Origin of the sequence: Aeromonas sp. 603757 (genome assembly GCF_049171255.1) — a bacterium.
GTDB lineage: Bacteria > Pseudomonadota > Gammaproteobacteria > Enterobacterales > Aeromonadaceae > Aeromonas > Aeromonas veronii_A.
This window is the reverse complement of the sequence record NZ_JAAKOE010000008.1, coordinates 1-57,671: the sequence shown is the minus strand read 5'-3', so window position 1 is coordinate 57,671 and position 57,671 is coordinate 1. Positions and strand designations below refer to the sequence as shown.

Annotated in this window: 48 protein-coding genes; 15 read left to right on the top strand and 33 right to left on the bottom strand. The window is 61.0% G+C overall.

Annotated elements, in window-relative coordinates:
* Window positions 1-166 precede the first annotated feature (166 nt).
* The 5 genes from G5332_RS09740 to G5332_RS09720 form a co-directional block, all read right to left on the bottom strand.
* The gene (locus G5332_RS09740; RefSeq protein WP_216979891.1) at window positions 167-1,006 is read right to left on the bottom strand and encodes a PfkB family carbohydrate kinase; all 840 of its coding nucleotides are present in this window, start codon (window positions 1,004-1,006) and stop codon (window positions 167-169) included.
* Window positions 1,007-1,112: 106 nt separating this feature from the next.
* Window positions 1,113-2,084, bottom strand: a complete 972-nt coding sequence (locus G5332_RS09735) for a LysR substrate-binding domain-containing protein (RefSeq protein WP_033114758.1) — start codon at window positions 2,082-2,084, stop codon at window positions 1,113-1,115.
* A 155-nt stretch (window positions 2,085-2,239) separates the two neighbouring features.
* Window positions 2,240-2,968 carry a glutamine amidotransferase-related protein gene (locus G5332_RS09730; RefSeq protein WP_216952309.1) on the bottom strand — a complete coding sequence of 243 codons (729 nt, stop codon included), beginning with the start codon at window positions 2,966-2,968 and terminating at the stop codon, window positions 2,240-2,242.
* 83 nt (window positions 2,969-3,051) lie between these two features.
* Complete coding sequence (locus G5332_RS09725; protein WP_268011089.1) at window positions 3,052-4,548, bottom strand: CoA-acylating methylmalonate-semialdehyde dehydrogenase; 1,497 nt, start codon at window positions 4,546-4,548, stop codon at window positions 3,052-3,054.
* Window positions 4,549-4,629: 81 nt separating this feature from the next.
* Window positions 4,630-5,961: an aspartate aminotransferase family protein gene (locus G5332_RS09720; RefSeq protein ID WP_421172642.1), complete on the bottom strand. Its 1,332-nt coding sequence runs from the start codon at window positions 5,959-5,961 to the stop codon at window positions 4,630-4,632.
* Window positions 5,962-6,147: 186 nt separating this feature from the next.
* Between G5332_RS09720 and G5332_RS09715 the strand changes: the two genes are divergently transcribed.
* From G5332_RS09715 to G5332_RS09695, 5 genes are all read left to right on the top strand, one after another.
* A complete protein-coding gene (locus G5332_RS09715) occupies window positions 6,148-6,690 on the top strand; it encodes a cupin domain-containing protein (protein WP_042012327.1) in 543 nt (180 codons plus the stop codon).
* 125 nt (window positions 6,691-6,815) lie between these two features.
* Window positions 6,816-8,312 carry an aldehyde dehydrogenase gene (locus tag G5332_RS09710; protein WP_421249608.1) on the top strand — a complete coding sequence of 499 codons (1,497 nt, stop codon included), beginning with the start codon at window positions 6,816-6,818 and terminating at the stop codon, window positions 8,310-8,312.
* Window positions 8,313-8,437: 125 nt separating this feature from the next.
* Window positions 8,438-8,608 carry a hypothetical protein gene (locus tag G5332_RS09705; protein WP_005341999.1) on the top strand — a complete coding sequence of 57 codons (171 nt, stop codon included), beginning with the start codon at window positions 8,438-8,440 and terminating at the stop codon, window positions 8,606-8,608.
* Between the two features lie 125 nt (window positions 8,609-8,733).
* Window positions 8,734-9,657, top strand: coding sequence for an EamA family transporter RarD (gene rarD / locus G5332_RS09700; protein WP_421172644.1), 924 nt, complete (start codon window positions 8,734-8,736; stop codon window positions 9,655-9,657).
* A 129-nt stretch (window positions 9,658-9,786) separates the two neighbouring features.
* Entirely contained in the window at window positions 9,787-10,896 is a 1,110-nt protein-coding gene (locus tag G5332_RS09695) for a YeeE/YedE thiosulfate transporter family protein (protein ID WP_421249609.1), read from the top strand.
* Window positions 10,897-11,025: 129 nt separating this feature from the next.
* Here G5332_RS09695 and mgtA read toward each other — a convergent pair whose 3' ends face one another.
* The 3 genes from mgtA to G5332_RS09680 all read right to left on the bottom strand — a co-directional run bounded on the left by mgtA (window position 11,026) and on the right by G5332_RS09680 (window position 16,796).
* On the bottom strand, window positions 11,026-13,788 hold the full coding sequence (mgtA, locus tag G5332_RS09690; RefSeq protein ID WP_421311236.1) for a magnesium-translocating P-type ATPase: 2,763 nt from the start codon (window positions 13,786-13,788) through the stop codon (window positions 11,026-11,028).
* Window positions 13,789-15,009: 1,221 nt separating this feature from the next.
* A complete protein-coding gene (gene ompA, locus G5332_RS09685; protein WP_421249611.1) occupies window positions 15,010-16,104 on the bottom strand; it encodes a porin OmpA in 1,095 nt (364 codons plus the stop codon).
* 125 nt (window positions 16,105-16,229) lie between these two features.
* A complete protein-coding gene (locus G5332_RS09680; RefSeq protein WP_040067639.1) occupies window positions 16,230-16,796 on the bottom strand; it encodes a TetR/AcrR family transcriptional regulator in 567 nt (188 codons plus the stop codon).
* A gap of 76 nt (window positions 16,797-16,872) precedes the next feature.
* Between G5332_RS09680 and G5332_RS09675 the strand changes: the two genes are divergently transcribed.
* Complete coding sequence (locus tag G5332_RS09675) at window positions 16,873-17,325, top strand: HPP family protein (RefSeq protein ID WP_227342965.1); 453 nt, start codon at window positions 16,873-16,875, stop codon at window positions 17,323-17,325.
* Between the two features lie 49 nt (window positions 17,326-17,374).
* Here the strand turns inward: G5332_RS09675 and ilvA are convergent, their stop codons facing one another.
* From ilvA to ilvG, 5 genes are all read right to left on the bottom strand, one after another.
* Entirely contained in the window at window positions 17,375-18,895 is a 1,521-nt protein-coding gene (ilvA, locus tag G5332_RS09670; protein WP_167570662.1) for a threonine ammonia-lyase, biosynthetic, read from the bottom strand.
* A 3-nt stretch (window positions 18,896-18,898) separates the two neighbouring features.
* The gene (gene ilvD, locus G5332_RS09665; protein ID WP_421172648.1) at window positions 18,899-20,740 is read right to left on the bottom strand and encodes a dihydroxy-acid dehydratase; all 1,842 of its coding nucleotides are present in this window, start codon (window positions 20,738-20,740) and stop codon (window positions 18,899-18,901) included.
* Between the two features lie 144 nt (window positions 20,741-20,884).
* Complete coding sequence (locus G5332_RS09660; protein ID WP_005357461.1) at window positions 20,885-21,829, bottom strand: branched-chain amino acid transaminase; 945 nt, start codon at window positions 21,827-21,829, stop codon at window positions 20,885-20,887.
* 12 nt (window positions 21,830-21,841) lie between these two features.
* On the bottom strand, window positions 21,842-22,120 hold the full coding sequence (gene ilvM / locus G5332_RS09655; RefSeq protein ID WP_005342011.1) for an acetolactate synthase 2 small subunit: 279 nt from the start codon (window positions 22,118-22,120) through the stop codon (window positions 21,842-21,844).
* Window positions 22,117-23,763 (bottom strand): acetolactate synthase 2 catalytic subunit, encoded by a 1,647-nt coding sequence (gene ilvG, locus G5332_RS09650; protein WP_421172649.1) that lies wholly within the window; start codon window positions 23,761-23,763, stop codon window positions 22,117-22,119. Before ilvG ends, ilvM begins: the two co-directional genes overlap by 4 nt.
* Window positions 23,764-24,147: 384 nt before the next feature.
* Between ilvG and G5332_RS09645 the strand changes: the two genes are divergently transcribed.
* The 3 genes from G5332_RS09645 (at window position 24,148) to G5332_RS09635 (ending at window position 27,660) form a co-directional block, all read left to right on the top strand.
* On the top strand, window positions 24,148-25,662 hold the full coding sequence (locus G5332_RS09645; protein ID WP_421172650.1) for a YifB family Mg chelatase-like AAA ATPase: 1,515 nt from the start codon (window positions 24,148-24,150) through the stop codon (window positions 25,660-25,662).
* 126 nt (window positions 25,663-25,788) lie between these two features.
* The gene (locus tag G5332_RS09640) at window positions 25,789-26,688 is read left to right on the top strand and encodes an acyltransferase (RefSeq protein ID WP_158110869.1); all 900 of its coding nucleotides are present in this window, start codon (window positions 25,789-25,791) and stop codon (window positions 26,686-26,688) included.
* Window positions 26,689-26,694: 6 nt separating this feature from the next.
* Window positions 26,695-27,660, top strand: a complete 966-nt coding sequence (locus G5332_RS09635; RefSeq protein ID WP_421172651.1) for an acyltransferase — start codon at window positions 26,695-26,697, stop codon at window positions 27,658-27,660.
* Here G5332_RS09635 and G5332_RS09630 read toward each other — a convergent pair.
* Window positions 27,585-28,091, bottom strand: coding sequence for a DUF523 domain-containing protein (locus G5332_RS09630; RefSeq protein WP_319919241.1), 507 nt, complete (start codon window positions 28,089-28,091; stop codon window positions 27,585-27,587). The genes G5332_RS09635 and G5332_RS09630 overlap by 76 nt on opposite strands.
* A complete protein-coding gene (locus tag G5332_RS09625) occupies window positions 28,088-28,738 on the bottom strand; it encodes an NUDIX hydrolase (protein ID WP_421311235.1) in 651 nt (216 codons plus the stop codon). Before G5332_RS09625 ends, G5332_RS09630 begins: the two co-directional genes overlap by 4 nt.
* Window positions 28,739-28,812: 74 nt before the next feature.
* Between G5332_RS09625 and G5332_RS09620 the strand changes: the two genes are divergently transcribed.
* Window positions 28,813-29,448 (top strand): nicotinamidase, encoded by a 636-nt coding sequence (locus G5332_RS09620; protein ID WP_005357452.1) that lies wholly within the window; start codon window positions 28,813-28,815, stop codon window positions 29,446-29,448.
* Window positions 29,449-29,537: 89 nt separating this feature from the next.
* Window positions 29,538-30,716: a nicotinate phosphoribosyltransferase gene (gene pncB / locus G5332_RS09615; RefSeq protein ID WP_323913142.1), complete on the top strand. Its 1,179-nt coding sequence runs from the start codon at window positions 29,538-29,540 to the stop codon at window positions 30,714-30,716.
* Between the two features lie 72 nt (window positions 30,717-30,788).
* On the opposite strand, the gene G5332_RS09610 is transcribed toward pncB, so the two are convergent.
* The 9 genes from G5332_RS09610 to rph form a co-directional block, all read right to left on the bottom strand.
* On the bottom strand, window positions 30,789-31,397 hold the full coding sequence (locus G5332_RS09610) for a thiol:disulfide interchange protein DsbA/DsbL (protein WP_005339604.1): 609 nt from the start codon (window positions 31,395-31,397) through the stop codon (window positions 30,789-30,791).
* A gap of 137 nt (window positions 31,398-31,534) precedes the next feature.
* Window positions 31,535-32,524 carry a serine/threonine protein kinase gene (locus G5332_RS09605; RefSeq protein WP_204477875.1) on the bottom strand — a complete coding sequence of 330 codons (990 nt, stop codon included), beginning with the start codon at window positions 32,522-32,524 and terminating at the stop codon, window positions 31,535-31,537.
* A 100-nt stretch (window positions 32,525-32,624) separates the two neighbouring features.
* Entirely contained in the window at window positions 32,625-34,076 is a 1,452-nt protein-coding gene (gene ccoG / locus G5332_RS09600) for a cytochrome c oxidase accessory protein CcoG (RefSeq protein WP_005357450.1), read from the bottom strand.
* Window positions 34,077-34,231: 155 nt separating this feature from the next.
* Window positions 34,232-34,495, bottom strand: coding sequence for a YihD family protein (locus G5332_RS09595; protein WP_005339598.1), 264 nt, complete (start codon window positions 34,493-34,495; stop codon window positions 34,232-34,234).
* 30 nt (window positions 34,496-34,525) lie between these two features.
* Entirely contained in the window at window positions 34,526-35,680 is a 1,155-nt protein-coding gene (locus tag G5332_RS09590) for a GGDEF domain-containing protein (protein WP_216952339.1), read from the bottom strand.
* A gap of 127 nt (window positions 35,681-35,807) precedes the next feature.
* Window positions 35,808-36,197 carry a Cu(I)-responsive transcriptional regulator gene (cueR, locus tag G5332_RS09585; RefSeq protein ID WP_106844324.1) on the bottom strand — a complete coding sequence of 130 codons (390 nt, stop codon included), beginning with the start codon at window positions 36,195-36,197 and terminating at the stop codon, window positions 35,808-35,810.
* Complete coding sequence (locus G5332_RS09580) at window positions 36,198-38,627, bottom strand: heavy metal translocating P-type ATPase (protein WP_421231125.1); 2,430 nt, start codon at window positions 38,625-38,627, stop codon at window positions 36,198-36,200. It lies immediately after the preceding gene.
* 180 nt (window positions 38,628-38,807) lie between these two features.
* Window positions 38,808-39,461: an orotate phosphoribosyltransferase gene (gene pyrE / locus G5332_RS09575; protein ID WP_010676102.1), complete on the bottom strand. Its 654-nt coding sequence runs from the start codon at window positions 39,459-39,461 to the stop codon at window positions 38,808-38,810.
* A 75-nt stretch (window positions 39,462-39,536) separates the two neighbouring features.
* Window positions 39,537-40,253 (bottom strand): ribonuclease PH, encoded by a 717-nt coding sequence (gene rph / locus G5332_RS09570; protein ID WP_005339589.1) that lies wholly within the window; start codon window positions 40,251-40,253, stop codon window positions 39,537-39,539.
* Window positions 40,254-40,400: 147 nt separating this feature from the next.
* Here rph and G5332_RS09565 point away from each other — a divergent pair, with 147 nt between their 5' ends.
* Window positions 40,401-41,264, top strand: coding sequence for a YicC/YloC family endoribonuclease (locus G5332_RS09565; RefSeq protein WP_005342032.1), 864 nt, complete (start codon window positions 40,401-40,403; stop codon window positions 41,262-41,264).
* Window positions 41,265-41,384: 120 nt separating this feature from the next.
* Here the strand turns inward: G5332_RS09565 and G5332_RS09560 are convergent, their stop codons facing one another.
* Window positions 41,385-42,290, bottom strand: coding sequence for a LysR substrate-binding domain-containing protein (locus G5332_RS09560; RefSeq protein ID WP_019446199.1), 906 nt, complete (start codon window positions 42,288-42,290; stop codon window positions 41,385-41,387).
* A gap of 120 nt (window positions 42,291-42,410) precedes the next feature.
* On the opposite strand from G5332_RS09560, the gene G5332_RS09555 reads away from it, so the two are divergent.
* Both G5332_RS09555 and fghA read left to right on the top strand, forming a co-directional pair.
* A complete protein-coding gene (locus G5332_RS09555) occupies window positions 42,411-43,538 on the top strand; it encodes an S-(hydroxymethyl)glutathione dehydrogenase/class III alcohol dehydrogenase (RefSeq protein ID WP_058056263.1) in 1,128 nt (375 codons plus the stop codon).
* Between the two features lie 48 nt (window positions 43,539-43,586).
* Window positions 43,587-44,423 carry an S-formylglutathione hydrolase gene (gene fghA, locus G5332_RS09550; RefSeq protein ID WP_421172653.1) on the top strand — a complete coding sequence of 279 codons (837 nt, stop codon included), beginning with the start codon at window positions 43,587-43,589 and terminating at the stop codon, window positions 44,421-44,423.
* A gap of 50 nt (window positions 44,424-44,473) precedes the next feature.
* Here fghA and G5332_RS09545 read toward each other — a convergent pair whose 3' ends face one another.
* Entirely contained in the window at window positions 44,474-45,196 is a 723-nt protein-coding gene (locus tag G5332_RS09545; protein ID WP_421249612.1) for a head GIN domain-containing protein, read from the bottom strand.
* A gap of 363 nt (window positions 45,197-45,559) precedes the next feature.
* Between G5332_RS09545 and ovoA the strand changes: the two genes are divergently transcribed.
* Window positions 45,560-47,710, top strand: coding sequence for a 5-histidylcysteine sulfoxide synthase (gene ovoA / locus G5332_RS09540; protein ID WP_421249613.1), 2,151 nt, complete (start codon window positions 45,560-45,562; stop codon window positions 47,708-47,710).
* 79 nt (window positions 47,711-47,789) lie between these two features.
* Here the strand turns inward: ovoA and G5332_RS09535 are convergent, their stop codons facing one another.
* The 7 genes from G5332_RS09535 to ebgR all read right to left on the bottom strand — a co-directional run bounded on the left by G5332_RS09535 (window position 47,790) and on the right by ebgR (window position 57,423).
* Window positions 47,790-48,740 carry a bile acid:sodium symporter family protein gene (locus G5332_RS09535; RefSeq protein WP_421172656.1) on the bottom strand — a complete coding sequence of 317 codons (951 nt, stop codon included), beginning with the start codon at window positions 48,738-48,740 and terminating at the stop codon, window positions 47,790-47,792.
* A 293-nt stretch (window positions 48,741-49,033) separates the two neighbouring features.
* Window positions 49,034-50,479, bottom strand: a complete 1,446-nt coding sequence (locus G5332_RS09530; protein WP_158113477.1) for an amino acid permease — start codon at window positions 50,477-50,479, stop codon at window positions 49,034-49,036.
* Window positions 50,480-50,645: 166 nt separating this feature from the next.
* Window positions 50,646-50,984: a tRNA-binding protein gene (locus G5332_RS09525; protein WP_026080427.1), complete on the bottom strand. Its 339-nt coding sequence runs from the start codon at window positions 50,982-50,984 to the stop codon at window positions 50,646-50,648.
* A 76-nt stretch (window positions 50,985-51,060) separates the two neighbouring features.
* Window positions 51,061-52,506: an amino acid permease gene (locus G5332_RS09520; RefSeq protein ID WP_421172657.1), complete on the bottom strand. Its 1,446-nt coding sequence runs from the start codon at window positions 52,504-52,506 to the stop codon at window positions 51,061-51,063.
* Window positions 52,507-52,609: 103 nt separating this feature from the next.
* Entirely contained in the window at window positions 52,610-53,065 is a 456-nt protein-coding gene (locus G5332_RS09515; RefSeq protein WP_149153830.1) for a beta-galactosidase subunit beta, read from the bottom strand.
* Window positions 53,062-56,136, bottom strand: a complete 3,075-nt coding sequence (ebgA, locus tag G5332_RS09510; RefSeq protein WP_421172659.1) for a beta-galactosidase subunit alpha — start codon at window positions 56,134-56,136, stop codon at window positions 53,062-53,064. The genes G5332_RS09515 and ebgA overlap by 4 nt, the downstream gene beginning before the upstream one ends.
* Window positions 56,137-56,457: 321 nt before the next feature.
* Window positions 56,458-57,423 (bottom strand): transcriptional regulator EbgR, encoded by a 966-nt coding sequence (gene ebgR / locus G5332_RS09505; protein WP_058056272.1) that lies wholly within the window; start codon window positions 57,421-57,423, stop codon window positions 56,458-56,460.
* Between the last annotated feature and the right edge of the window lie 248 nt (window positions 57,424-57,671).

The following is a 57,671-nucleotide window of genomic DNA, read 5'->3' as shown; positions in this document are numbered from 1 at the left end:
CGATGAAGATGCACATAAATCGACACTTTCTTTGATTGATCGCAAACTTGCCGGGTTAGCCCGGCGTTTACCTCCATTCTGGCGGCTAAATTTCCCGAAATTCCTCACCGCCGCACCCAACAGACAAGAGGGGAAATCTCCCTTCGAACAGTGAATAAACGGGGCGTCAGTGCGGCTGTTTCAGCCAGTTTTTCAGCGCGACCGATGGGATGGAGCTCTCGGAGGCGACGGCAAACGCCCCCCAGTCCACCGCGCACTGTAGCGCATCCTTGATCGCCATGCCGCGCGCCAGGCCATGGATCAATCCGCCAGCGAAAGCATCCCCTGCTCCCGTGGTATCGACCACCGAGACTGGCCGCGCGGCGACCCTAATCTGCTCGTCGCCATGGATGGCCACCGCCCCCGCCTTCCCTTCGGTCAACACAAGCCATTCAAGCTGCTCACCCGCCAACTGGCGGGCATGTTGCCAGGGGTCACTTACCTCGCCGAGATCGGAGCGGGAGGCCACCAGCACATGGCAGGGACGGCGCGCTTGGCCGCCCTTGGGATACTGGGCCAACACAAAGCTCTTGCCGAGCATCTGGCGCATATAACTGATGATGGCGGTGCCGGGATAGTTCACGTAGAGGCAGTCGATCCCCTCCTGTGGCAGATCACCGGGCAGATCGGGACGACGGGGACGGCGAAGTATGGTGCGCTCGCCGGTGGAGTCCACCAGGATCAGCAACTCGCCGGTCTCGCCGCCAAAGCGCTCCACATGGCTGCAATCCAGCCCGTAACCGGCCGCCTGCTCCAGCAGCCAGTCGCCGGTCTCGTCCAGCCCGATGCGTGAGGCAATGGTCACCTCGTGACCCGCCCACACCAGCCCGATGCCGGTATTGGCGGCACCACCTCCCAGCCTGCGTCCCTGATCCACGTATTGCAGCCGGGCCCCCGCCACCAGCGGTTCGGAGAGGGAGAGCACATGATCACAGTTGAGATTGGCAAGCAGCAGAATACGTGACATAGAGACCTCGGACGATGGAGATAGCCCAAAAGAGACAGGCTGAACCCCGAGTAGAGCCCAGCCTGACTGAAGAGACAACCGTAAGCGATCGGTAATCCGATCGGGATCAATAGATGGGCAGTTCCACCCCGGCCAGCAGCTCGTCGATGCGCGCCTGGGTCGGTTGTTGCATCACGCTCTGGATCACCTCCTTGGTGAGGTGAGGCGAGAAAGAGCTGATGAAGTCATACATGTAGTTCTGCAGCAGAATGCTCTTGCTGAAGCAGATTTGGGCCGGACAGGGCTTGAACAGGTGCTCCAGATTGATGGAGACCAGCCCGGGGCTGTCGGTGTCGTTGGCCACCAGCGAGGAGATGATGCCGATGCCAAAGCCCAGCTCCACATAGCGCTTGATCACTCCGGCATCCATTACCGTCATGTAGTAGCTCGGGGTCAGCCCCGCCGCCTGAAACACCTCATCCTGCACCTGCCGACCGGTGGCACCGCTCTCGTAACTGAGGATGGGGTAGTGGCAGAGCTGCTCCAGGGTCGGCTTCTTCACCTTGGCCAGCGGGTGATCCTGCGGCACCACCAGCGAGAGGGTCCAGAGGTAGGCGGGCAGCGCGATCAGCTCCTTGTCGAAGCCAATTTCGTGGGCAACGATGGAAAAATCGGAGTAACCCTTGCTGATCTGCTCCTTGCTCGCCGACATCACCGGATGGAGGTGGAACGAGATTTTGGGGTACTTCTTGGTGAAGTAGGTAACCGACTTGGGCAGCAGATAGCGGGCGATAGTGTGGGTAGTGTGAATGTTGAGGGTGCCCACGGTCGGATCCAGATACTCACGGGAGATCGCCTTTATCTTGCTCTCGATGTTGAGCATCGCCTCGGCACACTTGATGATCTCCTCGCCCACCGGGGTGATGCGGTGCAGATGCTTGCCACGGCGCTCGAAGATCCGCACTCCCAGCTCGCTCTCCAGCAGGCCGATCTGCTTGCTGACCCCGGGCTGGCTGGTATAGAGCGCATCGGACGCCACCGAGACGTTGAGGTTGTGGTCCCGGATCGCGATCAAGTACTTCAATTGCTGTAGTTTCAAGGCTTCACCCTCTCAAGCTGGTGCGGCGATCACGCCAGACAAACAGGCCGCCACAAAGGGCGGCCAGTGTATCATCCGATCCCGACATCGCAGCGCTTGATCCTTCATTTTGCTACAAAATCTAGCACCCGAAGGGGGTCGCTGACAAACCGGGCTCAGGCTGCGCCGGCCCGCAGCGGCAGGATCCCCAAAAACTGCAGCAACCACTGCATCATGGTGGTCGAATCCACCTCTCCCTCCAGCGAGGAGAGGCTGCTCTGGTAACGCTCGTCGGGTAACAGGCCTCGGCGCCGCTCGATCAGCGCCCGGTTGTACTCCACCGAAAATTCCGGATGTCCCTGAATGGCAACTATGTTGTTCCCCTGCAGGAACATGAAGTTGGGGCAAAAATCGTTGCCCGCCAGCCGGGTCGCTCCGGGGGGCAGCAGGGCCACCTGATCCTGATGACTGGCCAGAATACGGATCTGATCACGAGACGGCGCCATCCAGGGCTCATCAGCCAACATGGGGTGCACCGACACTCCCAGCCCCCACCCCTTGGTAGACTTCACCACCTCGCCCCCCAGCGCCTGGGCGATCACCTGATGACCAAAACAAATCCCGGCCAGCTTGACGTCGGCATCATGGGCCCGACGGATCCAGCCACGCAACGCCTTGATCCAAGGGATATCGCTATAGGCATCGTGGCGCGAGCCGGTGATGAGCCAGGCATCGCACTCGTGCAGATCCTCCGGCAGCTCCCCATCGATGGCTGACCAGACCCGAAACTCCAGCTCGGGTGCCAGCGGCTGAAACCCCCTGATAAACATCTCGGAGTAGACGGGGCCAAAACGATCCGCCAGATCGGGATCCAGCCGGTCACAATCGAGAATTCCCAATCGCATCTGTTGTTCCTTTACAGAGTTCGCCCCCGCCAATCATCGACCGGCGGGGGCAAGAGGTTAGGCCATGAGCACGTGCCAGCACGTCACTTCATGGTCGGCATGGAGAACTCGGCACCACTGCGCAGGCTCTGGGGCCAGCGCGCCGTCACCGTCTTCATCCGGGTATAAAAGCGAACCCCGTCCGGCCCGTGCATGTTGAGCGGCCCGAAGATGGAGCGCTTCCAGCCGCCAAAGCTGTGAAACGCCATCGGCACCGGAATGGGAACGTTCACCCCTACCATACCGACCTGTACCCGCGCCGTGAAGTCCCGCGCGGTGTCGCCGTCGCAGGTAAAGATGGCGGTGCCATTGCCGTACTCATGTTCATTGATGAGTCGCAGCGCCGTCTCGTAATCCGGTACCCGCACGATGGAGAGCACAGGGCCGAAGATCTCCTCGCGATAGATGCGCATCTCTGGCGTCACCTGGTCAAACAGGCAGCCACCGATGAAGTAACCCTCGTCGTGGCTCAGCGTGCGACCATCGACCCGCAGCGTGGCCCCTTCGGCCACCCCCTGATCCACATAGCCGCGCACCTTGGCCAGATGCTCCTTGCTGATGAGCGGCCCCATTTCGTTCTCCGGGCTCTGGCCCAGCCCCGGGCCGACCCGCAGTTTTTCCACCAGCGGCGTCAGCTTGGCCACCAACGCATCAGCGGTCTCGTCCCCCACCACCACGGCCACCGAAATAGCCATGCAGCGCTCACCCGCCGCCCCATAAGCAGCCCCCATCAGGGCGGAGACCGCCTGATCGAGGTCCGCATCCGGCATCACCACCATGTGGTTCTTGGCGCCGCCCAGCGCCTGTACCCGTTTGCCGTGGGCCGAGGCGGTGGCATAGATGTACTGGGCGATGGGGGTGGAACCGACAAACGACACGGCACCCACTCGCGGGTCGGTCAGCAGCACATCCACCACCTCCTTGTCACCGTTCACCACGTTGAGCACGCCGTCCGGCAGACCGGCCTCCTTGAGCAGCTCGGCCATCCGCAACGAGAGGGAGGGATCCTTCTCGGAGGGTTTGAGAATAAAGGTATTGCCGCAGGCGATGGCGACCGGGAACATCCAGAGCGGCACCATGGCCGGGAAGTTGAACGGGGTAATACCGGCGCAAACCCCCACCGGCTGCATCATGGAGTAGCTGTCTACCCCACGGCCGACGTTGAGGGAGTGCTCCCCCTTGAGCAGATGGGGAATGCCGCAGGCAAACTCCACTACCTCCAGCCCGCGGGTCAGCTCACCCTGCGCATCGGAGAAGACTTTGCCGTGCTCGCGGCTGATGAGCTCGGCCAGCTCGTCCCTGTGCTGCTCCATCAACTCTTTGAAGCGGAAAAAGACCCGGGCCCGCACCAGCGGCGGGGTTTGCGACCAGTCGGCAAAGGCACGCTCGGCGATGGCGATCGCCTCCTGACACTCGGCGGCGCTGGAAAGCCCGACGCTCCCCTGCTGCTTGCCGCAGGCTGGGTTGAAGATGGCGCCCTGGCGCTCGCTACGACTCTCCTGCGGCTGGCCGTTGATGAAGTTGCTGACCCTGTATGTCATGTATCCTCCGTGATAATTGATGTGGTGATTGCGCTGAACAAGACAACGCAAGGCCCCGCCAGCGCGGGGCCATCAAATGGGTTAGGGTTGTGCCTGCAGGGCATCCTGCAGCAGGGTGAAGAGATCATCGATCTGGCTGCGCTCGATGATGAGGGGTGGCGACAGGGCGATGATGTCGCCGGTCACCCTGATCAGCGCCCCCTTCTCGAAGCAGCGGACAAACACCTCATAGGCGCGCTTGCCCGGCGCATCCGGCATGGATTCAAGTTCGATACCGGCCACCAGCCCGTAGTTGCGCACATCCTTCACATGCTTGCAGCCCTTCAGCGAATGGGCCGCCTCCTCCCAGTAGCCCGCCAGATCCGCGGCGCGGCTAAGCAGGTTCTCGCTGCGATAGATCTCGAGGGTCGCCAGACCCGCAGCAGCAGCCACCGGATGACCGGAATAGGTGTAGCCGTGGAACAGCTCGATAGCCCCCTTACCTGCCGCCATCATGTCGTCATAAATATGCTTTTGCACCAGCACAGCTCCCATGGGGATAGCGCCGTTGGTGAGCCCCTTGGCGCAGGTGATCATGTCGGGGATGACATCGAACTCCTGCGCGGCGAAGGGAGAGCCAAGGCGACCGAAACCGGTGATCACCTCGTCAAAAATCAGCAGGATGCCGTGTTTGGTGCAGATCTCCCGCAGCCGCTTGAGGTAGCCTTTGGGCGGCATCAGCACGCCGGTACTGCCGGCGATGGGTTCGACGATCACCGCCGCTATGTTGCTGGCATCGTGCAGAAAAACGATCTTCTCCAGCTCGTCGGCCAGCGCCACATCCTCCTCAGGCAACCCTTTGGTGAAGGCATTTTTGGCGATGTTGAGGGTATGGGGCAAATGATCCACCCCGGTCAGCAGGGAGCCAAACCACTTGCGATTGCCAGGAATGCCCCCCACCGAGATGCCGCCAAAGCCAACCCCGTGATAACCCCGCTCGCGACCAATCAGCCGGGTGCGGGTGCCCTGACCGCGAGCCCGCTGCCAGGCCAGTGCGATTTTGAGCGCGGTATCAACCGACTCTGAGCCGGAGTTGGTATAGAAGACATGGCCAAAGCCCTGGGGAGCGATCTCCACCAGCCGGTTGGCCAGCTCGAACGGCAACGGGTGGCCCATCTGGAAAGTGGGGGCGAAATCGAGGTGGGAAATCTGCTGGGAGACCGCCTCGGCAATCTCGCGCCGACCATGGCCCGCGTTGCAACACCAGAGTCCGGCAGTGCCATCCAGTATCTTGCGGCCATCCTCTGAGTGATAATACATCCCCTCCGCCGACTTCAGGATGCGCGGCGCCGCCTTGAACTGCTGGTTGGCGGTGAACGGCATCCAGAAGGCGGACATGTCGGAGGGAGTATTGATGTCGCTGATCGGTTTCATGGTCACCTCATCCTTAAGGTGTTTAGCAACTATTGGCCATTGCCTATTAAATTAAACACCTGAATCCATAAAAAAGGGCTCATTATCGCCCTGTCTGATGCCACCCCTAGCTAGATGACTCTACAGGGTGGTATAAGATATTTAACACAAATTTAATAATAGTAAACAGTCAAGGAGTGTCTATCGATGGATATCGGTCACCGTCTCAAGGCGGTTCGCACCAAGGCGGCCCTCTCCCAGCGCGAGCTGGCCAAACGCTCGGGCGTGACCAACGGATTCATCTCCCAGATCGAAAAGAATCAGGTGAGCCCGTCAGTTGCCTCCCTGCGCAAGGTGCTGGAAGGGATCCCCATGTCACTGGCCAGCTTCTTTACTGACGAGACCGAAATGGACTCCGAAGTGATCTTTCGCGCCGCCGATATGCCGGATCTCGGCACTCACCCCATTAGCTACCGGCTGGTGGGCCACAGCCGTGCCAACCGTGCCATCGGCATGTTGCAGGAGGTGCTGCCACCGGGCGCCGACACTGGCGACGACATGCTGAGCCACGAGGGTGAAGAGTGCGGCATCGTCATCAAGGGCGAGGTTGAAGTGACCGTGGGTGAGCAGATCTACCTGCTGACACCGGGGGACGGCTACTACTTCGACAGCCGCACTCCTCACCGTTTTCGCAATGTGGGCGAGCAGGAGTGCGTATTGATTTCGGCCAATACCCCCGCCAGTTTCTAACAGGGTGATAAGGGACCAGCCAGCCGCCAATGTTTAATGAATTGTTACAAAATGGATTTACAAGTGGCAGGATGTTTAGCATATTGATACGCGGACAATGACTTTTGCCGGTTCAAGGAGTGAACATGAGTGACCTGACCCTGGCCCAGTGGCAACACAAGGCCGCCCATCTGACCCTGCCCTCACAAGCCTTTATCAACGGTAGCTATCGGGATGCCGTCAATGGTGCCACCTTCGACTGTATCAACCCGGCCAACGGCAAGCTGCTGACCAAGGTAGCAGCCTGCGATGCCGCCGATGCCGAGCTGGCGGTACAGGCCGCGCGTGATGCCTTCAACGACAAGCGCTGGAGCGGCCTGCCGCCGAAACAGCGCAAGCTGATCATGCAGCGCTTCGCCGAACTGATGCGTCTCAACAAGGTGGAGCTGGCACTGCTGGAGTCGCTGGACATGGGCAAACCCATCGGCGATGCCATGGGCTACGATGCCCCTGCCGCCGCCAACTGCATCGCCTGGAACGCCGAAGCGATCGACAAGATCTACGATCAAGTCGCGCCGGTCGAGGAATCCGCCCTGGCGCTGGTGACCCGGGAACCGCTCGGGGTCGTTGCCGCCATAGTACCGTGGAACTTCCCGCTGGTGATGGCCTGCTGGAAGCTGGGCCCAGCGCTCGCTACCGGCAACTCGGTCATTCTCAAGCCTTCCGAGAAATCCCCCCTGACCGCCCTGCGTATCGCCGGCCTGGCCAAGGAAGCGGGCATTCCGGACGGTGTGTTCAACGTGCTGCCGGGCTTTGGCCACATCGTGGGCGAGGCGCTGGCCATGCATATGGATGTGGACTGCATCACCTTCACCGGCTCCACCAAGATCGGTAAACATCTGGTGGAGTGCTCCGGCAAGTCCAACCTCAAGCGCGCCTTTATGGAGTGCGGCGGCAAGAGCCCCAACATCATACTGGCGGATGCGCCGGATCTGGACGCTGCGGCCAAGAGCGCCGCTGGCGCCATCTTCTACAACCAGGGCGAGGTGTGTACTGCCGCCTCTCGCCTGCTGGTGCAAAACAGCATCAAACCGCAATTTATGGAGCGACTGCTGGCCCATGCCCGCGAGTGGATCTCGGCCAACCCGCTCGACCCTGCGACCCGCATCGGCGCCATGGTGGATCACATCCAGATGGAGCAGGTGCTGCACTATATCGAGATTGGCAAGCAGGAGGGGGCCAAGCTGCTGCTGGGGGGCAACCGCACCAATATGGAGAGTGGCGGCTTCTATATCGAACCCACCATCTTCGACGACGTGACCCCGCAGATGCGCATCTTCCGCGAGGAGATCTTCGGCCCTGTGCTGGCGGTGACCGGCTTCGATACGCTGGAGGAGGCCATTGCGCTGGGCAACGACACCGACTATGGGCTGGCGGCGGCGATCTGGACGGCGGATCTCAACAAGGCGGTGAAAGGTTCCCGCGCCCTGCGCGCCGGTACCGTGTTCGTCAACAACTGGGACGGCGGTGACATGACCATGCCGTTTGGCGGCTTCAAACAGTCCGGTAACGGTCGCGACAAGTCACTTCATGCGCTGGAGAAGTACACCGAGCTGAAAAGCACCTGGATTCAGCTGGAATAACACGACAAGCAGCACTATCGGATCAAAAAGGGGGAGAAATCCCCCTTTTGCATTTTTGGCCTTCCATCACCGGGCTCAATCCTTATAATGATAAAAAAGCCAACATGTTAAATATAAAGACAAAAATGCTATTTTTTCTGGGAAGCGTACTTTTTCTGGTGATCGGTTTGCCCCTGCTGTTCTTCGTGCTGGGGCACGGCGAGGCCTACGTGACCTGGGGCCCCTGGATCTCAGCCATCGCCCTGATGTTGTGGCTGTTGATGGACGTCGACAAGATCCGCCGCGGTAAAGGTTGACCTGCCAGCCACACTCCTCCTATCCCTCAAACTTCGTTTATTCGCTTCTTTCCCCGCAAAAGGATCGCTACACTGATTTTTTGCGATGTTTTCCCGCATCCAACGCTTCAGTAAAGGTCATCCGCATGCCGCAACAGATCCAGCGTCAGGGCGTCATCTACGCCCTGTGCGCCTATACCCTTTGGGGCATAGCCCCCATCTATTTCAAGACCATCTCTGCCGTTCCGGCCGCCGAGATCCTGACCCACCGGATGATCTGGTCCTGCGTGCTGCTGATGGTACTCACCCTGGCAGGGCGCCAGTGGCACAAGGTGCAGGCGGTGCTGCGCCAGCCAAAAGTGTTGCTCACCCTGGCGTTTACCTCGGTTACCGTCGGCGGCAACTGGCTGCTGTTCATCTGGGCCATCAACAACGGCCATATGCTGGATGCCAGCCTCGGCTACTACATCAACCCGCTGTTCAACGTACTGTTGGGAATGGTGTTTCTGAGCGAGAAACTGCGCCGCCTGCAGTGGTGGGCGGTGGCGCTGGCCTTTGCCGGCGTGGCCATCCAGCTTATCGCCTTTGGCTCCTTGCCCTGGATTGCGCTGGTGCTGGCATCGAGTTTTGCCATCTATGGACTGGTGCGCAAAAAACTGGCACTCGATGCTCTCACCGGTCTGCTGATCGAAACCATGATCATGCTGCCGCCTGCGGCCATCTATCTGTGGGGCTTTGCCGACAGCCCCACCAGCCATCTCACCCAGAACGACTGGCACCTCAACCTGCTGCTGATCGCCGCAGGCGCCGTCACCACGGCCCCCCTGCTCTGCTTCACCGCCGCCGCGACACGGCTCAAGCTCTCCACCCTGGGCTTCTTCCAGTACATAGGCCCCAGCCTGATGTTCATCCTCGCTGTCACTCTCTACGGCGAGGAGCTGGCAATGGACAAGGCTCTTACTTTCGCCTGTATCTGGAGCGCGCTGCTGATCTTCACGCTGGATGGGCTGCGCAACGGCAAGCGTCCTGCTGCAACGAGCAATATAAAGCCTTCAAAATCAAATCAGTAGCTAACAAAGTCATCAGAAGCGATATGCCATTTTCTCGCCCCCTGACCTGTTAAACCGGTAGCCTTGGACTCAATGTGGGAATAGGATCCGCACTCCCTATTCTCCATCCAGCTATAAGGAATTACAGCTATGACTCGAAAATGGTCGCTCCCCATCGTGGCAATCGCGGGGGGAGCGTTACTCTGGCTTGGCAACACCTTTGGTATGAAATGGGCTCTGATGGCCCTGATCGGATTCGGCTTCGGCTTCACCCTCTCCTTCAGCCGCTTCGGCATCGTCTTCGGTTGGCGCGAGATGCTGACCAAGCGCAACAGTTACTATGTGCGGGTTCACCTGCTCACCATCGCCATCGAAATTCTGCTGTTCACCACCTTCCTCTCCTTTAGCCACGCCCTGTTTGGCGATGCCATGGTGGGTAACGTGATGGCTATCGGCATTCCCTTCATCGTCGGTGCCTTCCTGTTCGGCATCGGCATGCAGCTGGCAGGCGTCTGTGCCACCGGCACTCTTTATTGCTGCGGCGAGGGACAACCCCGCTTCTGGCTGGTGCTGATCTGCTACGGCATCGGCACCCTCATCAGCAACCAGTTCCGCCCCGAACTGGAGGCCACCTTCTCCAGCCATGTGGTGCTGGCCAAGGATTTGACCGGCAATATCTGGAGCGGCATGCTGCTCAACCTGGCGCTGGTCGCCATGCTGTTCCTGCTGTTTCGCAAGAGCGAACTCAAGCGTACCGGCGAACTCAAGCCCCTCTTCAGCGGCGGCAATCTGTTCTGGCGCGATGGCCGCTTCACCGTGCTGACCGGCGGCATCATCATCGCCATACTCAACTCTATTGTCGTCGCCCTGCACGGCTCGGCCTGGACCATCACCGGCGCCGTCTATGACATGGCGCTGCGCGGCGCCTCTCTGTTCGGCCTGTTCGAGGGCAACCCCAAGCTGGCCCAGCCGCTCTTCATCAACCCCATGGTCGGCATGTTCTGGCTCGGCATTCTGGGGGCCATGCTGGCGCGCTGCATCAGCGGTGGTGGCAACTTCGCCCCGATGCGGATCGGCAACAGTCTGGCCTCCATCCTCGGCGGCCTGCTGATGGGGATGGGCGCCATGTACAGCGCCTGCAACCTCGGCGGCTTCTTTGATGGCACCGCCTCCGGCAGCCTGCACGGCTGGGTCTGGATGCTGATGGCCCTCGCCGGCAGCCTGATCGGCATCCGCCTGCGCCCGCTGTTCAAGCTCTAAGCCACAGGCCGGTACTCGCCAACAAGGGAGTCGGGTCACACCAAATAAAGAGAGCCAGTCCGCTTGCGCGGGCTGGCTCTCTTTTTTCTGTCGCGCCGGGATCACACCGGCCCGTCAGCTAGCACGTCATCAGAACCACTGGCCGTGGCGCTTGATGTAGATGCTCTTGACGGTCTGGGTCAGCCCCATGTAGGCCAGCATGGTGATCACCAGCCACATGAAGTACTTGGGCCCATCCAGCGTGATGAAGCCGAAGTGCTCAGCCACAGGCGAGAAGGGCAGGTAACAGCCGATAGCAATGGCGATCGAGGTGGAGAGCAGCACCGGCAGGGTAGCGGTACTCTGCAGGAACGGGATCTTGCGGGTACGCAGCATATGTACCACCAGCGTCTGCGACACCAGCCCCTCGATAAACCAGCCGGAGTTCATGATGGCCTGACCGTTGACCAGCGGATCCATGCTGCCGTTGGCGGTGGCATAGAGGGCACCGGCACCGAACACGAACCACATCAGGCAGTAGGTGCTGATATCGAACACCGACGAGGTCGGGCCAAGCCAGAGCATGAAGCGCTTGATGTTGCTCGCCTCCCACTTGCGCGGCCGCTTGAGAAACTCGGGGTCCATCTTGTCCCACGGCAGCAGCATCTGGGAGACGTCATACACCAGATTCTGGATCAGCATCTGCATCGCCAGCATGGGTGCCCAGGGCAACCAGGCGGAGGCGACCAGCACCGAAAAGACGTTGCCGAAGTTGGAGCTGGCGGTCATGTTGAGGTACTTGAGAATGTTGCCAAAGGTCTCGCGCCCCTTGATCACCCCCTCCTCCAGCACCATCAGACTCTTCTCCAGCAGGATGATGTCGGCAGTCTCCTTGGCAATGTCGGCACCGCTATCCACCGAGATCCCCACGTCCGCATCCCGCAGCGCCGGCGCGTCATTGATGCCGTCACCGAGGAAACCGACGGTATTGCCGTTGGCCTGCAGCGCCTTCACTACCCGCGACTTCTGCAACGGGGTGAGCTTGGCGAAGATGGTGGTCTGTTTGACCGCTTCGCACAGCGCCACGTCGTCCATCCCTTCGATATCCTTGCCGAGCAGCGGCACGCCGGGCTCCAGCCCCACATCGCGACACACCTTGCTGGTGATGATGGGGTTGTCACCGGTCAGCACCTTGACCGCCACGCCATAGTCGTTCAGCGCGCGGATGGCTGGTGCAGCCGAATCCTTGGGCGGATCGAAGAAGGTGAGGAAGCCGCGCACCACCAGATTGACCTCGTCACTGGTGCGATAGCTCTGCTTGCGCTCGCCCGCCGGGATCTCGCGGGTTGCCACGATCAGCACCCGATACCCCTCGGCGTTGAACTCCTCGCTCTGGCGCAGCAGGGCAAGGCGATCGGCGTCGGTCAGATCCCGCACCTCCTGGCCATCGGCGATCTGGCTGGAGACGGCCAGCATCTCTTCCACCGCCCCCTTGGAGACCATCAGCTGCTGGCCACGCTCATCCTGTACGATCACCGACAGACGGCGGCGCACGAAGTCGAATGGCAACTCATCCACCTTGCTGTAACCAGCCGGCTTGCAGCCAGCTCCCAGCACATCGGCATGCTCGATCACCGCGATGTCCATCAGGTTCTTCATGCCGCTCTGATGATAACTGTTGAGCCAGGCCAGCTGCAGGATCCGGTCGTCCCGGTTGCCACGCACGTCGTAGTGGTGCTCGAGGATGATCTTGTCCTGGGTCAGGGTACCTGTCTTGTCGGTGCAGAGCACGTCCATGGCACCGAAGTTCTGCACCGAGTTGAGCCGTTTGACCACCACCTTGCGCTTGGCCATGGCCACCGCCCCTCGCGCCAGGTTGGCGGAGACGATCATCGGCAGCATCTCGGGGGTGAGCCCTACCGCCACCGCCAGCGCGAAGGTGAGCGCCGACATCCAGTCACCACTGCTGATACCACTGAGCATGAAGACGATGGGCACCATCACCAGCATGAAGCGGATCAGCAGCCTGGTGACGCTGTTGACGCCGCGATCGAAACTGGTCTCGATGCGCTTGTGGCTCACCACGTTGCGGGCCAGCGAACCGAAGTAGGTGTCGCTGCCGGTGGCCACCACCACAGCCTTGGCTGTACCGCTCACCACGTTGGTGCCCATGAAGCAGATGTTGGGCTGATCGAGCAACCCCACGTCCCCTGTGCTGTTGCCGTCTGCCGACTTCTCGGCCACAGCTCCCAGAGTGTCATACTTCTCTACCGGCAGTGCTTCACCGGTCAGCACCGCCTGGCTGATGAAGAGATCGCGGGATTCAATCAGCTTGATGTCGGCGGGGATCATGTCTCCCGCCTGCAAGTGCACTATGTCTCCGGCCACCAGCTCGGTCATTGCCACCTCCTTGCGCTGGGGGGTAGCGCCCGGCGAGGGACGACGCTGTACAGTGGCAGTGTTGCGCACCAGTGACTTGAGCGCCTCGGCCGCCTTGACGGAACGGTACTCCTGCCAGAAGCGCAGCAGACCGCTCAGGCCCACCATGACACCGAGGATGATCACCTTGACCCAGTCCTCATCACCCGGCTCGGCCATCAGCACGTCCATCACGTAACTGACCAGCCCAAGCACCATCAAGACCATCACAAACGGGTTTTTGAACGCCTGCAGCAGCTGGATCAATGGATGGGGCGGCTTGTCGTGGGTCACCTCGTTGGGGCCAAACTGGACCAGACGGTTGGCCGCCTCGGTCGCGGTCAGGCCGTCGATATTGCCGCGCACGGCAGTGAGGGTGTATTCGAGGGACTTGTCGGCCTCGTCGAGCACCCGGGAGGAGAGCTTCTCATTGGCACGGCCCGGGGCGACGAACCCCTGTTGCTTGTGCCGGCTGGCAGTATGTTGTTGCTTCATAACTTTAAATCCTGATTTTCGCTTGCAGAAGGGCCCTGTCGCGGGCCAGGCCAGGCGTCAGTACTGATATCGAAAGCTGTGAACCCGACTCGTTGCCGGCACGCTCAACTGGCGCGCACGGGGCGGCTCGTCAGACAAATGTCTGCCGTCGAGCTAACCTGCATGGTTGGGTCAGATCAGGGGTCAGAACACCGCATCCCGTCCCCGCAGGGGGGATCAGGAGTGGGGAGACGTGAACCCCGAGGGTCGAGGTTTGGGCTCTTCGGTCATACGATATCCTCCGAGTGGGGTGGAGAGAGGGCCGGACGAACCATGGACAGCGATACACACTGTCGTTGGCAGGCATGGCCGCGAGTCTGCATTATCAGCGGACCAATCCGGTGATCCCGCAACTAGAGCGGCATCACCCATAAAGAAAATCAGGATTACGACAGTTTGAAATAACTGGATGCGGGCAGGAAATAGTATCAGTGATATCTGGCGGGTAAGAACATCGGAGAAAACCACGCCTATAGAAATATTACAGCGCGACCCTTGCCACCGCCGAAATATATTAATCAATCACATCATTTATTTTAATGTGCAACCTGCCATATCGAAAACGAAATAGTTTTCAATATGAGATTATCCATCTTGTTATTTTACGCTTGATCCCTTCCCGACCACGGCACGGATGCATGGTTCCGACGCTGTGACGGCCCTGACGGGCAGTACCGGGATGCATGATGAAGCGTTCAATTGCAGGGGTCGCGAGGCGCGCATGGCTCGCAGATGAGCGGAACGATCCAGATTTACAACCGTAATCCCTGATGAAGGCGGGATAAAGAGGTTGTGAGAGTCGATGCTGACTCATATAGATGCTGCACTCTATGCTTGTGATTCGAGCAATCAGAGTGAGAGAGAAGATAAAATATTCGGCCTCAGCTCTGGTAAACCCGCATCGCGATTTGCAATCGGCTACAACTGTCGCAGTCCATAATATTTACCTGTCTATTGATAACACGCAGAGATTCTAACCAAAAGAATCTTCAGGCGCAAAGTTTAATTCTATTTTTTTATCCTGTAATTTCCTGGAAATATAATAACTATTCCTATTAGGAAAAGATTCGTTAACTCATGATGTTGGCAAATCAGGTCTGCACCACCATCCGATCACGCTGACCATAGAAAACGGGAGGCCTGGCCTCCCGTTCTTCTCGAATCCCATCTCTAGCCGCAGCATCACTGCGCCGGCTGGGAAACCCCTTCCAGATGGATTTCAACCCGACGATCCGGTGCCAGACAGGCAATCAGCTCCTGTTTGGAACGGCTGGCGCAGTTGTTGCCAGTAACCGGATTGGCCTTGCCACGCCCTTCGACCCGCACCTTGTCAGCATACAAGCCTTTGGCTACCAGATAGCTGGCCACGCTCTGGGCCCGCTTCTCGGAGAGGGCCAGGTTGTAGTTGTCGGAGCCGATGCGGTCGGTATAACCGACCACGGTCGCGACGCCATCCTTCGGATTGGCCGCCACAATCTGGCTGAACAGGGCATCGAGCGCCTGGCTGGCGGCAGGTTTCAGGGTCGCCTTGTTGAACTCGAACAGCACATCGGAACTAAGGCTGAAGGTCTTGGGCTCCACCACCACAGCCGGGGCAGGCTCGGCTGCCGGAGCTGGCGCCGGCACAACAACCTCACCCCCTTGCTGACCGAAACGATAGAGCATGCCGAACGAGATCAGGCCGTTATCCAGCTCGATGCCTGAGCGATCGAGAGAGGCATCTCCCAGCGGCGTAGTGTACTGGTACTCCAGACGGGCGGCCCAATCACGATCGATGGCGTACTCGGCACCCAGCGCCCCGACAAATGCGGCGCCATGCTTTTTACCGGTCTCGCTGGTATTGGCGAAGCTGATCTCGCTATCCGTCCAGGCATAGGCACCGCCCAGTCGACCATAAAGATCGAGCACATTTGTTGCCGGGAAGCTGATCTTCATGGTGGCCTGAATCATCTGGCTCTTGGCTTCGGTATTGAGGGTATTGGCACCAGTGCCCGAAGTGGTGTCGTATTTGCCAAGCCAGTCATAACCCAGCTCGAACCCCAGGTTGGGGTTGAGCTGGTAACCGGCGAACAGGCCCAGACCCAGATCATCCGTGTTCTCGCTGGTATTACCCAACGTCTGGGCAATCGACTCGGCATACTGGTTGTGGTCAACGCCATAGTAATTGGACCAACCGGCCTTGCCACCGACATACCAGGTATTGTCCTGAGCGGCGGCCTGCACGGCTCCGGCCGCCAGCAAACCACTGACCAATACGGCAAGCATGGATTTATTCATATTTTCGCCTCTGCAATAAGTCGTTATGGGCGCCTGAGTGCGCACTTTCCCTGTGTGAAGCCGTCAGGCGGCCTCTCCGCTATTCAGGGTATCCCATCCGAACGCAGCCTCAAATGACCAGCAGCTCAGGAGTGTGAAGCTGCCTGCATTATCGCGGTATCGTCGGTCAAAATGGTCTTTGCCAGCATTCTGGCCTGCTCCAGCGCCAGTGGCTGCTGATAGCTGTGAGCCATCACGATCGCCCCCTCCAGCAACAGGCAAAGCTCGGTGGCCTGTGCCAGAGAACAGTTGAGCTGGTTTATCACCCAGCCCAGTAACGCCTGCTTGTGGGCCATCACCAGCTTGCGCACCGGATGGCGCGGGTCGGCAAACTCGGCGCTGGCGTTGATAAAGTTGCAGCCATAGAAATCAGAGCGGCCAAACCACTCTGCGAAGCCGTCAAACAGCGCCTGCAGGCGAGCTTCACGTCCACTCACACCGGCCAGCCGCTGGTCAAGCAAGGCGAAGAACTCCCGGTCACGAGCGAGCAGCACCTCCTCAATCAAGGCATCCTTGGTCGGGAAGTGGCGATAGAGGGTGCGCTTGGTACTCCCCGCCTCGGCCCAGATGCGATCTATGCCGGTGGCATGAAAGCCATGACGGTTGAACAGACGGTAGGCCGTCGCCACCAGTTGTTGACGCTTCTCACTCATGATTTGCCTCTTGAAGTACACCGATCTGTCTACCTAATGTGCCTAATCAGTTCTGGCAAACCAAGAGGAAAGCATGATGACAAAATGGTATGGCCCGTTATGGGCAGGTGTGGGCGCCGCACTCACCATCGGCATATTGGGATGGCTCAATCTGAGCTGGCATGTCGCGCTAGTCATGGCACCTTTCGGGGCCAGCTGTGTGTTGTTGTTTTCCCTGCCAGATAGTCCGCTGGCGCGCCCCAAAAACGTGCTGGGTGGACACCTGCTGACGGCCTGCGTCGGACTGGTCATCGGCCTGCTTCCCCTCCCTGCTGAAATGCAGATGGCTCTGGCAACCGGGCTGGCCATCGCCCTGATGCAGGGACTGAATATTCTTCACCCTCCGGCGGGCGCCAATCCCTTGCTGATCCTGATGACAGGACAAGAGCCAGCCTTCCTGTGGCAAACGGTGCTGCCCGGCACCCTGCTGCTGATGGCACTGGCCCATGGATTTCAATGGCTCAGACAGAAGTTCCCAATTGCAGCCTAAAAACAGAGGGAGGACAACGCCTCCCTCCTGCTTCATCGCGATCCCGCCATCAACTAGCCAGGAATAGCCGGTAGGCGGGGTCGTCGCTCACCTCTTTCCAGCCGTAGCCAATCTCGCGCAGGTAGTCGTGGAAGGCTGCCACGTCTTCATCCGGCAGCTCGAAGGCGCAGAGCACGCGGCCGTAGTCGGCACCGTGGTTACGGTAGTGGAACAGGCTGATGTTCCAGCGACAACCCAGTGTCTCGAGGAAGCGCATCAGGGCGCCAGGCTGCTCCGGAAACTTGAAGCTGTAGAGACGCTCACCAAGGGGCCGGGCCGGGCGGCCGCCAATCATGTAGCGCACATGATTCTTGGCCAGCTCGCTCTCGGTCATGTTGACCACTGGATAGCCGTTGCCACCGAGCTGATCGATGATCTGGCCGAGCTCTTCGTCACCGCCGGTGAGGCGCACCGAAACGAACAGCGACGCCTGTTCGGCATCGGCGTAGCGATAGTTGAACTCGGTCACCATGCGGGGGCCAAGCTGACGACAGAAGTCGAGGAAGGCCCCCTTGCGCTCGGGGATGGTCACCGCCAGCATGCCCTCGCGCTTCTCGCCGATCTCGCAGCGCTCCGACACGTAGCGCAGGCTGTGGAAGTTAACGTTGGCGCCGGAGAGAATGGCCGCCATCCGCCCCCCTTTGACCTGCTCCCGCTCGCTGTAGGCCTTGAGGCCCGCCAGCGAGAGGGCGCCCGACGGCTCGGCGATGGCGCGGCAGTCGTCGAAGATGTCTTTCAGTGCGGCGCAGATCTGGTCGTTGGAGACAGTCACCACCTCGTCCAGATACTGGTTGCACAGGCGGAAGGTCTCCTCGCCGATGCGCTTGACCGCCACCCCGTCCGCAAACAGCGAGACCCGCTCCAGATTGACCGGCTCGCCGGCCGCCAGCGCGGCCTTGAGGCAGGCGGAGCCCTCCGCCTCCACCCCGATCACCTTCACATCCGGCAGCAGTTGCTTGATATAGACCGCCACCCCGGCGGCCAACCCACCGCCGCCCACCGGCACAAAGACGTGAGTGAGGTGGGTATCCTGCTCCAGTAACTCCTTGCCGATGGTGCCCTGCCCGGCGATCACCTCGACGTCGTCAAACGGCGGGATCAGGGTGTAACCCTCCAGCTCGGAGAGGCGGCGGCTCTCGCCGTAGGCCTCGTCGAAACTGTTGCCAAACAGCATGACGTTGCCGCCCTGCCGGCGCACCGCGTCGATCTTGATGTCCGGCGTGGTCTTGGGCATCACGATGATCGCCTTGATGCCGAGCTTGGCGGCCGACAGGGCGACCCCCTGTGCGTGGTTGCCAGCAGAGGCGGCGATAACGCCGCGCGCCTTCTGCTCCTCGGTCAGGGTGGCGATCTTGTGATAGGCGCCGCGCAGCTTGAAGGAGTGGACCGGTTGCAGATCCTCCCGCTTCAGGCTGACATGGTTGCCGAGCCGCTCGGAAAGTTTCTTCAGGGTTTGCAGGGGGGTCACCCGCGCCGCCTCATAGACGGGGGAGAGCAACACCTTGCGTAGATAATCCGCCGCAGAGACCATGATTTATTCCCCCAGCATCGAGCGATCGCGAACCGCGCCCTTGTCGGCACTGGTGGCGAACATGGCGTAGGCGCGCAGGGCAAAGGAGACCTGACGCTGACGATCGAGCGGCTTCCAGCCACGGGCTTCCACGGCGACGCGGCGGGCGGCCAGCACGCTGTCGGCCACCTCCAGCACCATGCTGCGGGCCGGGATATTGATGCTGATGATGTCGCCATCCTCCACCAGACCTATGGTGCCGCCAGAGGCTGCTTCCGGCGAGACGTGGCCGATGGAGAGGCCCGAGGTACCGCCGGAGAAGCGGCCGTCGGTGATCAGGGCGCACGCCTTGCCGAGCCCCATGGACTTGAGATAAGTGGTGGGGTAGAGCATCTCCTGCATGCCCGGACCCCCTTTCGGCCCTTCGTAGCGGATCACCACTACCTCGCCTGCTTTCACGGTACCATCGAGGATGCCGCTCACCGCGCTCTCCTGACTCTCGAATACCCGGGCCGGGCCACGGAAGGTGAGGTTCTCCTCATCCACCCCGGCAGTCTTGACGATGGCGCCGTTGACCGCGAGGTTGCCGGAAAGCACGGCGAGGCCGCCCTCCTGGCTGTAAGCGTTGTCCAGCGAGCGGATGCAGCCTTCGGCGCGGTCCAGATCCAGCTCCGGCCAGCGGCAATCCTGACTGAACGCCTTGGTGGTGCGGATCCCGGCCGGCCCGGCGCGGTAGAAGTCCACCACCTCCTGACTCGGCTGGCGGCTGACGTCATATTCATTGAGCTGTTCGACGAGGGAGCAACCCAGCACGGTACGGGTATCCCCATGCACCAGGCCCGCTTTTTCCAGCTGACCCAGAATGGCGACCACGCCACCGGCACGGTGCACATCTTCCATATGATATTTCTGGGTGGAGGGCGCCACCTTGCAGAGCTGAGGCACTTTGCGGGACATGCGGTCGATATCGGCCATGGTGAAGTCCACCCCGGCCTCCTGCGCCGCTGCCAGCAGGTGCAGCACGGTATTGGTGGATCCGCCCATGGCGATATCGAGCGCCATGGCGTTCTCGAACGCCGCCTTGGTGGCGATATTGCGCGGCAGGGCGCTCTCGTCATCCTGTTCATACCAGCGCTTGGCCAGCGTCACGATGCGCTGACCCGCCAGCTTGAACAGCTGCTCGCGGTCGCTATGGGTCGCCAGCATGGAGCCATTACCCGGCTGGGAGAGACCGAGCGCCTCGGTCAGACAGTTCATGGAGTTGGCGGTAAACATGCCGGAGCAGGAGCCGCAGGTGGGGCAGGCACTGCGCTCCACCTGTTCGCTCTGGGCGTCCGATACCTTGGGATCGGCGCCCTGGATCATGGCGTCCACCAGATCCAGTTTGATGATCTGGTCGGAGAGCTTGGTCTTGCCCGCTTCCATCGGGCCGCCGGAGACGAAGATCACCGGGATATTGATGCGCAGGGCGGCCATCAGCATCCCCGGGGTGATCTTGTCGCAGTTGGAGATACAGACCATGGCGTCGGCGCAGTGGGCGTTGACCATATACTCCACCGAATCAGCAATCAGCTCGCGGGAGGGCAGGGAGTAGAGCATGCCGCCGTGGCCCATGGCGATACCGTCATCTACTGCTATGGTGTTGAACTCCTTGGCAACGCCGCCTGCGGCCTCGATCTCGCGCGCCACCAGCTGGCCCAGATCCTTGAGGTGGACGTGGCCCGGCACGAACTGGGTGAAGGAGTTGACCACGGCGATGATGGGCTTGCCGAAATCCTGATCGGTCATTCCGGTGGCACGCCACAGGGCGCGGGCCCCGGCCATGTTACGTCCGTGGGTGGTGGTGGCGGATCTCAACTTCGGCATTGTCTCTACTCCCTGAATGCCCATATGGGCTCGATGCGTTATGCGGTGATGATACGAGTGGATCAGAATCGATCCTGGTGAAGACTCCTCTGGGAAGCGCTCACCGGAAGCGACTCGGGGAGGCATGACGCCTCCCCTCTCTCATCAGTCGTTGACTGGGGTCAGCCAGCCCCACTTGTCTTCGGTCTTGCCATTGAACAGGCCGAAGAAGGCGTTCTGCAGCTGCTCGGTCACCGGGCCACGGCTGCCAGCGCCCACCTTCATTCGATCAACGGAGCGCACCGGGGTCACCTCGGCGGCGGTGCCGGTCATGAAGATCTCGTCTGCGACATAGAGCGCCTCGCGGGGCAGTGCCTGCTCGCGCACCTCGTAACCCAGATCACGGGCCAGCGTCATGATGGTGTCGCGGGTGATGCCGGGCAGGATGGCGGCGGTAGCAGGCGGGGTGAACAGTACGCCGTTCTTCACTAGGAACAGGTTCTCACCCGCCCCTTCGCTCAGGTAGCCGTTCACATCCAGTGCCAGCCCCTCGGCGAAGCCGTTGCGCTTGGCCTCGCGGCTGATCAGCTGGGATGACAAATAGTTGCCGCCCGCCTTGGCGCCGGTGGGAATGGTGTTGGGAGCGAGTCGGTTCCAGGAGGTGACGCAGACATCCACCCCGTTTTTCAGCCCCTCTTCCCCCAGATAGGCGCCCCACGGCAGGGCAGCCACCATCAGGTCGGCCTTGGCATCCAGTGGCGGATGCAGCCCCAGCCCCACATTGCCGACAAAGGCCAGCGGGCGCAGATAGCCGCTCTTCAGGCCGTTCTCGCGCACCACGGTGCGGCAGGCTTCATTCACGTCGGACTCGCTGTAGGGGACGTCCATCCAGTAGATCTTGGCGGAGTCGAACAGGCGGCGGGTGTGCTCCTGCAGACGGAAAATGCAGGTGCCTTTGGGGGTGTCGTAGGCGCGTACCCCCTCGAACACCGAGGAGCCATAGTGCAGGGCGTGGCTCATGACGTGCACCTGGGCATCCTGCCAGGGCACCAGTTTGCCGTTGAACCAGATGTATTGGGGGTGAGTGGCGGATTGGGAAGGCTGTGACATTGGCTTGGCTCCTTAAGCTCTGATCCGGGGTTGCTGTTCCAGTGCATCGACCCGGGAGACGTCCACCAGCTTAACCAGCTGGCTCCACAACTGCTGGATGGGACGCACCGACTCGACAGTAACCGTGATCCGCAGCTGTTGGCAATCCTGCTCCATATTAAGGGCGCAGAGATTGAAGCCGCGGTGACGCACCACCCGCAGCACCCGCTCCATCACTTCCGGTCTGGGCTGGGCATGGATATGCAGGGTGTGTTGTGCAAATGCTGGCTGTGCAAGGGTGTGCGGGTTCATGGGCGTTGCTCCATCATCTTGTGGTTGGCGACTCCCGGCGGAACCAGGGGCCAGACGTTTTCTTCCTCTGAAATGGCCACATGCAGCAGATAGGCGCCTTCGCTTGCCAGCAGGCGATCGAGGGCACCGGCTATCTGCTCCTTGCATGTAATGGTCTCGCCCGGAATGCCGAAAGCGGCAGCCAGGGCGACGAAATCGGGGTTGTCGGAGAGGATGGTCTCGCTGTAGCGGCCGTCGAAGAACAGCTCCTGCCACTGGCGCACCATGCCGAGGCGCTGGTTATCCAGCAGCACCATCTTCACCTTGAGCTGGGCCCGGCGGATGGTGCCGAGCTCCTGCACGTTCATCATGAAAGAGCCATCACCGCTCACCAGCACCACTTCATCCTCCGGGCGCGACATCTTGGCGCCGATGGCAGCGGGCAGACCAAAGCCCATGGTACCCAGACCGGCGCTGGAGAGGTGGTTGCGCGGGCTGGTGAAGCGCATGTGCTGGGCCACCCACATCTGGTGCTGACCCACATCGCAGGCCACCACGCTGCTCTCCGGCAGCCGGGCAGAGAGCTGCTTGAGCAGAGCCGGAGCATAGATTGCCTGACCCGGATGGTCGTAGCGAAACGCATATTCGCGGGCCATGGCGGCGCAGTGCTCACGCCAATGGTCGATGGCGAGGGACATAGCGAGACGTGGCAATACCTGTTTGAGATCCGTGGTGATCCCCACCTCGGCGGCGCGGCGCTTGCCGAACTCGGCGGCGTCCACATCGAGATGGATCACCTTGGCCTCGGGGGCGAACTCCTCCAGCTTGCCGGTCACCCTGTCGTCGAAACGGGCGCCCACCACCAGCAGCAAGTCGCACTGCTGCACCGCATAGTTGGCCGCCTTGGTACCGTGCATGCCGAGCATGCCGAGGTAAACGGCGCTATCGGGGTCGAGCGCGCCAATCCCCTTGAGGGTGGTGACCGCAGGCATGCCGGTGACGGCAGCAAAGTCACGCAACTGCTGCTCGGCATTGGCCATGCCTACCCCGCCACCGACGTAGAGCACCGGGCGCTCGGCGGCGGCCAGCAGGGTGCGGGCTGCGGCCAGATCCGAGGGGTTGAGCACCTCCGACTCTTCCACTGCAAACAGCGGGCTCTGGGCAGGCACGGCGGCCAACTGCACATCCTTGGGGAGATCGATCAGCACAGGGCCGGGGCGCCCTTCGGTGGCGATGGCGAAAGCTTCTGCCAGCACTCGCCCCAGATCGGCGGCATCAGTCACCATGAAGGAGTGCTTGGTACAGGAGAGGGACATGCCGAGCACGTCGACCTCCTGAAACGCATCGGTACCGATGGCGGAACAGGGCACCTGACCGCTGATGGCCACCAGCGGCACCGAATCGAGCAGCGCCTCCGCCAGACCGGTCACCAGATTGGTAGCGCCGGGGCCGGAGGTGGCAATGCAGACCCCCACCTGACCAGAGGCGCGGGCGTAGCCCACCGCCGCCATGGCGGCGCCCTGCTCGTGGCGACAGAGCTGATGGGCCAGACCACCGTCATACAGGGCATCGTAGACCGGCATGATGGCCCCGCCCGGGTAACCAAACACCTGGGTCACACCCTGTTTCTTGAGAGCCTGTACCAAAAACTGCGCGCCGTTCATGTGGAAAATCCTGTCCTTTGGTCGAAAAAAAACCCCCGAGCTGTGAGGCTCGGGGGTCGCTTGTTTCGTTCTGTCCGGTGGTGGGTCTATCCCTTGTTCCGTGCAGCTAAACGAGCCCCGAGCGGTGAGATAATAATCACCACTAGGACCACAATAATGCTGACGAAACGGGAGGCCATGTTCATAGTTACAACCGGAAATCCTGTGAAATTGGGGCGGTTTTTACCGCGAATGGCTATTAGAACTAGCACGATGATTTTTATTGGGCAAGCCTTTTTTCTGTGACAACCCACTGATTTTGGCTATTCCTCAGCCGGAACTCTGGAATAAAAAACCAACAACAAGCAGTTAGTCAGAACATATATCAACTCAAGGACGGGATTTATGTCATTAGCTGTGGTTTATAGCCGTGCCAGCCTCGGGATCGCGGCCCCGCAAGTTACAGTGGAAGTTCACCTCTCCAACGGCCTGCCCGCCTTCAACATGGTCGGCCTGCCGGAAACCTCGGTGAAGGAGTCGCGGGATCGGGTGCGCAGCGCCCTGCTCAACGGCAACTTCGAGTTCCCGAGCAAACACATCACGGTCAATCTGGCCCCCGCCGATCTGCCCAAGGAGGGGGGCCGTTTCGATCTGGCCATCGCCATCGGCATTCTCGCCGCTTCCAAGCAGATACCCGCAAAATATCTGCTCGATCACGAATTTTTGGGGGAGTTGGCCCTGACCGGCGAAATTCGTCCCGTGCTCGGCGTACTGCCTGCCGTACTCGCCTGCCGCGATGCGGGGCGCACCCTGCTGGTACCGCGGGAGAACGGCCCCGAAGCTTCCCTCATTCAGGATGCCGAGGTGCGCACCGCTCACCAACTGCTGGCCGTCACCGCCTGGCTGGCCGGCCAGTACGAGCTGCCACTGCCGGATCAACAAAGCGCGGAGAGCCTGCCCGATGTACCGGATCTACAGGATGTGATCGGCCAGTCACAGGCCAAACGGGCGCTGGAGATTGCCGCCGCCGGCAGCCACAACCTGTTGTTCATCGGCCCGCCCGGCACCGGCAAGAGCATGCTGGCGAGCCGTCTGCCCGGCATTCTGCCGCCGCTGAGCGAGCAGGAGGCGCAGCAGACCGCCGCCATCCACTCCATCGGGGGCCTCACTCCGCGCGCCGGCCACTGGCACCACAGACCATACCGCACACCCCACCACAGCGCCTCGGCGGTGGCGCTGGTGGGCGGTGGCAGCCACCCGCGGCCCGGCGAAATATCGCTGGCCCACAACGGAGTGCTGTTTCTGGATGAATTGCCCGAGTTCGAGCGCAAGGTGCTCGACTCCCTGCGCGAGCCGCTGGAAACCGGCCACATCACCATCAGCCGGGCCGCCCGCCAGGTGGATTTCCCCGCCCGCTTCCAGTTGGTCGGCGCCATGAATCCCAGCCCTTGCGGACACTATGGCGACGGCCAGACTCGCTCCAGCCCGGATCAGATCCTGCGCTATCTCGGCAAACTCTCCGGCCCCTTTCTCGACCGCTTCGATCTGACTGTGGAAGTGCCACTGCTACCCAAAGGGAGTCTGACCGGCAAGGCGGAGCGAGGGGAGTCGAGCCGGCAGATCCGCGATCGGGTGCTGGCGGCACGAGAGCGTATGCTGAGCCGTAACGGCAAGCTCAACAACCTGCTGGATAGTCGCGAGATAGAGGATATTTGCCGACTATCACTGCAAGATGCCGAATTTTTGGAGAACGCCATCCAGAAGCTGGGGCTCAGCATCCGGGCCTGGCATCGCATCCTGCGGGTGTCACGCACCATCGCCGATCTGGCCGGGCAACCCGCCATCGGCAAGGAGCATCTTATCGAGGCGCTCGGTTATCGCGCCATGGACAGGCTGCTGTCGCGACTGCGCAGCAGCTGACAGAAGGGAAAGGGTGAGTCCAACCCCGTAACGGCTCTGAATGGTCTCGCAGGCAATCGGCTGATATTATGGCCACAGATCTGACCACTTGATGGCCCTTTATCGACAGCAAGACGGACCCGACTCATGCCCAACAAGCTGACAGAGCGACTGCGCGGCAGCCTCTCCACCCTGCTCTATTTTTTCAACACCCTCTTCTGGTTTGTCCCCATCTTCTCGCTGGGTCTGCTCAAGCTCCTGCTCCCCCTCAAGGGGTGGCGCACCCTCTGCAACTGGCTGCTCGATGGCTGTGCCAGCTGCTGGATCGGTTTCAACAATCTGATCCAGAAAACCATCATCAAAACCCCTTTCGAGGTGGTCGGAGTGGACAAAGGGCACCGGAATGAGTGGTATATGGTGATTGCCAACCATCAATCCTGGGTCGACATACTGGTACTGCAGCGGGTTTTTAACCAAAAAATCCCCTTCCTGAAGTTTTTCCTCAAGAAAGAGCTGATTTGGGTACCTTTTCTCGGTCTGGCATGGTGGGCGCTTGACTTCCCCTTCATGCGGCGATATTCCAGGAAATTTCTGGAAAAGCATCCCCATCTGAAGGGAAAAGACATTGAAACAACCCGTAAAGCCTGTGCCAGGTTCCGCCACATTCCAGTGAGTGTGATGAACTTCGTCGAAGGCACCCGCTTCACCAAGGGCAAACATCAGAAGCAGGGTTCGCCCTATCGTCACCTGCTCCAACCGAAAGCAGGCGGCATCGCCTTTACCCTGGCAGCCATGGGTGACCAGTTGCATCAACTGGTGGATGTCACCATCGCCTATCCGGACGGCATCCCCAGCTACTGGGACTTCATGTGTGGCCGGGTCGGGCAAATCAAGGTTCAGGTCCGCTATTTGCCGATCGACCGCAAGCTGGTGGGGGATTACTTCAATGACCCCGAGTTCCAACAAGAGTTTCAACAGTGGTTGAACGGGATCTGGCACGAAAAGGACCAGACCCTGAGCCAACTGCTGGCAACCAAGGCGCAGTAAACATTCATGCTATCCCTGCTTCCCGGCCCGCTGGTGCTGATCATCAGTGCGGGCCTGACCATTCTCTTTACCGCCTTGTGCGCCAGCCTGATCCTGCTGGTGTCGCTGGCCAAACTAATACTGCCGCTCCCGGCCTTTGGCCGCGCCTGCAGCCGCCTCAACAACCGCTTCATGAGACTGTGGCTGGCCTGCAATGCGCTGGTGATCCGCCTCACCACCCGCATCGACTGGCAGGTGGAGGACAGCACCAGGCTGCGCAAGGATGGCTGGTATCTCATCATCAGCAACCATATGAGCTGGACCGATATCGTGGTGCTCGGCCACCTGTTCCGCGATAGGCTGCCGGTGCCCAAGTTCTTCATGAAGCACGAGCTCATCTACATCCCGCTGCTGGGGCTCGCCTGCTGGGGGCTCGATATGCCCTTTATGCGCCGTTATTCGAGAGAGTTTCTGTTAAAAAATCCCCATCTGCGCGGCAAGGATATCGAGACCACCCGCAACGCCTGCGAGAAGTTTCGCCACATCCCCACTACCGTCATCAACTTCGTGGAAGGGACCCGCTTCACCGAGCAGAAACGGGATGCCGCCCGCTCCCGCTATCGCCACCTGATGCCGCCCAAGGCGGCGGGGCTGGCCTTCACACTGGCCGCCATGGGCGAACAGTTCGACAGCCTGATCAACGTCACCATCCGCTATCCGGACAACGCCGAGACCCCGTTCAAGGACTTCCTGATGGGGCGGGTAAAACGCATTCAGGTGCGGATTGAGGAGCTGCCGGTGAATGAGCAGCTGATAGGAGATTACTTCAACGACAAGCAGTTCAAGCGCGGTTTTCAGGAGTGGCTAAACCAGCGCTGGCAGGAGAAGGACGAGGTGCTGGAGGGGTGGCAGAGCGGTCAGGCGCCGCTGCCGGTTGCCGCCAAATCCGGGGAGGAATCCAAAGAGAGCGCAGAAGCCAACTCGGCCAACTGATCTTCGGAAAAGACCACAATCCCGTGGCGGCGCAGCAGAGCAGTGGTCTTGCCCTCGCCCGCCACAGAAACACCTTCGAAGCGGCCGTTATAGATACGGCCGCTGCCACATGAGGGGCTCCCCTCTTTCAGCAAGGCGAAGCGAATGCCCTGCGCCTGACAGAGGGCGAGGGTCAGCTCGGCGCCGCGATCAAACTCGGCGGTCACATCCATCCCGCTCGCCGTCACTACGCGCTCGCCCTGTCGCTCGGCAGGGGGGCGTGGGGTCGGCAAACCGCCCGCCACTTCGGGGCAAAACGCCAGCACCCGTCCTTCGGCTCCCAGCGCACTCAGCCAGTCGCTGACGATCCCCTTGCTCTGACCGTCGTAACGCACCGGCTGACCCAGCAGGCAGGCACTCACCAGCACCTTGTGCACACCGGTCTCACTCATGCTTCCGCTCCGTGCATCACCTGATCGAACATCACGCAGCAGGGGCTCTCCAGCCGGTAGAGGATGGCAGGACGCTGTTTGCCGGTGCGCTTGCGGCCGGTATCTACCAGAATGTCGGCGCGATGGATCCGCTTGCGAAATGCCGCCGTATTCATGGGTGTTTGCAGGATGATTTCGAAGGCGCGCTGCACCTCGGAGAGGGTGAACTCGGGCCCCAGCAGTTGCAGCGGCAGGGTGCTGTAGCGGCTCTTGATCCGCAGCCGCTCCAGTCCCTTGGCGATAAGCTGGACATGGTCGAAGGCGAGGCTCAGCCCCGGCAGGTTGGCGAGCGGATGCCAGCAACCGTGGATCGCCTCCACTTCCGGATCCACCAGACAGAGATAGACCAGGGTCGTGGACCAGCCGCGGGGATCCCGCTCCAGATTGCCGAGAGTGCAGACCTGCTCGCTGTAGCAGTGACCAAGCCCCCACTCCGCCACTAGACGGCGCTGGGCGGCATCGAGATCCCGATCCCGGGTCTCGTCGATGCGCAGCGCCGGCAGTTGCCAGCAATGGGCAAAGGGGGGGCGATCGCGGGTCTCGAGCAGCAGCTCGAGCCGCTCCTCATGCAACCGCAGCACCACCATATCCAGACTCATTCTCAGCATGCCGATCGCCCTGCTCGCCTTCCATTAATGTTTGGTAGATAATATCACACGAATAGTATGTGCAGGAGCCAATCATGGGAACCGTCGCCAGCCTGGATATTGATGCGCAGAAGGGCTTTACCCCCCTCTGCCCGAACGAACTGCCCGTCGCGGGCGGTGATGATATTGTGGCTGCGCTCAACGCTCAGGCCACCCTCGCCACGCTGCGGATCGGCAGCAAGGACTCTCACCCTGCCAATGCCGACTGGGCCGTCTCTGACCCCGCTGGCATGCTGCTGCCGCTGGATCTGCCCAACGCCGACCTCACCTGGCCGGTGCACTGCGTACCGGGCAGCAAGGGCTTCGAGCTGCTCGACGGCCTGCCCGCTCCCATCGACTATGACTTCTTCGTCTGGAAGGGGGTCGAACCGGATCTCCATCCCTACGGCACCTGCTTCCACGACCTGGCCGAACGGCGCAGCACCGGACTCATCGAATTCCTGCAAGCCCGCAAGGTCGATACCGTACTGGTCGGCGGCCTCGCCACCGACTACTGTGTCAAAACCAGCGTGCTGCAACTGCGCCGCGCCGGTTTCCGGGTAATCGTCCATCTCGATGCCTGCCGTGGCATTGCACCCGCGACGGTTGCCAGCGCCCACACCCAGATGATCGAGGCTGGCGCCGAACTGGCCCAGACCCTGATCGATGTACAACGCCTGCTGGACGCCTGATATGCCCCTCATCCTCACCAGCCTGTCCGATAGCGGCGCCTGCAATTTACCTATGCAACTGGCGTTCGCCCGCCTGCGGGGAGCCTGATATGCCACCGATTCTTACCAGCCTGCTCGACACCGACGCCTACAAGCTGCATATGCAGCAGGCGGTGTTCCATCGCTATCCGGATGCCGAGGTGGTGGCCGAGTTTCACAGCCGCAATGAAGAGGATCTGCTGCCCATGATGGGGCAGATCGAGGAGCAACTGCGCCTCGCCGGATCCCTGCGACTGACCAAGCCCGAGCTCGATTTTCTGGCCGAGCGCCCCTTCTTCACCCCTGACTACCTCGACCACCTGCGCCGCAAGCCGCTAGACGCCTCCCTGCTCAAGGTGTTCGAGCAGGATGGTCGTATCAATGTGCGGGTCGAGGGCCCCTGGCAGGATGTGATCCTGTGGGAGATCCCGGTGCTCGCCATCATCAGCGAGATGCGCAACCGCTTCCGCTACCCCCAGTTCGGCGTCAGCCACGCACTGGAGCGGCTCGATCAGAAGATCGACAAGCTGGAGAAGGAGCTGAGCCGCGACGAGATGAGCGAGTTCAACCTCATCGACTTCGGCACCCGCCGCCGCTTCTCCCACGCGGTACAGGATGCGGTAGTGGGTCGCCTCAAGGAGCGGCTGCCGGCGTTTCGCGGCACCAGCAACTACATGCTGGCCCAGAAGCACAAGCTGCCCGCTGTCGGCACCCAGGCCCATGAGTGGTTCCAGGCGCACCAGCAGCTCGGCTTCCCGCTGGAGCACAGCCAGCGCGCCGCCCTCACCAGCTGGCTGGACGAGTTCACCGACCATCTCGGCATCGCCCTGACCGACTGCATTACCATGGATGCCTTCCTGCGCGACTTCGACTTCGAGCTGGCCAGCAGCTATCAGGGCTTGCGTCACGACTCCGGCGATCCCGTGGTGTGGGGCGAGAAGGCGATCAGCCACTATCAGCGCCTTGGCATCGACCCCACCGACAAGACCCTGGTCTTCTCCGACGGGCTCAACCTCGACAAGGCGGTGCAGCTGTTCCGCCACTTCCGTGGCCGCATCAACACCAGTTTCGGTATCGGCACCAAGCTCACCTGCGATCTGCCCGGTGTCAGCCCGATGAACATCGTGTTCAAGCTGATCGAGTGCAATGGCGGCCCGGTCGCCAAGATCTCCGACAGCCCGGGAAAGACCCTCTGCCGGGATGCGGAGTTTATCCGCAACCTCAAACAGGCGTTCCACGTCGGGGTCTGATCTTCGAGATCGCCAGAAGACAAAAAGCCCGCCGGTTCGCACCGGCGGGCTTTTTTATCGACTCAAGGGGTATCAGTCTTTCTTGGCCAGCAGGAACTGCACCAGCTTGTTGAACTGCTCTTGAGAGGTGATGGATTCAATCTTCACCATGTACTTTCCGTTCACCAGGAAGGCCGGTACACCGCGAATGTTGTAACTCTCGGTGTTGCGATCGAACTGGGAGACCATGCCGGAGACGGCGAAGCTGTCGACGGCACCGTCGAACTCTTCAGCCGGTACGCCGTTGTCCACGAAGATCTTCTTCACGTCGTCACGGCTCATAGGCGGCTGACGCTGGGTGTGGATCTTGGTGAAGATGGCCGGAGTCAGCTTGGCTTCGGCATTGAGCAGGCTGGCAACGGCATAGGCACGCTGCATCTCGGGGCCCATCTCGCGACCGAGGAAAGCAACCGGGTTCTTCTTGAGGGGCACACCCTCTGGCAACCCGGCCTTCAACTGTTCAACGATCGGTTCGAAGGTAGCGCAGTGCGGGCAGTAGTAGGAGAAAAACTCCATCACTTCCGGCTGGGCACTGCCAGTCTGTTTGACCACATCGTAGTTGACGCCTTCCTTGAACTCGGGGGCGGCGTGAACCATGGGGATCATCAGCATGGCAGCAAGGAAAAATAGAACTTTTTTCATGATGTTTCCTGTTAAGGGATCACTGTGAGGCACGCCCGGCGAACCGAAGCAGTGCCAAGCCTATTGTTTCGCCATGCTAACGTCAATGGTCAGGGCCGGAGATCGAGTCCCCCTTGCCGCACAAGATCCCATCTATTTCACCAGTTTGGCATCAGACTCAACGGCGGCGCCTTGAGTGCCTCCAGCTGATCGTGCAGGGTCGCTATCTGTTGACGCCAGTAGTGATCGGTATTGAACCAGGGGAAGTGACGGGGGAAGGCGGGATCTTCCCAGCGCCGTGCCAGCCACGCCATGTAATGAACGATGCGCATCGCCCGCAGCGGCTCGATCAGCGCCAGCTCCCGCGAGTCGAACTCCATAAACTCCTCGTAGCCCGCCAGCAGGGTATCGAGCTGGATCTGCTGCTCGTGGCGCTCGCCGCTCAGCATCATCCAGAGATCCTGAATCGCGGGGCCGGTGCGGCAATCATCGAGGTCGACAAACATGGGGCCATCGCGCCACAGGATGTTGCCTGGGTGGCAGTCGCCATGCAGGGAGATCTGCGCCACATCCAGGGTCATGGCGTCGCTGACATGCTTGATCAGCTCATCGAGTACCCCGAAGAATTGCTTCGCCAGCCCGCTTGGCAGCCACTCGCCAGACGCCAGCAGCTGACGCGGTTCGTGCAGCATGCTCTCCACATCGAGCCGCACCCGATGGTGAAACGGCTTGCTGGCGCCGATCTGATGAATGCGACCGAGGAAACGCCCCACCCACTCCAGCTGGTCGAGATTATCCACCTCGAACTGGCGGCCACCGACGCTCTGCCAGATGGCAAAGGGGTAGCCCTCGTGCTCCAGCAGGGTCTCGCCTGCAAAGGCGAGTGGCGCGGCGACCGGGATCTCAGCCTCTGCAAGGCGGGTGGCAAACTCGTGCTCCTCGAGGATCTGGGCCCGGCTCCAACGGCCGGGACGGTAGAACTTCACCACATAGCGGCGACGCTCCTCATCCTGAAACTGATAGACCCGGTTTTCGTAACTGTTGAGCTCGATAAGGCCGGAGTCGAGCCGCAGGCCGCTGAGATCGAGCGCATCCATGATGAGGTCGGGATTGAGGTCGGAATAGTTGAAACGCATGTCATCCACCATAAAGAAAGGGGCGCCGTTGCGCCCCATTCTATCACCACTGACCGGCATTGCCGTGCTCGCTGGTGACCGGACTGTTGCCACGGCCCGCAGCCACACGCAGTTACAACCGGCTGATAAACTTGCTGCCCTGGCGCAGGTTGCCCTTGCTGTCATCGGGCGCCGCCCCCTCCCGTTTCAGCACGAACTGGATATCCAGCGCCGGCCGTTTCAGGTTGTAGGGATCGACCGCCAGACTGACCGGCAGGGTGTAGATCTCGCCCGCCTTCAGGGTCACTTCACGGGGGCCGAACCACTGATACTCGGGCAAGCCCTCTACATCCAGCTGGTAGGTCTGGGACTGCAGGGTCTTGTTGAGGATCTTGAGGGTGTAGGTGTTCTCGATAAGCCCCTCGCTGTTTTCGCGGAACAGCTGGTTGCGATCCCGCAGGATATCGAGCCCCATCGGCATGATGGACATGGCGTTGTAGACAAAGACTCCCAGCATCACCGCCATCACCAGCCCGTAACCAATCAGCTTGGGCCGCGCCACATGAGTGGAGTCGTTGGCCAGCTTGTGCTCGGTGGTGTAGCTGATGAGCCCTTTCGGGTAGCCCATCCGCTCCATGGTCTGGTCGCAGGCATCAACGCAGGCGCCGCAGTTGATGCACTCGTACTGCAAGCCATCGCGGATGTCGATACCGGTCGGGCAAACCTGCACGCAGAGATCGCAGTCGATACAGTCACCCAATCCCATCGCCTTGGGATCCGCCTTGCGGGAGCGGGCGCCACGGGTCTCGCCACGCTTGGTGTCATAGCCGACGATGAAGGTGTCCTTGTCGAACATGGCGGACTGGAAGCGGGCATAGGGGCACATGTGGATACACATGATGGCGCGCATCCAGCCTGCGTTGCCGTAGGTGATGATGGTGAAGAAGATCACCCAGAACAGCACCCATCCGCTGGCCTGCAGGGTGAAGAGGTCCGGCACCAGTTCAGTCACATCCTGGAAGTAGGCGACGAAGGTCAGGCCGGTTACCAGCGAGATCGCCAGCCAGGCCAGATGCTTGGCCCCCTTGCGAGCCAGCTTCTCGCCGCTCCAGGGCGCCTCGTCCAGCTTGCGCCGTTTGTTGGCGGGCCCTTCCAGCTTCTCTTCAAACCAGATGAACATGAAGGTCCAGACCGTCTGCGGGCAGAGATAGCCACACCAGACCCGACCGAGAAAGGTGGTAATAAAGAAGAGTCCGAAGGCGGCGATCATGAAGAGCCAGGCGAGCAGGGTCAGATCCTGCGGCCAGATGGTGGCGCCAAAGATATGGAACTGCTGGTGACCGAGGTCGAACAGCACCGCCTGTCGCCCGTCGTAACGCAGCCAGGGCAGCAGCACGAACAGCGCCACAAAGAACCAGCCCATGGCCTTGCGCATCCGCTGCCAATACCCTTTCTGGGCCCGCACATAGATGCGGTTGCCTGGGTTGAATCTGTCGTCGCTGGCTTTGAACGTATTGGGGTTGAAGGTCCCGGTTACGCCCTTGTCGGTGACATCCTTGATATCGATTTTGTCGTGATCGGCCATTGCAAGACATCGCTCCCTTATTTGTTATGGAGCGGATTATATCTTAAACGGCATGCTAATTGTGTGGATTAGATGTATCTAATATTGGGGTTGGATCGCAATTTTCGGCAACAAAAAAGCGCATCACCACGAGGTGATGCGCTTCCGCTAAAGATTCACTTGATTCCGCGCGCCTTGAGCAGCGCCTCTTTGAAATCGGGCACATGATCCTTGGCCAGACCGGGGATCATCGCCTGCTTGTCGGATTCCCGCATCTTGAGGTGATAGATCAGCATGTCGTCGGTCAGCTCGGACAGAGGCCCTTCAAATCCCGCTTCTTGGGCCAGTTTGGCAACAAACTGCACCAGGCTGAGATCCTGTTCCTTGATCCAGGCAGGCTGCAACAACTCCAGCAGCTCTTCGATACGATGACATTGCATAGACAACCTCTTTAATCTGTCACGTTAAATTCAGGCAACCTTACCCATCAAGGCTACTTCGATTCGATCCCGTCCATTATGCTTGGCCTGATAGAGTGCCGCATCCGCTTTTTGGATCAAATCGGCGATTTTCATGCTGTTGTCCGGTATCAGTGTCGCAACACCAAAACTACATGTGACCCGACCGGAGACCAGTGACTTCTGGTGCGGGATGGCCAGCTCCTTGAGTGCCTGCCGCACATTGTCCGCCACCTGCAGTGCCCCCTGCATGCCGGTGCAGGGCAGCAGCAAGGCAAACTCTTCGCCACCGTAACGGGCTGCCAGATCGTCCTCGCGCCGCTCCACCTCGGCCAGCAAGCCAGCCACCTGTTGCAGGCAGTCATCCCCCAGCTGATGGCCGTAGAGATCGTTGAACTGCTTGAAGTAATCCACATCCACCAGCACCAGCGACAGCGGTGCCCGGGCACGGTGACAGCGGCGCCAGGCCCGCTCCAGAGAGTCGTCGAGGTGGGCGCGGTTGGCGATGCCGGTCAGGCCATCGAGGCGGGAGGTTAGACGCAGATGTTCGGAGACCGCCTTCAGCTCGGCCACCAGTTCGGCGTTGGAGAAACGGTGGTGGAGCGAGGCGATCTGCTCCCGCCGCATCCGGCGCAGCAGAGTCGGCAGAAAGACAAACAGATAGCCCGCCAGCATGCAGGAGACGATTCGCTCCTGCTCATTGCCCGCCCCCAGTTCAAACAACATAGCGCAACCCAGCGGCAACACGGCACCATAGAGGGTACGGCGGCTGCCAAACAGCATGATGGCGCTGCCGGTAAGAATGAGGCTGGAGAGCATCATCATGGCGGCCCGGTAGGTGTCGGGCAACTTGTCCATGTAGAGCAGCACCCCGAGGGCCCAGATGATGGAGGTGATGGTGGCTCCGATAAAGAGCTCCCGCTCCAGCACCGGCAATGGCGTCTGGTACAGGCGGGATTGCCTCCAGCGCAGGTGCCACCCCCGACCAAGCAGCCAGAAGAAGATCCCGGCCAACCAGCCGAGCGCTTCGACGGCAGGCAGATAGTCGTGAAACAGCAGACTCCAGCCAAACGCCAGCAGGCCCAAACAGGGGAGACTGAACGATGCATGGGTATAGAGCTGGACCATGATGGCCTGCTTAACCTGGCGTGTCACACTCTGGGTCAACTGAGTACTCCTGTACAAGAGCCGAGCAGTCTACCACTCCCCCCTGACCGGCAACAATAAAGCGCCGTTTATTAAGAAGTTAATCAATCATCGGCGCTTTCTCCTGCGCTGGCCGGTGAGCCCTTGCTCACCCCTTCTCCAGCTCGTCTAGGATCGGGCACTCGGGATTTTCATCCCCGTGGCAGCAGCAGACCAACCCTTCCAGCGAGCTGAGCATGGCCTGCAGCCCGGCGATGCGAGCGCGCAGATCGACGATCTTCTCCTGCGCCAACTTCTTCACCTGAGCGCTGGTTCTGTGCTCGTCCCGATAGAGCGCCAGCAGCTCCTGACACTCCTCCAAATTGAAGCCGGTCTCCCGCGCCCGCTTGACGAAACGCAGCTCCCGCAGCGCCCCCTCGGTGTAACTGCGATAGCCGTTGTCACTGCGTACCGGGGCTGTGATGAGGCCAATGCTCTCGTAATAACGGATGGTCTTGGCGGTCAGCCCAGTGGCCTTGGCAACCTTGCTGATGTTCATTTATGCCTCCTTACTGATCGGGTTGGATGCTGGCCCGTGCGCCGCCCTGGGCTGCCAGCGTTTCAATAACAGGGAATTGCTCAAAACGGTAATGCTGCTCAGGGCCATGGCCGCCCCCGCCAGCTCGGGGCTCAGGTAACCCAGCGCCGCCAGCGGAATGCCGATGATGTTGAACACGAAGGCCCAGAACAGATTCTGCTGGATAGTGCTCCAGGTCGCCGCCGAGATATCGATGGCATCGGCCACCAGCCGCGGATCAGAGCGCATCAGGGTGATGGAAGCGGTCTCCATCGCCACATCGGAGCCGGAGCCCATGGCGATACCGACGTCCGCCGCCGCCAGCGCCGGGGCATCGTTCACTCCATCCCCCACCATGGCCACCAGCCCGCGGGTTTGCGCCCGCAGCGCCTCCACTTTCTCCACCTTGCCCGCTGGCAGCACGGAGTCAAAGGCCCCGTCCAGCCCCAGCTTGGCGGCGATATGGGCCACGGGGGCCGGCGCGTCGCCGCTCACCAGCCAGCTGGCAATGCCGCGCTGACGCAGAGTGGCGATGGCTTCCGGACTCTCCGGGCGCAGGGTATCGGCCAGCGCCGCGATGCCGGCGACCGTGCCATCAACGGCAATCCAAACCCGGGTCGCCCCATCGGCGGCTTGTTCATCCTGTTGCGGCGGTTCAATGCCGAGCTGGGCCAGCAGGGCGCCATTGCCGATGGCGACTGTGTGACCCGCTACCTGACCGACAATACCGGCACCGACCCGCACCTCCACTGCCTCCGGCTGGGGCAACGCCACTTCTGTGCCGACGGCCTCCCGCATCGCCAGCGCCAGCGGGTGTTCACTCGCCTGCTGCAGGGCGGCAGCGAGGCGCAGCTGCTCGTCGTTGCCACTCCAGCTGGCCAGCACCGGCCGGCCCTGGGTCAGGGTGCCGGTCTTGTCGAAGATAAGCGCCTTGATGGCGTGGGCCCTCTGCAGGGTATCCACATCCTTGATCAGAATGCCGTGGCGCGCCGCCACGCCGGTACCGGTGACGATGGCCGCAGGCGTTGCCAGCCCCAGCGCACAGGGGCAGGCGATCACCAGCACCGCTACCGCCGCCAGCAGCGCCTGACCGAAGTCGTTGCTGATGGCGTACCACACCAGCAGGGTGAAAAAGGCGATGGCCATCACCACCGGTACGAACACGGCAGAGACCTTGTCCACCAGCTGTTGCAGCGGGGCCTTGCCCATCTGGGCGCTCTCCACCAGCGCGATGATCTTGTTGAGGCTGGAGTCCTCCCCCACTGTCGTGGCTTCGATCTCCAGCACGCCGGAGCGGTTGATGGCACCGCCCAGCACCTTGCCGCCCACACTGCGCGGCACCGGCAGGCTCTCGCCGGTGAGGATCGATTCGTCCAGTTCGCTGGCGCCGCTCACGATTCTGCCATCCACCGGCACCCGCTCACCCACCAGCACCCGCAGCCGATCGCCACGTAGCACCTCGTCGATAGCGACGCTCTGCCAACTCTCGCCACGCCAGACGGTGGCAGTTTCCGGTCGCAGCGCCATCAGTTCGCGAATGGCGGACTGGGTGCTGCGTCTGGCCCGTGCCTCCAGCAACTTGCCGAGAGAAATCAGGGTGATGATGATGGCGCTCGCCTCGAAATAGAGCTTGCCGCTGGCAGCCATCCCCAGCGTCAACAACAGATAGAGGCTGTAGAAGTAGGCCGCACTGGTGCCGGTGGCCACCAGCACATCCATATTGGCTGCGCGGTTCTTGATGGCGAGCCAGGCGCCGCGATAGAAACGGGCCCCGATCCAGAACTGCACCGGGGTGGCGAGCACCAGCTCCAGCCATGCGGGCAGATGCCAGGGGAACAACCCGGCCATGGCCAGCATCCCCACCAGCAGCGGTAGCGTCAGCAAAGCCGAGACGATGACCCGGGTTTGCGCCTGACGGGCGCTGGCGGCCTCCTGCGCTTCCCGCTCCAGCAACTGCTGGCGGCGGCCGCTGGCCGAGCCTTGCGCCAACTGGGCACCAAAGCCGAGCGCCTCGATCTGCTCGCGCAAAGCGGCCGGGGTCTGCATCCCGGGCACCAGCACGATCCGGGCCTGTTCAATGGAGAAATTGACCTCGGCGGAGATAACGCCGGGCAGCGCGGCCAGCATCTTGTTCAGTCGAGCCGAACAACCTGCACAAGTCATACCGGTAATTTGAAACAAAAAGGTCTCGCTACCGTAGTCATAACCCTGACTCTTGATGCTGTCGAGCACCGCAGGCAGACGGTCGGGGCTGGCCAGCTCGATGGCCGCCTGCTCCAGCGCGAAGTTGACGGTGGCCGATACCCCGTCGAGTTTGTTGAGACTGGCCGCGATACGGCCTGCGCAGTTGGCACAGCTCATGCCGCTGAGCGGCAACTGCAGATGAATCGGTGATTGAAGATGAGTGGTCATGTTGTTCCTCCCCGGAACCCGTCGGCACCACAAAACGCCGACTGGCAAACCCTAACCTTTACTGTAAGGGCAAGCTCAAGCCACATGATCCACTTTTTGCAGATGAAAAAAAACGGCACCCGTTTGCTGCCAGAGAGCAAACGGGCGCCGCATTCAGCTATTGCGCGGTGTGAGCGGAGCTCAGATACCGTACTGGGCGCGGTAAGCCTTCATAGCCGCCAGTTGCGCCGCCAGCTCCGGCTGCTCGGCCTGTTTCTCTTCCAGATACTGGATCAAGTCGCTCATTTGGATGATGGCGATGATGTGGGCGCCGTAGTCACGCTCCACCTCCTGAATGGCGGAGAGCTCGCCCTTGCCCTTCTCCTGACGATCCAGCGCGATCAGCACGCCCGCCAGCGAGGCGCCGTTGGCCTGGATCAGATCCATGGATTCACGGATGGCGGTGCCGGCGGTGATGACATCGTCCACCAGCATGATGCGCCCCTTGAGCGGACTACCCACCAGATTGCCGCCCTCGCCATGATCCTTGGCCTCCTTGCGGTTGAAGCACCAGGGCACATCCACGTCATGCTGCTCCACCAGCTGCACCGCGGTGGCGGAGGCGATGGGGATCCCTTTGTAGGCCGGGCCAAACAGTACATCGAACTCGATACCGGCATCCATCAGGGCGGCGGCATAGAAGCGGCCGAGACGGGCCAGATCGCGGCCGCTGTTGAACAGACCGGCGTTGAAGAAGTAGGGGCTTTTACGACCGGATTTCAGGGTAAATTCACCGAATTTGAGAACCTGTTTCTCCAGGGCGAACTCGATAAATTGACGCTGGTAGGCTTTCATTCTGGCTCCTTGCTTGGCTTGTCGTTGTCTTGTGTGGGGGTATAAAAAAACGCGGTCAATGCCGCGTTTTTAAAATCAGGAGAGCGACTGCTTCTGCAGCGCAATGATGTCGGCGATGCCGCCCTTGGCGAGTGCCAGCATCTCCAGCAGCTCTTCATGGGTGAAGGGCTCGGCCTCCGCGGTGCCCTGCACCTCGATGATGCGACCATCTTCGGTCATCACCACGTTCATGTCGGTCTCGGCGGCGGAGTCTTCGATGTACTCCAGATCGCAGATGGCTTCACCCTGATACATGCCGACGGAGACGGCGGCGATCATCTGCTTGAGCGGGCTCTGCTTGATCATGCCCTTCTCGACCATCCAGTTCAGCGCATCCACCAGCGCCACGCAGGCACCGGTAATGGAAGCAGTGCGGGTGCCGCCATCGGCTTGCAGCACGTCACAGTCAACTGTGATGGAGTGCTCGCCCAGCGCAGTCAGGTCTACCGCCGCGCGCAGGGAGCGAGCGATCAGCCGGGAGATCTCCAGAGTACGGCCACTCTGCTTGCCGGAGGCCGCTTCGCGGTTCATCCGGGAGTGGGTGGAGCGCGGCAGCATGCCGTATTCGGCAGTCACCCAGCCCTGGTTCTTCCCTTTCAGGAAGCGCGGCACGCTGGTGTCGACGCTGGCGGTGCAGAGCACGCGAGTGTTACCGAACTCCACCAGCACTGAGCCTTCTGCATGTTTGGTGAAATTGCGGGTAATGGTAACCGGGCGAAGTTGCGCGGCACTGCGATCGCTTGGACGTGACATGGAACGGACCTCTGGGCTGGCTCAAATTGGCGGGGGATTATAAGTGATCCCGCCCCAAATATCAGCCGCTAAAACCACGGCATCGGCTGACGAGCAGGGCCGGGCTGAGTATACTGGCCGCACACTTCATCAAGCCCGGAACAATCAATGATTCACAGCATGACCGCCTACGCCCGCAAGGAATTCAAGGGCGACTGGGGCACAGCCGTTTGGGAAATTCGTTCGGTAAACCAGCGCTATCTGGAAACCTACATTCGCCTGCCGGAGCAACTGCGCAGCCTGGAACCGGTTCTGCGTGAGCGTTTCCGCGCCAAGCTGCAGCGCGGCAAGGTGGAGTGCAACCTGCGTTTCGAAGCCGCTCAGGCCGCTGCCAGCCAGCTGCACATTAATGAAGAGCTGGCCAAGCTCATCATCGACAGCGCCAGCTGGGTAATGAAAGAGGCGGGTCAGGGCCAGCTCAATCCGGTCGACGTGCTGCGCTGGCCGGGCGTCATGGCTGCCGCCGAGCAGGACATGGACGCGGTCGCCACCGAGCTGCTCGGCGGTTTTGACCAGACCATGGAAGATTTCCTCGCCTCCCGCGCCAGCGAAGGGGCCAACCTCAAGGCCCTGATCGAACAGCGTTTGGCCGGCATTCAGGTGGAAGTGAAGAAGGTGCGCGTCCACCTGCCGCAGATCATCGAGTGGCAGCGCCAGAAGCTCACCGACCGTCTGGCCGAAGCCAAGGTGGAGCTGGATCCGGCCCGCATCGAGCAGGAGATCGTGCTGCTGGCCCAGAAGATCGACGTGGCCGAAGAGCTGGATCGTCTGGAGATGCACATCAGCGAAACCAACAAGATCATGAAGAAGGGTGGCGCCTGCGGTCGTCGTCTCGACTTCATGATGCAGGAGTTCAACCGCGAGTCGAACACGCTGGGCTCCAAGTCGATCAACGCCGAAGTGACCCAGTCCGCCGTCGAGCTGAAGGTTCTCATCGAGCAGATGCGCGAGCAGATCCAGAACATCGAGTGATGGGTCACTGACCATCCGGTTGTTACCTGCAAAAGAGCCCTTGATTCCTCAAGGGCTCTTTTATTTTCCGGCCATCGCACCTGTCGCCCACCGCCGGTAAGTCAGCGGCTGGGAAGCGCCCTAACCTATCGGCATCACCAGCGCCGGTTGGTGCGGGTCGCTCAGCCGCTCGGCGAGGTAGTCCACCAGCAGTCGCACCTTGGGGGAGAGGTGGCGGTTGTGGGGATAGAGGGCCCAGATCCCCTCGGCCGGAGCCCGCAGTTCGGGCAGCAGCTCGATAAGCTCCCCTCGGGCCAGATGGTCGCTCACGTAGTAGTCCGGCAGCTGGATAATGCCGATCCCCTTGAGCGCCGCATCCAGCAGGGCATGGCCGCTGTTGCACTGCAACAGGCCGCGCACCCGCACGCTGTGGGGGCGGCCATCCAGGGTGAAGTGCCACTCGTCGCTGTTGCCCACCAAGCAGGTGTGGCGGGTCAGCTCGGAGAGGCTGTTGGGCATGCCGTGGCGGGCGGTGTAGGCCGGTGAGGCGCAGACATAGGGCACCCGCTGCGCCAGCTTGCGCGCCACCAGCGTCGAATCCTTGAGGTGGCCAAGCCGCAGCGCCAGATCGTAGCCTTCATGCACCAGATCCAGCAGCTGGTTGGTGAGGTTGAGGGTCACCTCCAACTGGGGAAAGCGCACCATAAAGTCATTCACCAGCGGGGCGATGCGGCTCTCGCCGTAGGAGACGGGGGCCGTGATGCGCAGCGACCCTTGCGGCACCGCCTGATGGCGCCCCACCGCCAGCTCCGCCTCGTAGAGGTTGTCCAGCAGCTGGCGGCAGTGGCGATAGTAGATCTCGCCAAGCTCGGTGAGCCGCACCTGACGGGTGGTACGCAGCAGCAGCTTGGCCTGCAGCCGATCTTCCAGCTGTGCCACCTGACGGCTGACCTGCGCCACCGACACTCCCAGCTTGCGCGCCGCCGGGGTAAAGCCCCCCTGCTCCGCCACGCTGACAAATTCACAGATCCCTTCCCAACCGAACATTATTACCTGTGTGTAAAAGTGATTTGAGATTTGCCCTCATTATCACCAAATCGGCGGGAAACTACACTGAATGTCCGAACTCATCTCTGTTCACCCTGCTCAACAAGAAGGATGTCATTCATGGCACAGGTTCAAAGCATCAAGTGTAAGGCCGCCATCGCCTGGGGTCCGGGTCAGCCCCTCTCCATCGAAGAAGTCGAGGTCATGCCACCGCAAGCGGGCGAAGTGCGGGTGCGCATCGTCGCGACCGGCGTCTGCCACACCGATGCCTTCACCCTCTCCGGTGAAGATCCGGAAGGGGTCTTCCCCTGCATTCTCGGCCACGAGGGGGGCGGTATCGTCGAATCGGTCGGCGAGGGCGTCACCAGCGTCAAGGTGGGGGATCACGTGATCCCGCTCTACACCCCCGAATGCGGCGAGTGCAAATTCTGCAAATCCGGCAAGACCAACCTGTGCCAGAAGATCCGCGCCACCCAGGGCAAGGGGCTGATGCCGGACGGCACCACCCGCTTCTCGAAAGATGGCCAGCCCATCTATCACTACATGGGCACCTCCACCTTCAGCGAATACACGGTACTGCCCGAGATCTCCATCGCCAAGGTGGACCCGGCCGCCCCGCTGGAAGAGGTCTGCCTGCTCGGCTGCGGCGTCACCACCGGCATAGGCGCCGTGATGAACACCGCCAAGGTGAAAGAGGGTGAGAGTGTCGCCATCTTCGGGCTGGGTGGCATCGGCCTCTCCGCCGTTATCGGGGCTCGCCTGGCCAAGGCCGGCCGCATCATCGCCATCGACATCAACGAAAGCAAGTTCGAACTGGCCCGCAAGCTCGGCGCCACCGACTGCATCAACCCGAACGACTATGACAAGCCGATTCAGGAGGTGATCGTCGAGCTCACCGACGGCGGCGTCGACTTCTCGTTCGAGTGCATCGGCAACGTCAAGGTGATGCGTGCAGCGCTGGAGTGCTGCCACAAGGGCTGGGGCGAGTCGGTCATTATCGGCGTCGCCGGAGCGGGTCAGGAGATCAGCACCCGTCCGTTCCAGCTGGTGACCGGTCGGGTCTGGCGCGGCAGCGCCTTCGGCGGGGTACGCGGTCGCAGCGAGCTGCCGAGCTATGTGCAGCGCTATATGCAGGGAGAGTTCCGCCTCGATGACTTCATCACCCACACCATGCCGCTGGAACAGATCAACGAGGCGTTCGATCTGATGCATGAAGGCAAGAGCATCCGCACCGTCATCCACTACTGAGCATGATCACCCCGCCCGCCATCGTGGGCGGGGTGCAGGAGTCCTTCGATGAATCTGGAGATTATCAGCAGCAACAAGAGCTTCGGCGGCTGGCACAAGCGCTATCGCCACAGCGCCAGCGTGCTCGGCTGCGAGATGAATTTTGCCATCTATCTGCCGCCTCAGGCTCTCACCGGCCAGAAGGTGCCCGTGCTCTACTGGCTCAGCGGCCTCACCTGCACCGATGAGAACTTCATGCAGAAGGCGGGTGCCCAGCGTATCGCCGCCGAGCTGGGCATAGCACTGGTGGCGCCGGACACCAGCCCCCGCGGCCACGGCGTAGCGGACGATCCCGGTTATGACCTCGGCATGGGAGCTAGTTTTTACGTCAATGCCAGCCAGAGCCCCTGGCAGGCTCACTACCAGATGTATGACTACGTCACCCGCGAGCTGCCCGATATGATAGAGACCCACTTCCCGGTCTCGACCCGCCGCGCCATCAGCGGCCACTCCATGGGCGGTCACGGAGCGCTGATCGCCGCGTTGCGAGAGCCGGGTCGCTACCGCTCGGTCTCGGCGTTCAGCCCGATCTGCCACCCGAGCCGCTGCCCCTGGGGCCAGAAGGCGCTCGGCGCCTACCTCGGCAGCAATCCGCTGTTGTGGCAGGAGTGGGATACCTGCCAGCTGCTGCGCCACCAGCCGGTCACGCCGCTGCCCACCCTGGTGGATGTGGGGCTGGATGATCCCTTCCTCGCCGAGCAGTTGCATATCGATGCGCTGGCCGAAGTGGCCGCCAGCAAGGAGTGGCCACTGGAGCTCAACCGCCACGAGGGCTATGACCACAGCTACTACTTCGTGGCGAGCTTTATCGAGGCGCACCTGCGCTTTCACGCCCGCCACCTCTGATCAACACAGGCCCGTAACGGGCCTGTTTCAGTTGGGGTGATCGGTTGATATCAGCTGCCCGCTCGGGTCACCCCGCCGGAGCCCACGATCTGCTGCTCCACCTTGGGATCGCCCCAGTAGGTGATGTTGCCAGTGCCTGCGATGCCGATTTTCAGCATCTCTTGGGCCCGCACCTCCACATCACCGCTGCCGGCGATATTGACCTCGACCTCGTTGCCACGCATTTCGCTGCCCAGCACATCGCCAGCACCGGCAATGTTCAGCTCGATGGCCTGTGCCGAACCGCTGCCCAGCTCCAGACTGCCGGTGCCAGCGATATTCCCTTCCAGCAGTTTCAGCTCCAGCTGACTGGCGACGATGTCACCGGTACCGGCCACCGACAGCACCAGCGAATCCCCCTTGAAGCCGCTCAGATCGCCGTTGCCGGTCCCGGCCAATGCCAGTTCGTTCAACACCGGCAAGGTGATGGTCAGCTCCAGCGGCTCGGTAGGATCGAGCCGGTAACCCTCCTTCACCTCGATCTCCAGCTTGTCGCCGCTCTCGGCCAGCACCAGATAGGGCAGCAGATTCTCCTGCCCCTTGATCAGGATACCGCGCGGCTCCCCCGCGACCAGATGGAGGGTGGCAGGCACCCCCGCCAGCACCCGGGTCACCCCGTCACCGAGCGCCTGCTGGCGCTCGACCACAGCCCCCGTTCCGGTCACTCTGGTCTGATCCAGCCAGTGACAACCACTGAGCCCTGCCATCAACATGACAACCATCATCCATTTCATCGCTACTCTCCTCCTTATGTGTTGGCCATCCAGGGCCAATTGGTTTTCATGCTCTGCAAAGCGTGAGCCAAAAATTAACCTAATGATTCAAAAGGAAATAACTTTTTCACCCAGAACAGAACGAAGAATTAAGAGAGCCATTTAGACCATATTTTGGTGAAAATAACCATTCTCGAACGGATATGATCGTGGCTGATTGGCGGGTCACCCTGCCGGTCACTATGCTGGCAGCCCGCAGAAGTTTTTGATTGCCGTACCGGTCTGTTGAGCCAATAGTGGTACTTCGTGCGTACCAAGCTCTCCATTGCGGTAATGTCATTACCACTGTCTTGTCAGTCTTCACTGCCAACAAGGAGTCAGAGCGTGACCCAAGCAAGCCCTCTCTATTCCACTGCCACCGGTTTGCCGGAGCCGACTCGCACCCCGTTGCTGACCGGCAGCGATCCCGAGCAGAAACGGCGCGAGCTGCTCACCTACTTCTGTCAGACCTTCGATCTCTACGACTCGCTGTTCGACTGTCTGGCCGATGAGCGCGCCTGGTTCAACAAGGCGATCCCGCTGCGCCACCCGCTCATCTTCTACTACGGCCACACCGCTGCCTTCTTCATCAACAAGCTGCTGGCGGCGCGCCTGATCGACCAGCGGCTGGATGCCCGCATCGAGGCCATGGTCGCCATCGGGGTGGACGAGATGAGCTGGGATGATCTGGACGAGACCCACTACGACTGGCCAAAAGTCACCGAGCTGCGCAGCTATCGAGCCAAAGTCCGTTCGCTGGTGTGCGATTTTATTCGCCAGATGCCGCTCACTCTGCCCATCGACTGGCAGAGCCCGGCCTGGGTGATCCTGATGGGGATAGAGCACGAGCGCATCCACCTCGAGACCTCCAGCGTGCTGATCCGCCAGTTGCCGCTCGCCTGGGTGCGGCCGCAGCCTTATTGGCCCGCCTGTACCGAAGCCCGCCACCGTATTGATCAGGTGCCCGCCAACAGCCTGCTGCCGGTGGCTGGCGGCAAGGTGAGCCTTGGCAAGCAGGACGCCACCTACGGCTGGGACAACGAATATGGCGAGCGCAACATCGAGCTGGCCCCGTTTCAGGCCAGCCGCATGCTGGTGAGCAATGCCGAGTACCTCGCCTTCGTCCAGGCGGGGGGCTATGGCCAGCAACAGTGGTGGGATGAGGAGGGGTGGGGCTGGTGCCAGTACGCCAAGGCGCAGATGCCCACCTTCTGGGTGGGTGACCCCGCCGAGCCCGAACAATTGCAACTGCGGCTGATGACCGAGCTGGTCGCCATGCCTTGGGACTGGCCAGTCGAGGTAAACCAGCTGGAGGCGGCTGCCTTCTGCCGCTGGAAGGCGGCCCGGACCGGACTCCCCATCCAGCTGCCGAGCGAGGCGGAGTGGATGCTGCTGCGCGAGCAGCTACCCGGCGATCAGCCGGACTGGACACAAGCCCCCGGCAATATCAATCTGGCCCGTTTTGCCTCCTCCTGCCCGGTGGATGCCTGCCCGCAAGGGGAGTTCTTCGATCTGGTAGGCAATGTCTGGCAGTGGACCAGCACCGCCATCGATGGTTTCGACGGCTTTAAAATCCACCCGCTCTACGACGACTTCTCTACCCCCACCTTTGATGGCAAGCACACCCTGATCAAGGGCGGCAGCTGGATCAGCACAGGTAACGAAGCGCTCAAATCATCCCGTTACGCCTTCCGGCGTCACTTCTTCCAGCATGCGGGTTTCCGCTATCTGGTCTCCCGTTATCAGGAACCCGTTATCGTGAATCCCTATGAAACCGACACGCTGGTCGCTCAGTACCTCGACTTCCAGTACGGCCCGAGCCACTTCGGGGTCGCCAACTACGCCAAGACGCTTGCTGATCTTGCTGGCGAGCTGTGCAGCAACCACCAGCGGGCGCTGGATATCGGCTGCGCCACCGGCCGCGCCAGCTTCGAACTGGCCCGCTACTTCCAGCATGTGGACGGGGTCGACTACTCGGCCCGCTTCATCGATGTGGCGCTGGCCCTCGCCAATCAGGACAGCTTCCGCTACGCCATTCCGCTGGAGGGTGAACTGGTGGAGTATTGCGAGGCGCGCCTGTCGTGCCACGGGCTGGGGGCGAGTCAGGCGGAGCGCATCCACTTCAGTCAGGGGGATGCCTGCAACCTCAAGCCCAAATATGACCACTACGATCTGGTGCTCGCCTCCAATCTGATCGACCGGTTGCGGGAGCCCGCCCGCTTCCTGCGGGACATAGCTCCCCGGCTGCGCAGCGGTGGCCTGCTGGTGCTCACCAGCCCTTATACCTGGCTGGCGGAATATACCCCGCCCGCCAACTGGCTCGGCGGCATTCGCGAAAACGGCGAGGCGCTCACCACCTATCAGGCGCTGCAACGGCTGCTGGCGGCGGAGTTCGAGGAGCACTGCCCGCCGCGGGATGTGCACTTCGTCATCCGCGAAACCGCCCGCAAATACCAGCACACGGTGGCGCAGCTCACCGTCTGGCGCAAACGCTAGCACGCCGGTCGACATGCAGATGAGAAGAGGGAGGCCAACGGGCCTCCCTCTTGTTATGGCAGTCAAAATGGCGCGAGTATCAATGCCCCTGCTCGTGATAGCGGCGCGCCAGCACGGCGCAGACCATCAGCTGGATCTGGTGGAAGATCATCAGCGGCAGCACCATCACCCCGACGCTGGCGGCGGGGAACATGACGTTGGCCATCGGCACCCCGTTGGCGAGACTCTTCTTGGAGCCGCAGAAGACGATGGTGATCTCGTCCGCCTTGTCGAAGCCGAGGCGGCGGCTGATCCAGACGTTCCAGCAGAGCACCAGCGCCAGCAAGATGCAGCTCAGCAGCACGATACTGGCCAGATCGTACCAGCCTACTTGATGCCAAATCCCCTGCACCACCGCCTCGCTGAAGGCGACGTAGACCACCAGCAGGATGGAACTCTGATCCAGCTTGCCGATAAGCGGACGGTGGCTATCGATCCAGCGACCGATCAGCGGGCGCGACAGGTGGCCCACCACGAACGGCAGCATCAGCTGCATCATGATGGACTGGATGGAGTGCCAGGTGTCGATCCCCTGCCCCTGTACGTGGATCATCATCCCCACCAGCACCGGCGAGAGGAAGATCCCGAGGATGCTGGAGGCCGAGGCGCTGCACACCGCCGCCGACACATTGCCCCCCGCCATCGAGGTGAAGGCGATGGCCGACTGCACGGTGGCAGGCAGGGCGCAGAGATAGAGGAAGCCGAGGTAGATGGCCGGGCTCAGCCAGCCCGGTACCAGCGGGGTGAGCAGCAGCCCGAGCAGCGGAAACAGTACGAAGGTGCTGAGCATCACCACCAGATGAAGCCGCCAGTGGCCGAGACCCGCCAGCAGGTTCTGGCGCGACAGCTTGGCGCCATGCATGAAGAACAGGAGCGCCACCGCCAGCTTGGTCAGCAGGCCGAACCAGACGGCCACCTGCCCCTCGCAGGGAAAGAGGGAGGCCAGGGTGACCACCGCAATCAGCACAACAGTAAAGGGATCCAGACGCACGAAAGGTCTCCATCAGAAGGGCATCCTGCAGCCATGGCGACAGTCAGGATTGGGGAGGACAAGAAACGGAGCGGGAGATGTCTGGCACCTCCCGCTAAAACGAACCTCCAGCTTACCCCGATAACGGAGAGGCGCAACGTTGTGCAGCGGTTAATTGTTCATCAATGCTTAACGCCTTTGCTTTGTCGAATAGCGGAAGTTGATGAGCCGCGGCCAGATAGCGCCAAACCGGCGCGAAATGGATAAAAAAACGGGCGACCCAGGCCGCCCGTCTCGTTTTTTCGCTCAGCCGATCAGCGCTGGCTGGCCAGCTGGCCGTTGCCGGTTTTCTTCTCATTGCCGGCGAGCTTGCGAGCCTGCCGCTTCTCGAAGCGGGAGATCCACCAGTAGGCCAGCGCCGAAAAGACCGCGGTCATAAAGACGTTGATGAAGAAGGCGCGCACCAGATCCACCCCGGCCGGGAAGGCGGAGGCGCTCATGCTCACCACGAAGATGGCGATCAGCACCGAGACCACCGCCATGCCGAAGGTGCGCGAGCCCATGCGGAAGTCACGGGGGGTATCGTCATGTTTCCAGCGGAACACGAAGTAGGCCACCATGATGAAGATCGGCGGCAACATGGCGGTGCCGGCGGTAAGGTTGATGGCGGTGTTCATCATCTGCTGCACCGACTCGGAACCGAAGCCGTTGACCACCAGCATCGCGAACACGAAGACAAACTGCCACCAGGCGGCGCGCACCGGCACGCCGTGCTTGTTGAGCTGGGTGGTCTTCTCGCCGTAAACCCCCTGAGGGATCTCGGAGAAGTGGATCTTCACCGGCGCCGAGGTCCACATCATCATGGAGCCGAACATGGCGATAAACAGCACCACGCCGACGAAGCGGCCCACCAGCGCCTCGGAGAGCCCGAAGTACTGCGCCATGCCGGTGAAGATCTCCACCATCCCGCCGGCATAGGTGAGGCTCTCGCGCGGCACGAACACGTTCACCAGCAGGGAACCGACCGCATACATGGCACCGATGACGATACCCGCACTGATGATCACCTTGATAAAGGACTTCTGGCCGCCCTTCACGTCATTGAGGTAGGCGGCCGCCGTCTCGGCACCGCCCGCCGCCTGAAAGATCCAGCACATGATTCCGAGGGTAGCCCAGTTGACGGTGGGAGTCATCGCCTCCAGGGTGATGGGCTGAGCCGGCACATGATCGCCACTCAGGGCCATCAGGGCGCCCAGCACATAGATGGCGAACAGGGCAAACACACCGTAGGCCACTATTTCGGCAATTTTGCCGAGCCAGCTCGCCCCCTTGGTGGAGATATGGGTCGCCGCCGCAAACAGCACGATGGAGATGATCGAGGTGACCATGGGCGAAAAGCTGTACTCATAGCCCAGCATGGCGTAGGAGGCGTAGGCAATGACGTTGGGCAGCAGGGAGACGAACCAGAACAGGTTCACGAACCAGTAGAGAAACGAACCCAGATAGGCCATCCGGGTGCCGAGCGGCTTTTTCAGCCAGTCGTACATCCCCGACTCGGAGTTTTTGTTGGCCGAGACGAACTCGGCGATGATGAAGACGAACGGGATGAAGTAGACGATGGTCGCCAGCAGGAAGATAGGGGCGGAGCTGAGCCCCAGCTCGATGTTGTTGTTGACGATGTTGCGCACGTTGAACACGGCGGCAAAGGTCATCGACAACAGGGCAAACTTGCCTATGGTGCCGCGTACGGATTCAGACATGGTGTCCTCCAGTGGACTTGCGCTCCCTGCGGGTAACGCTGTGACTCTGTGATGTGTTCGGCAAGGGTCTGTCGGCCCCGCGCTTTACTCTCTTGTTATGATCGGGCCGCGAGGGCGGCCTCGTTGCTGAACCGGTGCCGTCTCCCGCACCGGCTCGCAATACCATTCAGACGATCGGGGTGCCCGGCGCCATCGGCACCCGCGGCTGCAGCAGCACGCTTTGGCTCTCGTCCGGGGTCTCGGCGCAGAGCAACATGCACTCGGAACGCTCACCGCGCATCCTGGTGGGCTTGAGGTTGGTCAGTACCACCACTTCGCTGCCCATCAGCTCCTCTTCGCTGTAATAAGGCACCAAACTGGTGACGGTCTGCAGCGGCCGCTCGCCACCCACGTCGATCTGGACGATGTAGAGTTTGTCGGCCCCGGGGTGACGAACCACCTCCAGCACCTTGCCCACCTTCATCTCGACCCGTTTGAATTCGGCAAACTCGATCGTCTCGCTCATGCTCTTTTCCTTTTATGGTTTAACGGTTTGCGGGTGGCCAACTGCCACCCGATTTGATTGGGATTCAATTCAGTGCCTATGGCGTCTGCATGGCAACCTGCGCCGCCGGCTGGGCCTCTTTGGCACGCGCTTCGGCACTGAGGGAGGCCTCGTATCTGTTGTATTTCCACCAGGCGAAGCCGAGGAAGATCACGATCCCGCCGACGTTGTAGAAGATGATGGTCATGATGTCGGCACCGGTCGGGAAGGTGGAGGCGAGGAAGCCCACCGAGAAGATGGCGATCAGCACCGAGACCACGGCGATGCCGGTGGTACGCGAACCCATCCTGAAATCCCGCGGCAGGTGATCGAGCTTCAGACGCAGATTGAGGTAGGCCAGCATGATGAACAGCGGCGGCAGCATGGAAGCGGCAGCGGTCATGTTGATGACGGTGTTCATCAGATCCTGCGCTGTGTTGGAGCCCAGGGTCGGGATCACCATCAGCGGCAGCACGATGAGGTACTGGATCCAGGCTGCACGGGCGGGCACGCCATTCTCGTTCAGCTCGACCGTCTTCTTGCCGAAGATGCCGGCCGGGATTTCGGAGAAGAAGATCTTCACCGGGGTCGCCGTCCACATCAGCAGGGAGCCAAACATGGCGGTGAAGGAGACCAGACCCACGAAGCGGTTCATCAGGATCTCAGGCAAACCGAAGTAGGCTGCCAGCCCCTCGAACACCTGCACCGAGCCGCCGGTATATTTCAGGGTGTCGCTGTGGACGAAGACGTTGATCAACAGCGATGCGATGGAGTAGAGCACCCCGATAAAGATCCCGGCGACGATGATCACCTTCACGAAGGATTTGGAGCCCCCTTTCACGTCATTGACGTAGACCGCCACCGACTCGGCGCCACCGGCCGCCATAAAGATCCAGGTGGTGATGCCCAGAAACGCCCAGCTGAAATCGGGGATCATGGCCTCTACCGTGATGGGGTCAGCCGGTTGCACGCCGCCCACCAGTGCCGCACCCGCCAGCAGAATGTAGGAGAGGGTCAGCAGCAGCATCAGGGACGAGGTCACCGAGGTGATGGGGCCGAGCATCTTGGCGCCGTTGGTGGAGACGTAGGTGGCAAAGGCGAACAGCACCATGCTCAATGCCGTGGTCGCCACCGGGGTGAGAATGTACTCGTAGCCGAGGAAGGCATAGGAGGCGTAGGCAATAACCCGCGGCAGCAGCGAGGTGAAGAAGAAGAGGTTCACGAACCAGTAGGTGTAGGCGGAGATAAAGGCCCAGCGACCGCCGAGGGAGCTCTTCACCCAGGCGTAAACCCCCGCTTCGGAGTTCTTATTCAGTGACACAAATTCCGCAATGATCAGGCAGAACGGAATGAAGTAGAAAATGGTGGCCAGAAAGAACATCGGGGCCGAGGCCAGACCGATTTCGATGTTGTTGTTGATGACGTTGTTGAAGCTGAATACCGCCGCGAAGGTGAGCGACAGCAGACCAAACTTGCCTATCGTATTGCGTTTGGAATCAGACATGGGGCATCTCCAGACCTGTAGTTATCTCAGCGAAAGGGCGGGGCATGGTTTGTAGGGTGTGCCCCGCCCTTCCGGCTTTTATCAGTGCAGAACCGGCGGCTTGTTATTTGTTCTTGAAGTAGCCGCCTTCGACGGTGACCTTGATGATCACCTTGCGCACCGGCCCGTCGCCGACAAACCGGTAAGCCTCGTCGTTCTCGAAGATCACCACCTGACCGTTGCCGACTTTCTGGCGCTCGCGCACCTCGCCTGCCAGCCACTCGCGGTCGGTGGTGTCGTCATAGGCCTGCTCGACCCGCAGATCCGGCTTGGCAGCCCACTCCACCGTCTCTTCCCCTTCCAGGTAGTAGTGGACGTCGAAATAGCGGCGCTGCCCCTCGAACAGTGAGGTGGCCGGGCTGGCCCCCTCCTGCAAGCGGTAAGTTAGGGAGTCACCGATGGAGTGGCAGATACCGGGCTTGAGGTTCGGCAGGTTGTTGATGGCCTCCACGCAGCGGCCCCACTTCTTGCCCTCCCGGTAGATGTTTTTGAACAGGGTCAGGTTGTCCAGGGTGATCATGCGAGGTTCCTCCCGCCGTTGATGGTGAGATCGAGCCCGGCCAGCGCAGCCGGATTGAGGTTGCCACGGGCGATGGGCAGCAGGGTCAGGCCGAAGCTGAATGGCTCGAAGCGCACCCGCCAGGAGTCCAGCACCTCGGAGCCCCAGGAGTTGGAGCCGAGCCCCAGTACCTTGTGATCCAGATTGAGGGTGAGATAACCGCAGGGCTCCAGCTCGTTGATGTGCTGCGCCGCGTGGATATGCTCCCAGCTGTAGGGCCAGACGCTCAGGTTGATGGGGGCATCGGGTCGCACGTAGAGACCGGCGCCGTGGCGGTTGGTCAGGGTCGCCCAGCGCACCTGCTGGCGGTTGCCGTTGTCCTGCGGGAAGGGGTAGTGCTCCCACATCTCGCCGACTGTGCTCTGGAAGCTGTCGATCCAGTTGCTCTGGCGGCTGTCCTGATAGTTTTCACCCGGCCCCATGCCGTAGTAGTGCACCCGGTCGAGATCCTGACGAATGCCCAGCTCGAAGCCGATCTTGGGGATGATGTCGTCATAACCGCCGTAGGGCTGGCCGGACAGTGCCACGTGCAGCTGGCCGTTCGGGCTCAGGGTGTAGACGTAGCGGCAGCGCATGCCGAAGTCGAACACCGGCGGCGCGATCAGGCTCTCGACCGTCACCTCGACCGCGTCACCCAGCTGACGCCAGCTCAGGGTACGGAAGTGCTCCTGCATGATCTGCAGGTGGTTCGGGTGCCACAGGCTCTCGTACTCCTGCTTGTGGTTGTCAATCATCGGCTTGAAGAAGGTGAGGCGCGGCGAGCGCTCAATCAGCTCGATACCATCCTGCTGCCAGCTCACCAGCTTGCCGTCGAGGCGCGAGAAGCGCAGGTCAAAGCCGCTGCCGCTCAAGGTCAGGTCGAGGCGCTCGTCGGCGATATGCAACGGAGTGGCGTTGGGGTTGGCAAAGGGTCGCAGCTGGCGAGTCGACTCTTTCAGCTGGAACTGGTACTGGCCCAGCTCGTGCTCCGCCGCGCTGTAACGGGTGGCACTGGCCTTGATGACCCGCAGCTGGACGAAGGTTTCCCGCCCATCGAAGGATGGCAGTTCGAGTTGCAGCTCATTGGTGGCACCGGGAGCAATCCCTTCCAGCCGGATTTGCTGGCTGGCCAGCAGTTCGCCCTCGGCCTTCACCTCGACCAGCAGGCGGATATCGTCGAGAGTGGAGAACCAGTAGCGGTTTTCCACTTCCAGCTTGCCGCTCGCCAGATCCAGCGCCCGCACCTTGACCGGGCAGATCACCTGCTTGTATTCGCGCAGGCCCGGCCCCGGGGTTTGATCCGGGTAGATGAGGCCATCCATGCAGAAGTTGTAGTTGTTGGGGTAGTCGCCGTAGTCGCCGCCGTACTTGTAGACGGGGCGCCCCTGCTCGTCCTGATCCAGAATGCCGTGATCGCACCACTCCCAGATGTAGTGACCCTGAATGTGGGGATGGCGGTCAAACACCTGCTGATATTCGCTGAGGCCACCCGGGCCGTTGCCCATGGCGTGGGCGTATTCGCAGAGGATGCGTGGCTTCGCCATGGGGAACTCGCCGAAGCAGTTCATCTGGGAGACGCGGGAATACATGGTACTCACCACATCCACCACCTCGGCGTCGCGATCCTCCTCGTAATGCACCAGCCGGGTCGGGTCGATTGCCTTGCAGCGCTGGTACATGGCTCTGATGTTGCAGCCGTAGCCGGACTCGTTGCCCAGGGACCAGATGATGATGGAGGGGTGGTTCTTCTGGGCGTGCACGTGGCGCTCGATCCTGTCCACGAACACCGGCTCCCAGAAGGGATCGTCGGTGATGCGGCTGAGATCGCCGACGTTGGCGAAGCCGTGGGTCTCCACGTCGGTCTCTGCCATCACGAACAGACCGTACTGGTCGCACAGCTCGTAGAAGCGCGGGTCGTTCGGATAGTGGGCGGTGCGCACCGAGTTGAGGTTGTGCTGCTTCATCAGCACGATATCGCGCTCTACCCGATCCATACCGACTGCGCGGCTCTTGAGGTGATCATTGTCGTGGCGGTTCACCCCGTGCAGCTTGAGGTAGTGGCCGTTGACGTAGAAGAGGCCATCCTTGACCTTGATTTCACGCACCCCGACCCGCTGCGGGATCACTTCCAGCAGCGCCCCCTGACCGTTGTAGAGGGAGAGTTGCAGCTGATAGAGGTAAGGATCTTCGGCGCTCCACAGGTGCGGGTTGGCCAGATCCAGCGTGAAGCGGCAATCACACTTGCCGTCGATGGCGAGATTGTCGAGTGTGCCACTGGCGATCTCGCTGCCCTGATCCAGCAGCGACCAAACCAGACGGTGATCACGGGCAGGTGCACCCAGATTCTCCAGCTGGATATCGCAGCTCAGGGTAGCGCTCTGGTTATCATCGGCCAGCGCGGTGCGGATGAAGAAATCCTGCACATGGGCGGCCGGTTTGCCCACCAGATAGACGTCGCGGAAAATCCCCGCCATCCACCACATATCCTGATCTTCGATATAGGTGGAGTCGGCCCACTGCATCACCCGCACTGACAGCAGGTTCTCGCCAACCTTGGCGTAGGCACTGATATCGAACTCGGCGGTGAGGCGACTCCCCTTGCTGAAGCCGACGTAGTGGCCGTTCACATAGACCTCGAAGTAGGTCTCCACCCCGTCAAACTTGATGATCACCTGCTCGCCGTCCCAGGCCGGGCTCAGCGTGAAGCTGCGCTGATAGGCACCGGTGGGGTTGTTGGTCGGCACGAAGGGCACATCGATGGGGAAGGGAAAACCTTCGTCGGTGTACTGCAGCTGGCCATGTCCTTCCATCTGCCACATGTTGGGCACGGTGAGCTGGCCCCACTCGCTCATGGGGCTGTGATAGAAGGCCTCCGGCACCTGCAGGGGGTGGTCGAAGTAGTGGAACTGCCACTGGCCGCCAAGACTCAGAAAACGGCGGCTCAGCTCGCGCTGCATGGTGGCCGCCAGCGCGTGGTCGGCATAAGAGAAGAAGTAGGCACGCGGGGCCAGCCTGTTTTCACCAACGAATTGGACGTTTTCCCAGTTATTCACATGTCCTCCCGGAACAAGGCAACGTTAACTGGGTAAACTCTAGATAAACATTTACTAAATATCAGCTTTGGATTGGTAAAGTTTTAACCTGATCACAATGAACAGATGGTTTTGTGAGCGAGATCAGAAGCGGGAGATAAAGGAGGGCAAGATATGGATGAGTGGCATAGATGTTGATAGCCGTTGGCTGAAATGCAATAAAATCAACTATAAAACAATACGATATGACGTCACGGGATGATATGGGAAATAAGTTTACTTGGGAGAGGAGTCGCACCACCGCAAGATGGCACGACTAAAAAGCAGAATGTTTTACTAAAATCAGCGAGTGGTGCCACGCAGGGTCAACTTGCTCGGTACCAGCACCCGAAGGGGAATATCCCGCTCGTCTCGCAGCCGCTCAACCAGCAAATTGACCCCCTGGGAGCCCATCAACTCGGAGTGGATCCGCACCGTAGAGAGCGGCGGGAAGGTGAACTTGGCGGTCGGGATATCGTTGACGCTGATAAGCTCGATCTGCTGGGGAATCGCCAGTCCCTTCTCATGAATGGCACGCAGCACACCGATGGCGATGGAGTCGGAGGCGACGAACAGCGCCTTGGGCCAATCCCCTGCCAGCATCTCCTTCGCCAACTGGTAGCCGGAAGCGCTGGAGAAGTCCCCACGATAGAGATCGCTCTCCTGCACCACCCCCAGCCGCTGACCATAATCCCGGAAGGCCAGTTCGCGCAGATCCGGATTCTCATCCTGGCCACCGATATAACCGATGCGCTGGTGTCCCTGAGCGATAAAATAATCCACCACTTGCTGGCTGATCAGGGCGAGATCCACATCGACCGAGTCGAATTCTCCCTGTGAACGGCAGTCGACAAACACCAGCTGGCTGGAACAAGCCCTGAGCTGGGCCAGACGTTCGGCTGTGAGGGTACCGACCACCAGAATGCCATCCACGGCGCTCAATTCACGCCCTTCACCACAGTTGTAGAGATGAGTCAGTTCGATATTGAGGCGGGCACTCTGGGTCTCGATACCATAACGGATGGCGAGATAGTAAGGGTCGTTGACCTCGGTACTCTGGGGATAGGCATAGACCACCAGAAAGTGCAGCTTGCTCTTGTGTACCCCCTTGCGGGCGCTGCTGGTCTTGTACTCCAGCCGTTCGGCAATCTCGAAGATCCGCTGCTTGGTCTCTTCCTTGACGCTCAGGCTGGGATCCTCGTTCAGTACCCGGGATACCGTCGCGAGAGAAACCCCCGCTTCCTGTGCAATTTCCTTCAACGTAGCCATCAATACCTCGCTGGCAGCATCACGTGTTAATCGGTAACGGCTAAAGAGTAACGGGCAATCCCTTGATAGCCCAGCACTTTTACTAAAATGCCGGCGGCGGTGCAGATTTTTGGAACCCAGAAATGCAAAAAGGCCTCCCGGATGGGAGGCCTCTTCTAAATAGGTGCCTGACAGTGTCCTACTCTCGCATGGCGAATGCCACACTACCATCGGCGCTACCGCGTTTCACTTCTGAGTTCGGCATGGGA

Excerpts from the sequence above, each read along its gene's own strand:
- G5332_RS09680 (WP_040067639.1), bottom strand. The coding sequence starts at position 16,796 with ATGAGTGAGAAGCGTCAACAACTGGTGGCGACGGCCTACCGTCTGTTC.
- G5332_RS09710 (WP_421249608.1), top strand. The coding sequence starts at position 6,816 with ATGAGTGACCTGACCCTGGCCCAGTGGCAACACAAGGCCGCCCATCTG.
- G5332_RS09580 (WP_421231125.1), bottom strand. The coding sequence starts at position 38,627 with ATGACCACTCATCTTCAATCACCGATTCATCTGCAGTTGCCGCTCAGC.
- G5332_RS09610 (WP_005339604.1), bottom strand. The coding sequence starts at position 31,397 with ATGAAAAAAGTTCTATTTTTCCTTGCTGCCATGCTGATGATCCCCATG.
- rph (WP_005339589.1), bottom strand. The coding sequence starts at position 40,253 with ATGTCACGTCCAAGCGATCGCAGTGCCGCGCAACTTCGCCCGGTTACC.
- G5332_RS09645 (WP_421172650.1), top strand. The coding sequence starts at position 24,148 with ATGTCATTAGCTGTGGTTTATAGCCGTGCCAGCCTCGGGATCGCGGCC.
- cueR (WP_106844324.1), bottom strand. The coding sequence starts at position 36,197 with ATGAACATCAGCAAGGTTGCCAAGGCCACTGGGCTGACCGCCAAGACC.
- pncB (WP_323913142.1), top strand. The coding sequence starts at position 29,538 with ATGCCACCGATTCTTACCAGCCTGCTCGACACCGACGCCTACAAGCTG.
- ilvA (WP_167570662.1), bottom strand. The coding sequence starts at position 18,895 with ATGGTCTCTGCGGCGGATTATCTACGCAAGGTGTTGCTCTCCCCCGTC.
- ilvD (WP_421172648.1), bottom strand. The coding sequence starts at position 20,740 with ATGCCGAAGTTGAGATCCGCCACCACCACCCACGGACGTAACATGGCC.
- G5332_RS09525 (WP_026080427.1), bottom strand. The coding sequence starts at position 50,984 with ATGAGCGAGACGATCGAGTTTGCCGAATTCAAACGGGTCGAGATGAAG.
- ebgR (WP_058056272.1), bottom strand. The coding sequence starts at position 57,423 with ATGGCTACGTTGAAGGAAATTGCACAGGAAGCGGGGGTTTCTCTCGCG.
- G5332_RS09565 (WP_005342032.1), top strand. The coding sequence starts at position 40,401 with ATGATTCACAGCATGACCGCCTACGCCCGCAAGGAATTCAAGGGCGAC.
- ompA (WP_421249611.1), bottom strand. The coding sequence starts at position 16,104 with ATGAATAAATCCATGCTTGCCGTATTGGTCAGTGGTTTGCTGGCGGCC.
- ccoG (WP_005357450.1), bottom strand. The coding sequence starts at position 34,076 with ATGGCCGATCACGACAAAATCGATATCAAGGATGTCACCGACAAGGGC.
- ilvM (WP_005342011.1), bottom strand. The coding sequence starts at position 22,120 with ATGAACCCGCACACCCTTGCACAGCCAGCATTTGCACAACACACCCTG.
- rarD (WP_421172644.1), top strand. The coding sequence starts at position 8,734 with ATGCCGCAACAGATCCAGCGTCAGGGCGTCATCTACGCCCTGTGCGCC.
- G5332_RS09635 (WP_421172651.1), top strand. The coding sequence starts at position 26,695 with ATGCTATCCCTGCTTCCCGGCCCGCTGGTGCTGATCATCAGTGCGGGC.
- G5332_RS09640 (WP_158110869.1), top strand. The coding sequence starts at position 25,789 with ATGCCCAACAAGCTGACAGAGCGACTGCGCGGCAGCCTCTCCACCCTG.
- G5332_RS09705 (WP_005341999.1), top strand. The coding sequence starts at position 8,438 with ATGCTATTTTTTCTGGGAAGCGTACTTTTTCTGGTGATCGGTTTGCCC.
- G5332_RS09625 (WP_421311235.1), bottom strand. The coding sequence starts at position 28,738 with ATGCTGAGAATGAGTCTGGATATGGTGGTGCTGCGGTTGCATGAGGAG.
- G5332_RS09660 (WP_005357461.1), bottom strand. The coding sequence starts at position 21,829 with ATGTCACAGCCTTCCCAATCCGCCACTCACCCCCAATACATCTGGTTC.
- G5332_RS09730 (WP_216952309.1), bottom strand. The coding sequence starts at position 2,968 with ATGCGATTGGGAATTCTCGATTGTGACCGGCTGGATCCCGATCTGGCG.
- G5332_RS09695 (WP_421249609.1), top strand. The coding sequence starts at position 9,787 with ATGACTCGAAAATGGTCGCTCCCCATCGTGGCAATCGCGGGGGGAGCG.
- G5332_RS09720 (WP_421172642.1), bottom strand. The coding sequence starts at position 5,961 with ATGAAACCGATCAGCGACATCAATACTCCCTCCGACATGTCCGCCTTC.
- G5332_RS09595 (WP_005339598.1), bottom strand. The coding sequence starts at position 34,495 with ATGCAATGTCATCGTATCGAAGAGCTGCTGGAGTTGTTGCAGCCTGCC.
- G5332_RS09725 (WP_268011089.1), bottom strand. The coding sequence starts at position 4,548 with ATGACATACAGGGTCAGCAACTTCATCAACGGCCAGCCGCAGGAGAGT.
- G5332_RS09715 (WP_042012327.1), top strand. The coding sequence starts at position 6,148 with ATGGATATCGGTCACCGTCTCAAGGCGGTTCGCACCAAGGCGGCCCTC.
- ilvG (WP_421172649.1), bottom strand. The coding sequence starts at position 23,763 with ATGAACGGCGCGCAGTTTTTGGTACAGGCTCTCAAGAAACAGGGTGTG.
- G5332_RS09740 (WP_216979891.1), bottom strand. The coding sequence starts at position 1,006 with ATGTCACGTATTCTGCTGCTTGCCAATCTCAACTGTGATCATGTGCTC.
- G5332_RS09630 (WP_319919241.1), bottom strand. The coding sequence starts at position 28,091 with ATGAGTGAGACCGGTGTGCACAAGGTGCTGGTGAGTGCCTGCCTGCTG.
- G5332_RS09520 (WP_421172657.1), bottom strand. The coding sequence starts at position 52,506 with ATGTCTGATTCCAAACGCAATACGATAGGCAAGTTTGGTCTGCTGTCG.
- G5332_RS09560 (WP_019446199.1), bottom strand. The coding sequence starts at position 42,290 with ATGTTCGGTTGGGAAGGGATCTGTGAATTTGTCAGCGTGGCGGAGCAG.
- G5332_RS09515 (WP_149153830.1), bottom strand. The coding sequence starts at position 53,065 with ATGATCACCCTGGACAACCTGACCCTGTTCAAAAACATCTACCGGGAG.
- G5332_RS09605 (WP_204477875.1), bottom strand. The coding sequence starts at position 32,524 with ATGGTGGATGACATGCGTTTCAACTATTCCGACCTCAATCCCGACCTC.
- G5332_RS09620 (WP_005357452.1), top strand. The coding sequence starts at position 28,813 with ATGGGAACCGTCGCCAGCCTGGATATTGATGCGCAGAAGGGCTTTACC.
- G5332_RS09545 (WP_421249612.1), bottom strand. The coding sequence starts at position 45,196 with ATGAAATGGATGATGGTTGTCATGTTGATGGCAGGGCTCAGTGGTTGT.
- fghA (WP_421172653.1), top strand. The coding sequence starts at position 43,587 with ATGAATCTGGAGATTATCAGCAGCAACAAGAGCTTCGGCGGCTGGCAC.
- G5332_RS09555 (WP_058056263.1), top strand. The coding sequence starts at position 42,411 with ATGGCACAGGTTCAAAGCATCAAGTGTAAGGCCGCCATCGCCTGGGGT.
- mgtA (WP_421311236.1), bottom strand. The coding sequence starts at position 13,788 with ATGAAGCAACAACATACTGCCAGCCGGCACAAGCAACAGGGGTTCGTC.
- G5332_RS09675 (WP_227342965.1), top strand. The coding sequence starts at position 16,873 with ATGACAAAATGGTATGGCCCGTTATGGGCAGGTGTGGGCGCCGCACTC.
- pyrE (WP_010676102.1), bottom strand. The coding sequence starts at position 39,461 with ATGAAAGCCTACCAGCGTCAATTTATCGAGTTCGCCCTGGAGAAACAG.
- G5332_RS09530 (WP_158113477.1), bottom strand. The coding sequence starts at position 50,479 with ATGTCTGAATCCGTACGCGGCACCATAGGCAAGTTTGCCCTGTTGTCG.